At 51.0% G+C, this 57671-nt stretch carries 44 protein-coding genes and 1 tRNA gene (1 of these 45 cut by a window edge); 20 read left to right on the top strand and 25 right to left on the bottom strand.

What is annotated here, in order from left to right:
- Positions 1 to 179: 179 nt before the first annotated feature.
- The 7 genes from AC51G0_RS16360 to nudF all read right to left on the bottom strand — a co-directional run bounded on the left by AC51G0_RS16360 (position 180) and on the right by nudF (position 8001).
- Positions 180 to 908 (bottom strand): 1-acylglycerol-3-phosphate O-acyltransferase, encoded by a 729-nt coding sequence (locus tag AC51G0_RS16360; RefSeq protein ID WP_496299809.1) that lies wholly within the window; start codon positions 906 to 908, stop codon positions 180 to 182.
- 153 nt (positions 909 to 1061) lie between these two features.
- Positions 1062 to 3326, bottom strand: a complete 2265-nt coding sequence (gene parC / locus AC51G0_RS16365; RefSeq protein ID WP_496299811.1) for a DNA topoisomerase IV subunit A — start codon at positions 3324 to 3326, stop codon at positions 1062 to 1064.
- A 120-nt stretch (positions 3327 to 3446) separates the two neighbouring features.
- Positions 3447 to 5330, bottom strand: coding sequence for a DNA topoisomerase IV subunit B (parE, locus tag AC51G0_RS16370; protein WP_496299813.1), 1884 nt, complete (start codon positions 5328 to 5330; stop codon positions 3447 to 3449).
- 143 nt (positions 5331 to 5473) lie between these two features.
- Positions 5474 to 6052, bottom strand: coding sequence for an esterase YqiA (gene yqiA / locus AC51G0_RS16375; protein WP_496299815.1), 579 nt, complete (start codon positions 6050 to 6052; stop codon positions 5474 to 5476).
- Positions 6053 to 6877, bottom strand: a complete 825-nt coding sequence (cpdA, locus tag AC51G0_RS16380; RefSeq protein ID WP_496299816.1) for a 3',5'-cyclic-AMP phosphodiesterase — start codon at positions 6875 to 6877, stop codon at positions 6053 to 6055.
- Between the two features lie 30 nt (positions 6878 to 6907).
- Positions 6908 to 7300: a DUF1249 family protein gene (locus AC51G0_RS16385; RefSeq protein WP_496301985.1), complete on the bottom strand. Its 393-nt coding sequence runs from the start codon at positions 7298 to 7300 to the stop codon at positions 6908 to 6910.
- A 62-nt stretch (positions 7301 to 7362) separates the two neighbouring features.
- A complete protein-coding gene (gene nudF, locus AC51G0_RS16390) occupies positions 7363 to 8001 on the bottom strand; it encodes an ADP-ribose diphosphatase (protein ID WP_496299818.1) in 639 nt (212 codons plus the stop codon).
- Positions 8002 to 8252: 251 nt separating this feature from the next.
- Between nudF and tolC the strand changes: the two genes are divergently transcribed.
- Complete coding sequence (gene tolC / locus AC51G0_RS16395) at positions 8253 to 9536, top strand: outer membrane channel protein TolC (protein ID WP_496299819.1); 1284 nt, start codon at positions 8253 to 8255, stop codon at positions 9534 to 9536.
- Between the two features lie 102 nt (positions 9537 to 9638).
- On the opposite strand, the gene hldE is transcribed toward tolC, so the two are convergent.
- The 4 genes from hldE to AC51G0_RS16415 form a co-directional block, all read right to left on the bottom strand.
- The gene (gene hldE / locus AC51G0_RS16400) at positions 9639 to 11069 is read right to left on the bottom strand and encodes a bifunctional D-glycero-beta-D-manno-heptose-7-phosphate kinase/D-glycero-beta-D-manno-heptose 1-phosphate adenylyltransferase HldE (RefSeq protein ID WP_496299821.1); all 1431 of its coding nucleotides are present in this window, start codon (positions 11067 to 11069) and stop codon (positions 9639 to 9641) included.
- A 46-nt stretch (positions 11070 to 11115) separates the two neighbouring features.
- Positions 11116 to 13977: a bifunctional [glutamate--ammonia ligase]-adenylyl-L-tyrosine phosphorylase/[glutamate--ammonia-ligase] adenylyltransferase gene (gene glnE, locus AC51G0_RS16405; RefSeq protein WP_496299822.1), complete on the bottom strand. Its 2862-nt coding sequence runs from the start codon at positions 13975 to 13977 to the stop codon at positions 11116 to 11118.
- A gap of 142 nt (positions 13978 to 14119) precedes the next feature.
- On the bottom strand, positions 14120 to 15721 hold the full coding sequence (locus AC51G0_RS16410; RefSeq protein WP_496299824.1) for a methyl-accepting chemotaxis protein: 1602 nt from the start codon (positions 15719 to 15721) through the stop codon (positions 14120 to 14122).
- A gap of 408 nt (positions 15722 to 16129) precedes the next feature.
- Positions 16130 to 17644, bottom strand: coding sequence for a CYTH and CHAD domain-containing protein (locus AC51G0_RS16415; protein WP_496299825.1), 1515 nt, complete (start codon positions 17642 to 17644; stop codon positions 16130 to 16132).
- A 184-nt stretch (positions 17645 to 17828) separates the two neighbouring features.
- Here AC51G0_RS16415 and AC51G0_RS16420 point away from each other — a divergent pair, with 184 nt between their 5' ends.
- The 3 genes from AC51G0_RS16420 to AC51G0_RS16430 all read left to right on the top strand — a co-directional run bounded on the left by AC51G0_RS16420 (position 17829) and on the right by AC51G0_RS16430 (position 20545).
- Positions 17829 to 18509 carry a TIGR00153 family protein gene (locus AC51G0_RS16420; RefSeq protein ID WP_496299826.1) on the top strand — a complete coding sequence of 227 codons (681 nt, stop codon included), beginning with the start codon at positions 17829 to 17831 and terminating at the stop codon, positions 18507 to 18509.
- Between the two features lie 35 nt (positions 18510 to 18544).
- A complete protein-coding gene (locus AC51G0_RS16425; protein WP_496299827.1) occupies positions 18545 to 19813 on the top strand; it encodes an inorganic phosphate transporter in 1269 nt (422 codons plus the stop codon).
- A gap of 114 nt (positions 19814 to 19927) precedes the next feature.
- On the top strand, positions 19928 to 20545 hold the full coding sequence (locus tag AC51G0_RS16430) for a TIGR04211 family SH3 domain-containing protein (protein ID WP_496299828.1): 618 nt from the start codon (positions 19928 to 19930) through the stop codon (positions 20543 to 20545).
- A 103-nt stretch (positions 20546 to 20648) separates the two neighbouring features.
- On the opposite strand, the gene AC51G0_RS16435 is transcribed toward AC51G0_RS16430, so the two are convergent.
- A complete protein-coding gene (locus tag AC51G0_RS16435) occupies positions 20649 to 21521 on the bottom strand; it encodes a general secretion pathway protein GspB (protein ID WP_496299830.1) in 873 nt (290 codons plus the stop codon).
- Positions 21521 to 23206: an ExeA family protein gene (locus AC51G0_RS16440; protein ID WP_496299832.1), complete on the bottom strand. Its 1686-nt coding sequence runs from the start codon at positions 23204 to 23206 to the stop codon at positions 21521 to 21523. The genes AC51G0_RS16435 and AC51G0_RS16440 overlap by 1 nt, the downstream gene beginning before the upstream one ends.
- A gap of 197 nt (positions 23207 to 23403) precedes the next feature.
- Between AC51G0_RS16440 and AC51G0_RS16445 the strand changes: the two genes are divergently transcribed.
- Complete coding sequence (locus AC51G0_RS16445) at positions 23404 to 24630, top strand: multifunctional CCA addition/repair protein (RefSeq protein WP_496299833.1); 1227 nt, start codon at positions 23404 to 23406, stop codon at positions 24628 to 24630.
- Positions 24631 to 24694: 64 nt separating this feature from the next.
- Here the strand turns inward: AC51G0_RS16445 and AC51G0_RS16450 are convergent, their stop codons facing one another.
- From AC51G0_RS16450 to folB, 3 genes are read right to left on the bottom strand one after another with little or no spacing between them, the layout of a single operon-like run.
- Complete coding sequence (locus AC51G0_RS16450) at positions 24695 to 25498, bottom strand: undecaprenyl-diphosphate phosphatase (protein WP_496301987.1); 804 nt, start codon at positions 25496 to 25498, stop codon at positions 24695 to 24697.
- A gap of 10 nt (positions 25499 to 25508) precedes the next feature.
- Positions 25509 to 25994, bottom strand: coding sequence for a 2-amino-4-hydroxy-6-hydroxymethyldihydropteridine diphosphokinase (gene folK, locus AC51G0_RS16455; protein WP_496299835.1), 486 nt, complete (start codon positions 25992 to 25994; stop codon positions 25509 to 25511).
- The gene (gene folB, locus AC51G0_RS16460; RefSeq protein ID WP_496299837.1) at positions 25991 to 26344 is read right to left on the bottom strand and encodes a dihydroneopterin aldolase; all 354 of its coding nucleotides are present in this window, start codon (positions 26342 to 26344) and stop codon (positions 25991 to 25993) included. Before folB ends, folK begins: the two co-directional genes overlap by 4 nt.
- 224 nt (positions 26345 to 26568) lie before the next feature.
- Here folB and plsY point away from each other — a divergent pair, with 224 nt between their 5' ends.
- Positions 26569 to 27192 (top strand): glycerol-3-phosphate 1-O-acyltransferase PlsY, encoded by a 624-nt coding sequence (gene plsY / locus AC51G0_RS16465; RefSeq protein ID WP_496299839.1) that lies wholly within the window; start codon positions 26569 to 26571, stop codon positions 27190 to 27192.
- A 45-nt stretch (positions 27193 to 27237) separates the two neighbouring features.
- On the opposite strand, the gene tsaD is transcribed toward plsY, so the two are convergent.
- Complete coding sequence (gene tsaD, locus AC51G0_RS16470) at positions 27238 to 28257, bottom strand: tRNA (adenosine(37)-N6)-threonylcarbamoyltransferase complex transferase subunit TsaD (RefSeq protein ID WP_496299840.1); 1020 nt, start codon at positions 28255 to 28257, stop codon at positions 27238 to 27240.
- A 182-nt stretch (positions 28258 to 28439) separates the two neighbouring features.
- On the opposite strand from tsaD, the gene rpsU reads away from it, so the two are divergent.
- The 7 genes from rpsU (at position 28440) to AC51G0_RS16505 (ending at position 36240) form a co-directional block, all read left to right on the top strand.
- The gene (gene rpsU / locus AC51G0_RS16475) at positions 28440 to 28655 is read left to right on the top strand and encodes a 30S ribosomal protein S21 (RefSeq protein WP_005301411.1); all 216 of its coding nucleotides are present in this window, start codon (positions 28440 to 28442) and stop codon (positions 28653 to 28655) included.
- Between the two features lie 27 nt (positions 28656 to 28682).
- Positions 28683 to 29126, top strand: a complete 444-nt coding sequence (locus tag AC51G0_RS16480) for a GatB/YqeY domain-containing protein (RefSeq protein ID WP_496299848.1) — start codon at positions 28683 to 28685, stop codon at positions 29124 to 29126.
- Between the two features lie 117 nt (positions 29127 to 29243).
- Complete coding sequence (gene dnaG / locus AC51G0_RS16485; protein ID WP_496299850.1) at positions 29244 to 31001, top strand: DNA primase; 1758 nt, start codon at positions 29244 to 29246, stop codon at positions 30999 to 31001.
- A 92-nt stretch (positions 31002 to 31093) separates the two neighbouring features.
- Positions 31094 to 32941 carry an RNA polymerase sigma factor RpoD gene (gene rpoD / locus AC51G0_RS16490; protein WP_496299851.1) on the top strand — a complete coding sequence of 616 codons (1848 nt, stop codon included), beginning with the start codon at positions 31094 to 31096 and terminating at the stop codon, positions 32939 to 32941.
- 203 nt (positions 32942 to 33144) lie between these two features.
- Positions 33145 to 33220: transfer RNA gene (locus AC51G0_RS16495), tRNA-Ile, on the top strand.
- A 660-nt stretch (positions 33221 to 33880) separates the two neighbouring features.
- On the top strand, positions 33881 to 35293 hold the full coding sequence (gene pykF / locus AC51G0_RS16500; protein WP_496299852.1) for a pyruvate kinase PykF: 1413 nt from the start codon (positions 33881 to 33883) through the stop codon (positions 35291 to 35293).
- Between the two features lie 323 nt (positions 35294 to 35616).
- The gene (locus tag AC51G0_RS16505) at positions 35617 to 36240 is read left to right on the top strand and encodes a GntR family transcriptional regulator (protein ID WP_496301988.1); all 624 of its coding nucleotides are present in this window, start codon (positions 35617 to 35619) and stop codon (positions 36238 to 36240) included.
- 64 nt (positions 36241 to 36304) lie between these two features.
- Here AC51G0_RS16505 and AC51G0_RS16510 read toward each other — a convergent pair whose 3' ends face one another.
- The 8 genes from AC51G0_RS16510 to AC51G0_RS16545 all read right to left on the bottom strand — a co-directional run bounded on the left by AC51G0_RS16510 (position 36305) and on the right by AC51G0_RS16545 (position 48361).
- A complete protein-coding gene (locus AC51G0_RS16510; RefSeq protein ID WP_255724956.1) occupies positions 36305 to 36433 on the bottom strand; it encodes a hypothetical protein in 129 nt (42 codons plus the stop codon).
- 309 nt (positions 36434 to 36742) lie between these two features.
- Positions 36743 to 37240, bottom strand: coding sequence for an acetolactate synthase small subunit (gene ilvN, locus AC51G0_RS16515; protein ID WP_128785430.1), 498 nt, complete (start codon positions 37238 to 37240; stop codon positions 36743 to 36745).
- Entirely contained in the window at positions 37240 to 38958 is a 1719-nt protein-coding gene (locus AC51G0_RS16520; protein ID WP_496299853.1) for an acetolactate synthase 3 large subunit, read from the bottom strand. Before AC51G0_RS16520 ends, ilvN begins: the two co-directional genes overlap by 1 nt.
- Before the next feature lie 637 nt (positions 38959 to 39595).
- A complete protein-coding gene (locus AC51G0_RS16525) occupies positions 39596 to 41416 on the bottom strand; it encodes an AMP-dependent synthetase/ligase (RefSeq protein WP_496299854.1) in 1821 nt (606 codons plus the stop codon).
- A gap of 258 nt (positions 41417 to 41674) precedes the next feature.
- Positions 41675 to 42631: a transcriptional regulator LeuO gene (leuO, locus tag AC51G0_RS16530; protein ID WP_496299855.1), complete on the bottom strand. Its 957-nt coding sequence runs from the start codon at positions 42629 to 42631 to the stop codon at positions 41675 to 41677.
- 600 nt (positions 42632 to 43231) lie between these two features.
- The gene (locus AC51G0_RS16535; protein ID WP_496299856.1) at positions 43232 to 46354 is read right to left on the bottom strand and encodes an efflux RND transporter permease subunit; all 3123 of its coding nucleotides are present in this window, start codon (positions 46352 to 46354) and stop codon (positions 43232 to 43234) included.
- A complete protein-coding gene (locus tag AC51G0_RS16540) occupies positions 46351 to 47721 on the bottom strand; it encodes an efflux RND transporter periplasmic adaptor subunit (RefSeq protein ID WP_496299857.1) in 1371 nt (456 codons plus the stop codon). The genes AC51G0_RS16535 and AC51G0_RS16540 overlap by 4 nt, the downstream gene beginning before the upstream one ends.
- Positions 47708 to 48361: a TetR/AcrR family transcriptional regulator gene (locus tag AC51G0_RS16545; RefSeq protein WP_496299858.1), complete on the bottom strand. Its 654-nt coding sequence runs from the start codon at positions 48359 to 48361 to the stop codon at positions 47708 to 47710. The genes AC51G0_RS16540 and AC51G0_RS16545 overlap by 14 nt, the downstream gene beginning before the upstream one ends.
- 579 nt (positions 48362 to 48940) lie before the next feature.
- On the opposite strand from AC51G0_RS16545, the gene leuA reads away from it, so the two are divergent.
- The 7 genes from leuA to thiP all read left to right on the top strand — a co-directional run.
- Positions 48941 to 50491, top strand: a complete 1551-nt coding sequence (gene leuA / locus AC51G0_RS16550; RefSeq protein ID WP_496299859.1) for a 2-isopropylmalate synthase — start codon at positions 48941 to 48943, stop codon at positions 50489 to 50491.
- A 2-nt stretch (positions 50492 to 50493) separates the two neighbouring features.
- Positions 50494 to 51582 carry a 3-isopropylmalate dehydrogenase gene (gene leuB, locus AC51G0_RS16555; RefSeq protein ID WP_496299860.1) on the top strand — a complete coding sequence of 363 codons (1089 nt, stop codon included), beginning with the start codon at positions 50494 to 50496 and terminating at the stop codon, positions 51580 to 51582.
- 22 nt (positions 51583 to 51604) lie between these two features.
- A complete protein-coding gene (leuC, locus tag AC51G0_RS16560; RefSeq protein WP_496299861.1) occupies positions 51605 to 53044 on the top strand; it encodes a 3-isopropylmalate dehydratase large subunit in 1440 nt (479 codons plus the stop codon).
- A 15-nt stretch (positions 53045 to 53059) separates the two neighbouring features.
- Entirely contained in the window at positions 53060 to 53662 is a 603-nt protein-coding gene (gene leuD, locus AC51G0_RS16565) for a 3-isopropylmalate dehydratase small subunit (RefSeq protein WP_496299862.1), read from the top strand.
- A 150-nt stretch (positions 53663 to 53812) separates the two neighbouring features.
- Positions 53813 to 54595, top strand: coding sequence for a DUF547 domain-containing protein (locus tag AC51G0_RS16570; RefSeq protein ID WP_496301989.1), 783 nt, complete (start codon positions 53813 to 53815; stop codon positions 54593 to 54595).
- A 584-nt stretch (positions 54596 to 55179) separates the two neighbouring features.
- A complete protein-coding gene (gene thiB / locus AC51G0_RS16575; RefSeq protein WP_496301990.1) occupies positions 55180 to 56148 on the top strand; it encodes a thiamine ABC transporter substrate binding subunit in 969 nt (322 codons plus the stop codon).
- 13 nt (positions 56149 to 56161) lie between these two features.
- Positions 56162 to 57671, top strand: partial view of a thiamine/thiamine pyrophosphate ABC transporter permease ThiP gene (gene thiP, locus AC51G0_RS16580; protein WP_496299863.1) — the 5' portion only. The gene runs 80 nt beyond the window's last position; 1510 of the gene's 1590 nt are visible here — the first part of the coding sequence; it begins with the start codon at positions 56162 to 56164; the stop codon falls past the right edge of the window.

Below are 57671 nucleotides of genomic sequence, written 5' to 3' on the forward strand. Positions count from 1 at the left end.
ACCTTCCCCAAATTGCTTCGATGTAGAACTGCTATATCATCATCAATTTGGGTTGCTCTCAAACAGCTGAGGACGCTCTGATTGGATCAGATCATTGTTCAGTTTGGTATATGAAAAAGGACACGCTAAGCATGTCCTTAATTTAATCTTACTCCGCCTTACAGGGCGATATTATGCCATCACTTTGTTGCTGAACGCTGAACTGCCTCGGCATTAAGCTCAGCCAATTTGTTTTCCATTATTGTTCGGCACTGTTTCGATAACTGGCGGACATCTTCTTTAGTATAGCCTTCGGTCGATACCGGTGGCATCACCTCAACAATCACCACACCGTTATCCCAGCGGTTCATATTTACATGCTCGGTAGAGCTACAAACAATAGGTACAACAGGAACACCGGCACCAATGGCGGCATGAAAGGCTCCGGTTTTAAACGGCAGCAAACCCCGGCCACGAGAGCGAGTACCTTCAGGAAACATCCATACCGATACCTGAAGTTCTTTGATCTTCTCTACAATCTGGCCGATTGTTCCAGCGGCCCGGCTACGGTTCGCACGGTCAATCAAAATATTGCCTGTAATCCAGTAAAGCTGGCCAAACAGCGGCATCCAAACTAGGCTTTTTTTACCTACCGTTACGGTGCGGGGCATGATGGCGCCGGAGACCGTAAACAGGTCGAAGTTATTCTGGTGATTGGCAACATGGATGCTAGCCCCAACATTGTCAGCCCCGTCGGCATAGCGGAGTTCCAGTTTTATCCCAAAAATACGTGCCATCTTGCAGAAGTGACGGCCAACGATGTGAACATTTTTCGGGTTGCGCGGGCTTAACAAACAGTAGCCACAGCCAAATACGAACATGACAACGGCAAAAATTGCGATAGCGACAATGCGCAATAAAAATATCATGGAAATCTCCTCAGCGTACAAGCGTTCGCTAGTATACTCAGGCAACGGGAAATTACACCCTTTAAGTGCACACTTTATTCAGTAGGGCTTCAATATAATTAAAAAAGCCCTCATATTGAGGGCTTTTGCTTTCATGCTTTACAACAGCAGGGACTACTCGTCAGCAACAACACCGGATTGTCCGATCTCCATTCGGGTGACCCGTTGCAGACCTCGAGGCAAAAGCGTACCCCGTCGGCCACGCTCACCACGGAAGTTCTCAAGATCCGAAGGCTTGAGCCCCAGTTTACGCTTTCCGGCATAAATAGTGACATGGCCATTTGCTGGCAACACCACCAGCTGAGAAAGAAACTCTTCGCGCGCCTTGGAGCGGGCGGCAGGAATATTGATGATCTTATTCCCCTTGCCCTTGCTAAGCTGCGGCAAGTCCTTAATCGGGAACAACAGCATCCGGCCTTCATTGGTAATTGCCAGAATTTCATCCTGATCAATATTACGAATTGGCTGGGGCGGCATCACTTCTGCGCTTTCTGGCACCGTCAGCAACGCCTTACCGCTCTTGTTCTTCGATACCATATCAGAGCTCTTACAGATAAAGCCGTAACCGGCATCCGAGCCCATTAACCACTGCTGCTCGTCTTCCGCCATCAACACCTGACGCATATTACTGCCCGGTGTCAGGTTCAAACGGCCAGTGACTGGCTCACCCTGACTACGTGCCGATGGCAAAGAATGAGATTCGAGCGCATAGCTGCGACCATCAGAACCAATAAAAATCGCCGGTAGATTACTCTTGCCACGCGCATGAGCCAGATAGTTATCACCCGATTTATAACTTAAGGTTGATGGATCGACATCATGCCCTTTGGCATGGCGGATCCAGCCTTTTTCTGACAACACCACCGTAATGGCTTCACTCGGGATCAAGTCACGCTCTGTCAGGGCTTTCGCTTCTGCCCGCTCGACAATTGGAGAACGACGCTCATCACCGTACTTCTCAGCATCGGCCAAGATCTCCTTTTTGATCAGTGTATTCAAACGACGCTCAGAGCCTAGCAGCTTTTCAAGGTAATCACGCTCTTTGGCCAGCTCGTCTTGCTCACCACGGATCTTGATCTCTTCTAGCTTGGCTAACTGACGCAGCTTGATCTCAAGAATCGCATCGGCTTGAATCGCACTTAGCTCAAAACGAGCCATTAGCTCCGCTTTTGGATCTTCTTCAGTTCGAATGATTTCAATCACTTCATCGATATTCAGGTACGCCGCCAATAGACCTTCAAGAATATGTAGGCGGGCCGTAACTTTATCGAGACGGTATTGCAGACGACGACGTACCGTCGAACGACGGAACTCTAGCCACTCAGAAAGAATCGCGACTAAACCTTTAACCTGCGGGCGGCCATCAAGGCCTAGCATGTTGAGGTTTACCCGGAAGCTCTTTTCTAAATCCGTCGAGGCAAACAGGTGATTCATCAACGGCTCGCAATCAATACGATTCGAACGCGGAACAATCACAATACGGGTTGGGTTCTCGTGATCGGACTCATCGCGCAAATCATCGACCATAGGCAGCTTCTTCGCGCGCATCTGGCCGGCAATCTGCTCCAGCAATTTGGATCCTGAGACCTGGTGTGGCAACGCGGTGATCACAATATCACCGTTTTCTTTATGCCATACCGCGCGCATTTTGATGCTGCCTTTACCGGTACGGTATATCTTCTTCAAGTCAGCCGCAGGAGAAATAATTTCAGCTTCGGTTGGATAATCCGGGCCTTTGACAAACTCCATAATGCCATCGAGATCCGCTTTCGGATTCTCAATTAGATGTACTGCCGCATTGGCCACCTCTCGGGCGTTATGCGGCGGGATATCCGTCGCCATACCAACAGCGATGCCGGTGATCCCGTTCAGCAAAATATGCGGTAGGCGCGCAGGCAGCATCTTCGGCTCTTTCATCGTGCCGTCAAAGTTTGGTAGCCAGTCAGCCGTACCCTGGCCTAATTCGCTCAGCAAGACTTCGGAGAAGCGAGACAGGCGTGATTCGGTATAACGCATTGCCGCAAATGACTTCGGATCGTCCGGTGCACCCCAGTTACCCTGGCCATCGACCAATGGATAACGGTACGAGAATGGCTGCGCCATCAGCACCATGGCTTCATAACATGCCGAATCACCATGAGGGTGGTACTTACCCAGCACGTCACCGACAGTACGGGCCGACTTTTTATATTTCGCAGTCGCCGACAGGCCCAGCTCAGACATCGCATAAATAATACGACGCTGTACGGGTTTCAGGCCATCACCGATAAACGGCAAGGCTCGATCCATGATCACATACATGGAATAATTCAGATAAGCGTCTTCGGTAAACTTCCTTAGCGGAAGCTGTTCAACGCCGTCCATTGAGACATCAGTCATCGTGGGGTATTCCGTTCAATATTTCTTCGCGACTGACTGCCCGTAATGAGCAACCAGCGTGCATATTCTGTTGAAATGTAGGTACAGTGCAAGGTGTTTGCCAGGGGGCTGAGCCCATCGTTACACTTCGGCCATGTCACCTTTGTCTTGTAGCCAGTGGCGGCGATCTTCTGCGCGTTTTTTACCCAGCAGCATATCCATCATTTCATTGGTCTGCTGATCATCATCAATGGTAAGCTGAACCAGGCGGCGGGTATTCGGATCCATAGTGGTTTCACGAAGCTGCAATGGGTTCATCTCACCCAATCCTTTGAATCGCTGCACATTCACTTTACCGCGTTTACTGCTCAAGCGATCCAGGATGCCTTCTTTCTCGGCTTCATCCAGCGCGTAGTACACTTCTTTCGCCAGATCGATACGGTACAGTGGCGGCATCGCAATATAAACATGACCTGCACGCACCAACGCTTCGAAATGACGCATAAACAGCGCACATAACAAGGTAGCAATATGAAGACCATCGGAGTCCGCATCCGCCAGGACGCAGATTTTACCGTAGCGTAAGCCACTTAAATCATCACTGTCGGGATCTATCCCCAGCGCCACAGAAATATCATGTACCTCTTGTGAAGCCAGTACCTGATCAGCCGATACTTCCCAAGTATTTAGGATTTTACCACGCAGCGGCATGATGGCCTGGAACATCCGGTCACGGGCCTGCTTGGCAGAACCGCCTGCCGAGTCCCCTTCCACCAAGAATAACTCGGTCCGGTTAAGATCCTGCTGTGAACAATCGGCCAGTTTGCCCGGCAGGGCTGGGCCCGAGGCAATTTTCTTACGCACGACCTTTTTGCTTGCTCGCATACGGCGGTGCGCATTGGCAATACAAACTTCAGCGAGTTGCTCTGCCAGTTGCGGTCGTTCATTCAGCCACAGGCTAAAGGCATCTTTAACCACACCAGACACAAACGCAGCACACTGGCGAGAAGACAAACGCTCTTTAGTCTGGCCGGCAAATTGCGGATCCTGCATTTTCACCGATAACACATAGGCACAACGGTCCCAGATGTCATCTGCCGTCAGCTTCACGCCGCGCGGTAGCAGGTTACGGAATTCACAGAACTCACGCATTGCATCAAGCAAACCCTGACGCAAACCGTTGACATGGGTACCGCCCTGCGCTGTCGGGATCAGGTTAACGTAGCTTTCGGTAATTAACTCACCGCCTTCAGGCAACCACAACAGCGCCCAGTCAGCCGCTTCGGTCTGGCCACTGAATACACCGGTAAACGGCTCTTCAGGCAACAAGGTGTAACCTTTGACGCCTTCTGCAAGATAGTCTTTCAAGCCATCTTCATAGCACCAACGCAGTGTTTCGTCTGCGGCTTTATCGGTAAAGACGATTTCAAGCCCCGGGCAAAGCACCGCTTTGGCTTTTAAATTGCTTTTTAAGCGAGATACCGAGAATTTGGCACTATCGAAGTATTTAGCATCGGGCCAGAAGTGAACACGAGTACCTTTAGCCCGACGGCCACAGGTGCCGACAACGTCAAGCTCGGACACTTTATCGCCATTTTCAAAGGCAATTTGATAAATCTGACCGTCGCGTTTCACCGACACTTCGACACGGGTCGACAGGGCGTTAACGACAGAGATGCCGACCCCATGCAAGCCACCCGAAAACTGGTAGTTGTCATTCGAGAACTTACCACCGGCATGGAGCTTACAAAGGATAAGTTCTACCCCTGAAACCCCTTCGACGGGGTGAATATCAACGGGCATACCTCGGCCGTCATCAATCACCTCAAGTGACTGATCTGTGTGGAGGATGACTTCCACTTTACGTGCGTGGCCAGCCAGGGCTTCATCGACACTGTTATCAATGACTTCCTGGCCAAGGTGATTGGGCCGAGCCGTATCGGTGTACATGCCGGGACGGCGGCGTACTGGCTCAAGACCGTTAAGAACCTCAATGGCTCCGGCGTTATAGCTTTGATCTGTCATATTACGGAAGTTTACGAGAAAATTTTTGCCACAATAGTCAGTAACCCCAGCCCGGTTGTCAAGCTGAGGTCGAGGATAATACCCACAATTGTGAGTCGGACTCCATCAAGCCATCAATCGGCGGTGACCCGCCAGTTAACGGTTTATAGCCCTAAGAACTTAATGATTTCAGCAGGAAAACGCTCGAAGCCGATAAAGCTGTGATCGCCTTCTGGCTCCACGGTTTGTTTGCAGGCAGCATATTTTGTTACCGCCTGACGATAATCGAGGACTTCATCCCCTTCCTGCTGCATGAGCCAAAACAGCTCAGGAGTCTCAATATCAGGCACATCCATCCGCTTCAGCTCATCCATATGTTTGGCTTCCAGCAAATAGCGTTCGCCGGTATAGGGGTTTTCCTGCTCACCCAGATAATCGATCAGCAACTCGTACGGCTTAACCGCAGGATTTACCAATACAGCCGGGAGCTGATAGCGATGGTTCAACCAAGTTGAAATATAGCCCCCCAACGAACTGCCCACCAGTCCGATTTGGTGATCCTGCTGCAGTGAGCCAACCAAACTATCGATAAACTCTGCCGCTTCGGCCGGGTAACATGGCATTTGCGGGATCTCAACCCGGATATCTGGGCGGTGCTGACGGCAGTACTCTGCCATTTGAGTCGCTTTCAGTGACTTAGGTGAACTGTTAAAGCCATGAATATAAAGCAGTAAAGGCTTCATTTAATATCCACCCGCATCAAATTGGGGAGTAAAACAATTACCCTGCAACCGGGAAACCGATGTTAATACCCGGCCATCTGTCGTCAACTCCAGGTAGCGCCAGCCCGGGTTAAGTTTATCTAAGGCAAAATCATTTGAATCGGGCAGAAACTGAATACAGGTCGACGGCGTCGCCAACACCCGTACGTCATGATAGATACGATCCAGCTCCTGGTGAATATGGCCACAAAGTACCGCCTTGACCAGCGGATATTTATCAACGACCTGCCAAAAAGCATCAGCGTTATGCAACTTATGCTGATCGAGCCAGCTACTTCCGGCTTCCAGCGGGTGGTGGTGCAACAACACCAGAGCATGACGCTGCGGATGCGCCGCCAATGCCTGATCCAGCATCATAAGCTGTGCTTCGCTCAGCTCGCCATGCGGAACACCCTGTACCTGGCTGTCTAGCAGGATCACCTGCCAGTGTTCGCCGGCCAGCACCTGCTGGCAAGGCTTGATTTGTGGTGACGGCAGTACCGAGCTCATACTCGGCTGAAAGTCATGGTTGCCCGGCAACCAGAAACATGGCTGCGACCAACGCGCAATACCATCGCTAAAGCGCTGGTAAGAGTGTTCGCTATGGTCCTGTGAGATATCACCTGTCGCAACCACGGCATCAAACGGACGCGCAGCAGCATCTACAGCATCTAATACTGCATGAAAACTGTCTTTGGTCGCGACACCCAACAAGCTACCGGCCTCATTGGCAAATAGATGGGTATCGGTGATTTGAAGGAGAACCACACTGTCTGGGTTCGTCTGTGGCAGAGAATACATCTGCAAAACGTCAAAAACCTTGTTTATCTAATTCTATTAACAAACCGATTGTTTGCTGATCCCATTTTTTAGGCAATAGGCCAGCCAGTCACCTAAAAAGCGATTCACTTGATGTTTTTCATCTTTCTGGTGCATTCGCAAATTGGGGTAATCATACCGCGGCTTAAGCCGAGAAATCTGCTGAGCGGTACACACTTCTGCGACTCTGGCATCGTGGTATAACCGCACAGTTAATCGGGGGATCAGGTAATCTGGAAGCTCCCCGTCAACGCGTTGCCACAGTTCGATCACTGTGGTGTAGCGGGTCGACTCCGTGATTTTTAACTGGTACTCATGCTCAATAACCTTGTATACACACTCATCCCCCACCCTGTCAGTTTTTGGCAGTAATGGAAGCAGTCTCGCATAGTTAGTTTCATATAAACGCATGATTCCAGCAAAATCAACGGTATATCTTTTATTCAATCGGTGTCCTTAAACCAATGGACTGGTTATCGAGCCTGTGCCTGTAAACGTAAATAGTTTAGTTGCAACCATTGTAGCGCAATGATTGAGGCTGCATTCTCAATTTTACCAGATTCAACCCATTGGTATGCTTCCTGCCGAGGTAGCACATGTACACGGATATCTTCACCCTCGTGGGCCAAGCCATGGATACCTTGTGCCTTGCTGCTATCAACACGCCCGACAAACACATCAAGCATTTCAGAGCAGCCACCAGAGCTCGATAGGTAACGGGTGATTTTTTCCAGCTGAGTCACGGCCACACCGGCTTCTTCTTCCGCTTCACGGCTTACTACATCTTCAGCCGTCTCATTGGGCTCGATAATGCCAGCCACAACTTCAAGCTGCCAGGGTGAGCAATCTGCGGCCATGGCACCGACTCGGAATTGCTCAACCAATACAACGTTGTCCTCAACCGGATCATAAGGTAACAAGGCGGCAGCATGCCCACGTTCGAACATTTCCCGCTCTAGCGGTTCGCTCCAGCCTCCGGCAAAAAGTTTATGGCGAAAACGATATTTCACCATGCTGAAATATCCCTGATACAGCGTCTCCGTCGACAAAACTTCAACATCATCTTTGCTATAAACATCCAGCTCCGAGTCTGCAGGCAACTTGTTACTCATTATGTTATCTCCCTTTGTGCTATATCTTTTCATTCAACGAGGCTATCAGCAATGATTTAATTCAACATTTATGACAAATATTATGATTTTATTTAAGTCCATTTTTGTAGTTGGATAGATTACAATCACATATGATTAAGTAAACAGCGTAAAATTAAGTAAAAATGAACGATGATCAGTTTCAGGCAAGGTTACTTCAGATAAACTGACTTCTTTGCTCTCTTTTTTTGTCAGGACCAGGAAAGGCATCCATGAAAAAATTGCTTCCGCTTATTATTAGCGTTGCGCTTGGCAGTTTCAGCCAGGCAGCACTGGCTGATGATCTAGCCGATATCTACCAGCAAGCCAAACAAAACGACTCCCAGCTGCTTCGTGCTGCCGCCGATAAAGATGCAGCGTTTGAAGCGATTAATTCATCCCGTAGCCTGTTGCTGCCTCAGATCGATCTGGCAGCCGGCTATAACGTGTCACGCATGGACGGTGACGCAGATGGCTTCAATGGCGGCCTGACGCTAAGCCAGTCTCTCTACAACCGCTCAAGCTGGATAAACCTCGACATTAGCGAAAAACAGGCACGCCAGAGCGATGCTTCGTACGCAGCTTCCCAGCAAGGGCTGATTCTGCGTGTTGCCGATGCATACTTTGCCGTGTTGCGCGCGATGGATGACCTTGAATTTGTCCGTGCGGAAAAAGCCGCGGTTGGCCGCCAGCTAGAACAGACCAAACAACGCTTTGAAGTCGGTCTGTCAGCAATTACCGATGTTCATGATGCCCAGGCACAGTACGACACCGTGTTAGCTGATGAAATCCTGAACGAAAACGCCCTGACCAACAGCTATGAAGGTCTGCGCGAAATTACCGGACAGGAACATACCGAGCTGAATATCCTAGATACCAACCGTTTCTCGGCAAGCCGCCCGCAGGCAAATGTTTTAGATCTGCTCAAAGATGCCGAAACCGAAAACCTCAGCTTGTTGACTTCGCGAATTTCACAAGATATCGCCCGTGATCAGATCTCTCTTGCAGAGTCTGGCCACCTGCCAACCTTGTCGTTTGATGCCGGCTACAACTACGATGACAAACTGTCTACAACCGATGATGGTACGCTAACAGCTGGAGTTAACCTGAAGCTACCCGTTTACACCGGTGGCCGTACGACCTCTGAAGTGAAGCAGGCACAGTTTTCCTATGTGTCAGCCAGTGAAGAGCTAGAAGGCTCTTACCGTAGCGTGGTCAAAGATGTCCGTGCTTTCTACAACAATATCAATGCATCGATTGGCGCCCTGCGAGCTTATCAGCAGTCGGTAATTTCCGCGCAGTCAGCGCTTGAAGCGACCGAAGCCGGTTTTGATGTCGGTACCCGTACCATTGTTGACGTACTGGATGCAACCCGCCGCCTGTACGATGCCAACCGCCAGCTGGCCAACGCACGTTATGACTACATCATCAGCCAGCTACAGCTGAAACAGGCTGTCGGCTCATTGAATGAGCAAGATATCCTGGATGTAAATACAGGCCTAATCAACGCTAAGTAAAGCGATAAGACAGCAACAACCGCTTCAGTTGCTATTCCGGTAGAGACAAAAAAGCGCCATCTGAGATGGCGCTTTTTCTATATCAGGCTTTTATTCAAGGGATTAACCACGTCCGCCACGGATCGCTTCAATGATCTCAGTGGTTGAGCAGCCATCTTCAAAGTTCAACACCCGAACCTCTCCACCTGCAGCAACCACTTCCTGGCCACCCGCAATCTCTTCCGGCTTATAATCACCACCCTTGACCAACAAACTAGGTAAAATTTCGCTGATCAGACGTTGCGGAGTTTCTTCGCTAAACGGTACCACCCAGTCAACGGCCCCCAAGCCAGCCAGAACCGCCATCCGGCGATCTTCCGGGTTTACCGGACGGCCAGGGCCTTTCAGGGTTTGTACTGAGCTGTCTGAGTTAACGGCGACAATCAGGCGATCGCCCAGTTTGGCCGCTTCATTAAGGTATGCCACATGGCCAGCATGCAAAATATCAAAGCAACCATTGGTCATCACAACCTTCTCACCACGCGCCCTGGCCGCTTTTACAGCCTGCTTGAGCTGCGCTTCGGCAATCACGCCAAAACCGCTCTCCTGGCTGCCATGGATCGCATCAGTCAGCTCGATCGTCGACAGCGTTGAGGTCCCCAGCTTAGCAACAACCACACCAGCAGCGGCATTAGCCAGCTTACAGGCATCTGAGAGCGATTTACCCGCCGCCAGAGAAGCAGCCAGTACAGAGATCACAGTATCACCAGCACCAGTCACATCGTAGACTTCCTGTGCCAATGTCGGCATATGTAGCGGTTCCTGGCCTTTTTGCAGCAGCGTCATACCGTGCTCGCTGCGAGTGACCAGCAGGGCCTCAAAATCGAACTGCTCAATCAGGCCCAGGCCTTTTTCTACCAGCTCTTGGTCTGTCTTGACCTTACCGACCACAGCTTCAAATTCAGACAGGTTAGGCGTTAGCAGTGTGGCACCGCGGTAACGTTCAAAGTCAGCCCCTTTCGGGTCAACCATCACTGGCACACCCGCCTTGCGCGCCAGTAGGATCATCGCCTGGACATGTTCCAGTGCCCCCTTGGCATAATCAGACAGGATCACCGCCTTCACGCTTGATAGCGACTGTTCTAGGCGTGGCAGGATCACGTCAGCAGCGACATCATGGAAACCTTCTTCGAAATCCAGGCGGATCAGCTGCTGGCCACGGCTCATCACCCGTAGCTTGGTGATCGTAGGATAATCTGGGAGCGAGACAAAATCACAGCGCACATCCAGCGAGGATAATTTTTCAGTCAACGCTTTCGCTGGCTCATCAATTCCCGTCAGGCCAACCAACCGGGCATGGCCCCCCAGGGCTGCAATATTCATGGCCACGTTAGCCGCACCGCCCGGACGCTCTTCGATCTGATCGACCTTCACAATAGGCACAGGCGCTTCAGGTGAGATACGCCCGGTTGGTCCATACCAATAACGGTCAAGCATGACATCACCAACAACCAAAACACCTGCTTGATCATAATCAGGAAGAGTCAGTTTCATTATTATCTCCGGGGTATAAAAAACTGAAAAATACTAACACAAAGCCTTATTGATCTGCATCCAATGCAAAGCAATGTCGCCAAATCTGCTGCACAACCTCACGCTCAGCCACAAATTTATCCTCGGCCACATAGGCAGACAGCCCCAGCAGGTTAAGGCGATGGATTTCATCACGCATATGGCAATATGCCAGCTTCAATGCCTGCGCCTCTTTCATGTCGAGGATCTCGCACTCTGCCATCGTATCGAAAATACGGACATTATCAGACCAGCGAGTCAACACCCGTTCGCCGCTGGCATGCTGCAGTACCAGGTATTGGGCAATAAACTCAATATCTGTGATCCCGCCCTTGTCTTGCTTGAGGCCAAACATCCCGGCTTTTTGGCTGCCGAGGTGCTCACGCATTTTATGGCGCATCTCAACCACATCCTGCTGCAGTTTTTCCGGCTCGCGAGGCTGCATCAAAATAGCCTGCCGAACCTTGGCAAAACCCTGCTGCAATGGGGTATCGCCATACACCATACGCGCCCTGACCAGCGCCTGGTGTTCCCAGGTCCAGGCTTCCTGCTGCTGATAGTCGGCAAAGGCCTCCATGGTACTGACCAACAAGCCTGATGCTCCAGACGGGCGCAGGCGGACATCCACTTCATACAACACACCGGACGAGGTCCGGGTAGAGAACAGGTGCACTATCCGCTGCGCCAACCTGAGGTAAAACTGGCGGCCATCAATTTCTTTCTTGCCGTTGGTATACACATCGGCCGGGCAGTCATGAAGAAATACCAAATCCAGATCAGAGCCATAGCCCAACTCCCAACCTCCGACCTTGCCATAGCCCAGTACCCCGAACCCTTTGCCGTCACGGTCTTGCAGGTGGGCCGGCTCGCCATATTTTTCGACCATCTGGAGCCAGGCCTGGTTGACCACCGCACCAATGATCGCTTCGGCAAGGAAAGTTAAGTGATCGCTCACTTTCATCAACGGCAGTGCGCCGGCGATATCGGCCGCGGCAATCCGCAGCAACTGTGCCTGCTTGAACTGCCGGATCGCCTCCATCTGCTGTTCCATATCTTCTTCCGGGATCCGGGCAAGGTACTCGCGCAGTTCATCCTGGTACTGATCCAATGGCGTCGGATTATAGAGGTGCTGGGGATCTAAAAGCTCATCGAGCAAGATAGGGTATTGGGTTAGCTGCTCGGCCACCATCGGGCTGGCAGCACACAGGCGCACTAGCTGATCCAGTGCCGCCGGGTGCTCACTAAGCAACTCAAGATAGGTGGTCCGGGTTGCGACCCGAACAATCAGTTTCGTTACCCGAGCCAAGACCTGCGCAGCATCCGGGCGCGCTACAATCCGCGCCAACACTTCTGGCATCAGCTTCGCCAACACTTCCCTGCCACGAGGCCCTAACGTCCGCTTGGAGAGTTCTGCCTTCATCCCCAGCAAAATGCTCGCCTGGCTAGCACCTTCCGGGGCAGCCAGCTCATCAAGGATGCTCAGCAAGATCTCTTCATTTTTCACCATCGCCCACATTTCGTGATACTGGGCATCCGCGGCAGACTGCACCTCTTCGTCCTCGGCCCCTATGATATCTTCAAACACCTGGTGAATCGCGCTCATATGCCCGCTGACCGCAGCCAGTAACGCCGACCAATCAGGATAGCCCATTGCACAAGCCAGGCGGCTCTGATCCAAAGGTTTATCCGGCAGCGTCTGGGTCTGCTTGTCATCAATCGCCTGCAGTAAATTCTCCAGCTTGCGCAAGAAGCAATAACCCTGCTCGAGATCGGTGACCTGCCTGTCCGGCAGCAAAGCCAGCTGCTTCATTGCCGACAACGTTTCAAGTAGCCCACGGTGACGCAAACTTGGCTCCCGGCCACCACGGATCAACTGGAATGACTGGGCAATAAACTCCACCTCACGGATCCCGCCTGCACCAAGCTTGATGTTGTTATTCAGGCCCCGACGGCGAACCTCACTGCTGATCATCGATTTCATCCGCCGCAGCGACTGGATCGCACTGAAGTCGATGTAACGGCGGAACACGAATGGACGCAGCATCTGGCGCAGCTCTTGGTACTGGCTAAAGCTTTCACGCCCCATCACCCGCGATTTGATCATCGCGTAACGCTCCCAGTCCCGGCCTTGCTCCTGGTAATAGTCTTCCAGTGCCGCATAGCTCATGACCAAAGGGCCGCTGTCGCCAAACGGGCGCAAACGCATATCGACCCGGTAGCAAAAACCGTCGAAAGTCTGCTGATCCAGCGCCTTGATCAACCGCTGCCCAAGCCGGGTAAAGAATTGGGCATTGGCCAGGCTGCGCCGTCCGCCCTGGGTTTCGCCATTCTCCGGATAGGTAAAAATCAAGTCGATATCCGAAGAGAAATTCAATTCACCGCCACCGAGTTTGCCCATTCCTAAGATCAGCATCGGTTGTGCCTCTCCCTGCGCGTTCACCGGTGTGCCCCATTCCTTGCAGCATTGGGCATACAGCCAGTTGTAAGCTTCCATGATCAAAGCTTCGGCCAGCTGTGACAAATGATCCAAACTCTGGGTCAATGATGCTTTCCCGGTAAAGTCACGCCAGGCAATCCACACCATTTCCTGGCGGCGAAATGCCCGAAGCTGGCGCATCAGGCTGTTTTCATCCGTCGCAGCAGACAGCTTTTCGGCCAGCTGCAAGCGGTACTGGGCGGCATGCTCTTTGTCATCAACATGCTGAGCAAGCCAGGGCAGTAGCTGACCGTCCCGCATGATCGAGGCGGTGACAAAGTCACTGCAGCCGAGCACCTGGCGTAACTCCGGCAATCGCTCGGCTGGCCACTGGGCCAGCAGTTCAGGGTGGGCATGCTGAATTTTTTCGACGGCTTTGTCGGCAGCAGCAATCAGTACGTCAGGCTGGGTCATAGCGATTCCTTTATTCGTTTCCCTGGCAAAGCGGGCTGTCTCTATCGGAAGTAAAGCGGTATTAGCAGTAACATAACACAACGCCCGCTAGTTAGCGGGCGTTGTAGGGTACCAAAGTCACGTTCCGAGAACGTAGCAGTGATTAGATGCGGAAGGCCTGGATCTTGCCTTCCAGCTCTGTGGCATGATTTTGCATCGTGTCAGAGGTTTCGGACAGCTCCGTCACCACCACGACCGACGCTTCAACCAGCTCACGAACATTGGTCAGGTTCTGGTTCATTTCATCGGCCACGGCGCTCTGCTGTTCAGCCGCAGAGGCGATCTGGAAGTTCATATCATTGATCCGCTGGACCTGATCAACAATCTTATCGAGCTCTCCACCCGCATTGGTCACTAATTCAACCCCTTCGGCCGCTTCCACCACACTCTGCTCCATCAGGCCAACAGCCTGCTGGGCACTGTTTTGCAGCAGTGAAATCATCTCCTGGATCTCAACGGTCGCCTGCTGGGTACGTTGGGCCAGGTTACGGACTTCATCAGCCACAACGGCAAAGCCACGGCCAGCATCACCGGCACGGGCAGCCTCAATGGCGGCATTTAATGCCAGCAGGTTAGTCTGCTCGGAAATACTCTGAATGGTGACAATCACACTGCCGATTTGCTCAACACGCTCCTCAACCTGGTTGACCGCATTCGCAGACTGGCTGATGTCTTGTGACAGCTGGTTAATAGTACCGATAGTCTGCGAGACAAACTGCTGACCCTGGGTCGCCTGCTCCGAAGTACCCTCAGTCGCATTCGATGCTTCGCGCGCATGATCGGCAACGGTCTGGACCGTCGAGGTCATCTCGCTCATCGCCGAGGCCAGCTGGTCGATTTCATTGAACTCTTCCTGCGCAGATTCCTTGGTCTCCATCATGCTGATCGACATAACCTCGGCCAAGCCAGAGAGTTCAGAAGCCGCATCCCGCTGGTTGCGGATCACATCATGCAGCTGGATCCGGGTTTTCTCCAGCTCACGGGCCAAATCGCCGTATTCATCGCGGCACTCCATCTCAATCGGCTGAGACAGGTTACGTGCAGCAAGCAACTGGATGTTATCAGCAAGATAATTAGTCTGGCGCAACATCACGCTTGAGCCACTCAATAGGATCACCACAAAGGCAACAATCATCACACCGGTCTGCCAGGCAACCTGTACCAGATACTCGCTGTGGTATGCTTCAGCCTCAGAAGCTGGCTGAGAAGCGACAACCAACCAGTTCCACTGGGCTAGCTCAACGGCATATTCAAAGCGTTCATGGTTATTGAGTACCAAGCTGCCTGCGCCCGAAAACTGGTTCAAAAAGCCTGATAGGCTATTGCCGTTTTCCATCACGCTAGTCAGCTCATTAAGCGTTCGAGCTTGTGGGTGTCCCAACAACTTGCCGCTATCGCGTTCGACAAGATAGAGGTATGCCCCTTGCTTCCAACTGCTGGCCTGAGCATCAATCGCCTGCTCTGCCAACACCTTCCCTTTTTCACCCTGGGCCAGGAATGTCGTTAGCATTGCCGCATTGGCTTCAGCCAGTTCCTGCGAGCGATCTTGCTGAATTTCTACCACCGACTGGTAAAAAGCATTCGCATCCCATAACTGCTTTCCGATCAGCAAAACGGTACTGAACACCATCAACAGCACCAACTTCGGCACTAGCCGAATATTGGTCAGTCCCTTTTCCCATGGTTTGAAAACCATCTTTGCCATTTGGAATCTCCATATTAAAAAGTTCGCTAGCCCCAAAATACGGTGACTTGCCATAGGAAAGTCGCCTGTTGGAAGCCCTTGCTTTAGGAGTCATCACGTTGAGTAATGGCCCACGCCCCCAACTGCCCACCCCAGCAGCTGGCTACGATTTATTTTTAAGCTCAAAACAATAGCTGATATTCTATAGGTCGGCAGGTAATTGCGAAAATTTAATGATGAAAAAGATCGACGCCGTCAAACATGAACTGGATCCCATAAGCCTGATAGCGCTAGTTTCACCCTTTCAGCGCCTTACCCAGCGATAGCAACGGCTGAATAACAACGGGAACAGGCGAAAGGCAGAAATAGCCTAAACAAAAACGCCCCGCAACAAGCAGGGCGTTTATAGCAAGCTTCAACGAGGCAGGCCTACGGCCAATAGGGTGCCAACTCGATGCCAATCTGGCGGGTCTGATCCATCGCATGGAGCAGCGACTCTTCCTTGCGGTTGAGCCATTTCCCAATCTGGCGAAGATCGTCTTCTTCCTGCTGGTCCAGTAGCTGCCTGAGTGGCTCTAGCTGGCGCAAATCTTCCATACCACGCAACAGATCCAGCCATGGCATTCTAAAACTGGCACGCTTTTCTTCGTCGTACAACTCGGCAAAACAGAGACCGCTCATCAGATTACGGATAAGGCGCGGTTGCTGATCGAGATAATCAATCCGGCTCAGCTTGCGCTCTGATGGGAATACATCAGCCAGCTCTTCCCACGACCGGGCCAGTATATTATCGGCAAATGCCTTGATATCACCGGCCAGGCGCTCACGGGATTTGTCATCAAGAAATGGCTGCCAGCCCCGGCTCAGGATCCAGCGGCTAAGATCAAGCAGCAGGCCACAATAACGGGAAGACTCGATCAGCTGCATCATCTCTTCGGCTGTTGGCAATTCTTCTTGCCGCCCCTGCAGCTGTTTCATTAGCTCCTTGCGCGCATTGAGCTTTTTCAGTACATGGCCTTTATCAGCCAGTAGCTGTTCAATACTGGAAAATTCTTCCAGCCAATTCAGCTCGCCTTCCAACCATTGCAATTCCTGACGCACCAAAGCACTGGCACGGCGCGGGATCATCCCACCAAACATCACAAAAGCCTGGCGGATAAGGCCGAGTGCCTGATGGATCTGGTAGAGGGCTGCCTGCTCCTGGCGTTCAGCAAAAATTTGTTCATGGTAATGCCAATGCCCGAGCGCATGCTCCAGCGTTTTGACAAACACTGACTCAACGCTTTCACCGGACTGTACCGGTACAAACGCTAACGGCTTAACTTGGTCGCCCTGGTAGCCCGCAGCCAGACGATAACCCCGGGCCGCCTTGCTCAGGTTCCCCAGGCGCATGCCGCCATCAGCACACAATTCACGGGCAAGGGTGAACAGCGCATCAGTCTGGCCTGATTTTAGCTCCAGCTCCACTTCGCAAATCGGGCTGGTTTGCCCATTGGCACTGACTTCACCCTGGTCAAAGGCCAGTTCAACCTGGCTACCGTCAGGCATGGCAACAAGCCATTGCTGGCGTTCAAAATCAGTGGAGAATAACGGGGCAAGCTGCTGCTGTACGCCAGCAACATTGATACCCTTCGGCCAGGCATCAGCAGGATGCAGGGAGAGATCAGGATCGGTTCCATTGATTTCAGCATTGTATTCCGGACGTTGGTGCAATCCCGCGACCACTCGTCCTGCTGTTTTCAAGGTTTGAACAAACACGTCATCAAAACGACGGACCCGTAGGCCAATATCGTGCTGGCGAAGAATTTGGTCTGGGGTGTCGAAGTAGACATTGCCTAACAGTCGACTACTTTGCTGCAGTATTTTCGCATCAGATATTTTACGTAATAATTGACTCGAAAATTCTGGTGAGACGAAAAACTTCAGTTCTATCTCGGTTTCCATAGTTATACCTATAAACAGTGGCAAACCAAGGATATTTGCAATTGCGCTTCGGGGCAAGCATGAAATATCGACAAAACCTTGATCAAAAATAGTTCCCCTGTACTAACTTATACGTTAACATGCGCGCCTCTGTGACCATCGCTCAAGAATTAGCCTCTTTAGGCGCTCTTTAGGTTGATCAGCTATGCCAGTAAATACAATTATGGGGCTCTTTGCTAAATCCCCAATCAAACCGCTGCAACGTCATGTTACTCGCGTAAATGAATGTTGCGAACTGCTTGTTCCTTTTTTCGAGGCATGTCATGCCGGAGATTGGGATAAAGCATCGAACTTACGTGAACAGATCTCGCAGCTTGAAAAAGATGCGGATGTATTGAAGCGTGAGATCCGCCTTAAACTTCCTCGTGGTCTTTTCATGCCTGTCGATCGTACCGACATGCTAGGCCTTCTAACCCAACAGGATAAGCTTGCTAACCTGTCCAAAGATATCGCTGGTCGTGTCTTAGGCCGACAGCTGCAAATTCCTGCAACAATGTACCCGGATTTCGTTGCCTACGTTCAACGTTGCCTTGATGCAGCCAATCAAGCTAGCCGTGTTATTAACGAGCTAGACGAGTTGCTGGAAACAGGCTTCAAGGGCAGAGAAGTGACGCTAGTTGCTGAAATGATTAATCAGCTTGATGTCATCGAAGATGATACCGACACCTTGCAGATTCAACTGCGTCAACAGCTAATGTCCATCGAAGACCAATACAGTCCGGTGGATGTCATGTTCCTGTACAAAATTCTCGAGTGGATTGGCGGTATCGCTGATCAGGCACAACGTGTCGGCTCGCGGCTAGAAATCATGCTATCGCGTTCTTAATCGAAGAGAATGTAAGAAAATAACAAGGTTTTACAATGGAAATCCTGGCTAACTACGGCACCATTCTTATTATGGTGGCGGCTATCTTTGGTCTTTTGATGGCGATTGGTATTGGTGCAAATGATGTTGCCAATGCTATGGGTACTTCAGTAGGTTCGAAAGCGCTAACGGTAAAACAAGCAATCATCATTGCGATGATTTTTGAATTTGCCGGTGCATACCTTGCGGGTGGTGAAGTAACAGATACCATCCGTAAAGGTGTTATCGACATGTCGTTCTATACCGATCAACCAGAAGTCTTGGTTTACGGTATGATGTCTGCTCTTCTTGCTGCCGGTACATGGTTATTGCTCGCCTCTTATATGGGCTGGCCAGTATCAACAACACATTCAATTATCGGTGCAATCATCGGTTTTGCCTGTATTTCTGTTGGTACAGAAGCTGTGTCTTGGACTTCAGTGCAAGGTATTGTCGGTAGCTGGCTTATCACCCCTCTGATTTCAGGCTTCTTTGCTTACCTGATCTTTATCAGTGCCCAACGTTTAATCTTCGATACAGATAACCCCTTGATTAATGCTAAACGTTTTGTACCTGTTTATATGTTTATGACAGCGATGGTCATTGCATTGGTAACAATAAAGAAAGGTCTAAAACACGTAGGCTTACATCTATCAAGTGGTGAAGCATGGATGGCATCAATTGCTATTTCTACTGTTGTAATGGTTTATGGTTATATTTACATCAGCAAGAAATATACAGATGATGGCAGCTCTGTTGATAGCAACGGTTATGCTGGCGTAGAACGCGTATTCAGCCTATTAATGGTTGTTACTGCGTGTGCGATGGCATTTGCTCATGGTTCTAATGACGTTGCGAATGCGATTGGTCCACTATCAGCGGTTGTATCAACCGTTCAGAATATGGGGGCAATCACTGCGAAAAGTGCTATCGCATGGTGGATCCTACCACTAGGCGGTATCGGTATCGTTATTGGTCTGGCGACAATGGGCCATAAAGTCATGGCGACAGTAGGTACAGGTATTACTGAACTAACACCAAGTCGAGGCTTTGCTGCTCAGCTAGCAACTGCATCAACGGTAGTATTAGCTTCTGGTACTGGTTTACCTATTTCAACAACACAAACTTTAGTAGGTGGTGTAATCGGCGTTGCTTTTGCTCGCGGTATTGCGGCACTGAACCTGGGTGTTGTACGAAATATTGTTGCCTCATGGGTTATTACCCTGCCAGCCGGGGCACTACTTGCTGTCATTTTCTTCTACGTGATGCAAGCAGTCTTTGGTTAAAAGTGGTACAGGTTCAAAAGAGGGAGGCTTTGCCTCCCTCTTTTCTTGCACCCGAGGCACAAAGTTTTTAGTATTTGTGCTCTTAAAGAATACAGGCTCCTCAAGGATCTTATTGTGAAGCATCTAATCAGCATCTTATTACTCGCTTGCGCCGTGGTAACAATCCCTGCGAAAGCCGAGCAGGTTCGTTACATTTCTGACGATCTGTTCACCTATATGCACCGGGGCCCAAGCACCCAGTTCCGTATTATGGGCAGTGTCAATGCCGGCACCAAAGTCACCTTGCTCGAAACCAATAAAGAAACAGGTTACAGCAAAGTTACCGATAGCCGCGGCCGTACCGGCTGGGTCAACTCTGACTTTATCTCTGCCCAGGTAGGCCTGAAAGAGCGTGTGCCAGCTCTAGAAAAAGAGCTTACCGAAGTGAAGGCTGCTCTGGCTGACGCCCAGCTATCGGGTGATGAAAAAACCGCTAGCCTGCAGAACTCGCTGCAAACGCGTACGGAGCAAATCACGGAGCTGGAATCTCAGAACAGCCAGCTCAACGAACAGCTAATGACATCACAGGCTGAAATTCGTGAATTGCGCGCCAAGATTGATACCCAGAAAGACGATCTGCTGATGAAATGGTTCACCTACGGCGGCATGGTCGCTGGCGCGGGTTTGCTATTTGGCTTGATCCTGCCACACCTGATCCCTCGCCGCCGCAAACGCAATAACGGCTGGGCATAAATCCGGGCATAAGCCTAGGTATTCATGCGACATCATTCAAACGACAAAATGGCAGCCTATGGCTGCCATTTTTTCTAACTGCATACCCGCAAAACTGAATCGCTTACCATTCAGACAACGCTGGCATCTCAACCAAGTACGCCTCAAAGTCGAAGACAACCTGTCTCGGCTCAATGCGACGCAAAGTCACCCCCGGCGCAATTTCATCCCCTTCGAAGGCTTCCCGGCCATTCACTTTCACCCAGCGGCTATTGGCAACCGATGAGTAAATATGAGTTTGAAAGTTCAGCGGAGGGATCCGTTTTTGTACGGAAGCTGGCAGCTCACCGAGTGCTACCGCCTCGATAACAGCTTCAATAACGGCAGGAGGGTCAGACGGCTCATCAACGGGCAACGAGTCTGTGGCAGCAATCGCAGATTTCAACTGCTCCGCGAGCAGTGGCGATAGCTCCGAATAGTCTAATCCGTCCAGCCCCCACTCTGTTTCTGATGGCTGGGCAGAGATCACTCTTGGCTCACCGGCTGGCTCAGGTGTACGGCTAGGAGCAGACAAAGAAACAGCCGTTCGGGTAGTCTGACTGGCAAATTGACGGTTTAGCGATGGCAATGGCTCAGTCGGCAATTCAGGGTAAGGTAAAAAACGGATTTCCGAAGCTCCCTTTCCCAGTACCAGCGGGGCGCTTTTCGGCATAACAGGCTTGGCCTTTATGGTGCTTGCCTCTGACTGAATCGCAACAATATCTGCCCTCACAGGAGCGGAGGAAATCATGGTATTCGGCACACCTTCCGACTGGGCCTCGATAAACTGGCTATAGGCCAGAGTTCCAGCCACCGGCGCGATCACAAGCAAGGCAGGCAGCAACCAGGACGGCAAGCGCCGAGATGCAGCTACCTGGTGGGCAGATCGACTCGCCAATTGCGGTTGATACTGGTTTTGCTGCTCTGACTGTGCAATAGCATTGAGTAAATTGGACATTAACTTCTCTCCGGTTGCAGCGTCGGACCTGGTAGGTTCAGTGCCGAATCAATGACCATCAAGGTCCTCGGCCCGGCAATACCATCTGCACTCAAATCCTGTGCCCGCTGAAAACGACGGAGCTTATCTAGCAGTATCTGATCAAAACGGTCTTCCTGAGTGAGCTTTTCTCCCAGCAATAGGCTGAGCTGTTGATTCAACCACTTCACCCTAGGCCCCTGCTGACCATAACGAATCGTGGTTTTATCACCAAGAGGCGGCCGCCAGAGCAAGGTATAGGCCTGCTGCCAACGCAGCTCCAGCCAGTCGTAGCTCACTGCAATTCGCTTCTCGCCCAGCAACAGCTCGACACGGTCCTTATCCAAGGCATATACAACGGCATAGAAAGTCGGCTTTCCATTTTCCTGCAGCGGTACAATAACCGGGCGGTTGATAATGCTCAGCTGCTCCAAACTAACTTTGCCCTGGTGGCAGCTCAGCTCAACCCGCTGGCTAGTCTCGCAGTTAGCCTGGTTCAGGCGGGTTTCGTACCCCCACAACCGGTATAGGGTTTGCATTGCCTGGCGTTCAGAGCGGCTCTGCTCCATCAGTAACTGCCACTTTGCCGCCAAATCAACCACTTCAGGCTCGGGTTCGACAACCGGGGCTGGGGCGACGGCAACCATTGCGGCAGGTTCAGGCTTGGGGTTAGATTTAGGTACTGGCAGCTGGGCTTCCTGTACCGGGGTGGCAGCCACAGCTGGCGCATGGGGTAGCCCTTGCCAATACCAGAGGCCAGCAGAAAACAGCCCCCCAAGTATCAGGGCACCTCCCCACTGAACCACCCGGCTGCCATGACCACTGGCCGTTTTCGCATTCCCCCCCTCGCCTGTTGGCAGCTGCCAGCTAAGGACATCGTCACATGCCTGGCTGACAATAGCCTTGGTTACCTGATGGGTTGCCTGCTGGCAGGCCAGCAGCATTGCTTTATCGCACACCAGGTTGATCAGGCGCGGAATACCATTAGTTGCCTTGGCAATCTGGCGCGTCAATGGCAACTCAAAGACGTTATACAGGCAATTTACCGCCCTTAAGCGGTAGTGAATATATTCATCAACTTCTTCCGCGGTGAGCGGCAGCAGGTGGTAACGAGAGGTGATCCGCTGGGCCAACTGGCGTAACCGTTCTTGTTGCAACAACTGCTGCAGCTCAGGCTGGCCTACCAGCACCACCTTCAGTAGCTTGCGACTCTCTGTTTCCAGGTTGGTCAGCAACCGAAGCTGCTCCAGCACATCCGGCATCAGGTGCTGGGCCTCATCAACCAGCAATAGTGTCTGCTTACCATTGCTGTGATTGGCCAGTAAGTGCTGGTAGATCCGGTCGGTCAGGATCTTGTAGCTGGCATCCTGCGGATAATCGATACCCAGCTCGTCACAAATGGTAGCCAACAAATCATGAGCAGACAGCGCCGGGTTTAAGATAATGGCAACCTGGGTTTCCTGCGGCAGACGCGATACCAGAGCCCGCAGTACGGTGGTTTTTCCGGTCCCCACTTCGCCCGTCAGTAGCCCAAATCCCCCGCCCCCCGACAAACTCGCCAGCATATGGGTTAACGCTTCCCTGTGGCGCTCACTGAGATAGAGGAAGCGAGCGCTGGGTACAATTGAAAATGGGGATTCAGTGATCCCGAAGAAATCCTTGTACATGCCTTATACTCTTGTATCTGTTTATAAGGAGAGCGCTTCCATTGGCGTTCTTTCCTCACAGAGCAGTAAAATATTATGAAATTAGCATTAAATTACCTTTGCTCTGCAAGATTGTATACCCTGATACCGGATTGGGGTGAACTATGACGCAAAGGTAGTGCCAAAATCTGACGTTGTTATATATAAAGGAGTGAAACTTGCAGACCTATCTTGTGGGTGGCGCCGTTCGCGATGCGCTGCTGGGATTGACGGTAAAGGACAAAGACTGGGTCGTGGTGGGTGCCACCCCGCAGCAAATGCTCGATTTGGGCTATAGCCAGGTGGGCAGCGACTTTCCGGTTTTCCTCCATCCAAAGAGCAAACAAGAATTTGCCCTTGCCAGAACGGAGCGAAAATCAGGCAAGGGGTATACCGGGTTCATCTGCCACTCCGCACCGGACGTCAGCCTTGAACAGGATCTGATGCGACGGGATCTTACCATCAATGCGATTGCCCAGGCCGATGATGGCACATTGGTTGACCCATACAACGGCCAGCAAGACCTGCAAGACAAACAGCTACGGCATGTCTCATCCGCTTTTATCGAAGATCCGCTACGTGTGCTTCGGGTAGCCCGTTTTGCAGCCCGCTTTGCCCACCTGGGCTTTACCGTTGCGCCGGAAACACTCGCCCTGATGCAGGATATGGTCGTGGCCGGTGAGCTTGCAGCGCTCACCCCGGAGCGGGTATGGAAAGAGTGGGAAAAGTCCCTATCGTCAGAAAACCCCGAAGTCTTTCTCAAAGTGCTCCGCCAGTGCGGCGCCCTTGGCGTTATCATGCCTGAAATCGATGCACTCTTTGGTGTACCGCAACCGGAGAAGTGGCACCCGGAGATCGACAGCGGACTCCACACCATCCTGGTAGCCGAGCAAGCCGCCAAGCTCAGCACAGATATGGCAATTCGCTTTGCCGCCCAAGTGCATGACCTGGGTAAAGCACTGACGCCGCCAGAAGAATGGCCTAGCCATAAAATGCATTGCCAGACAGGCTTAGAGGCGATCAAAGGGCTCTGCCAGCGACTGCGAGTCCCCAATGAATACCGTGACGCCGCCCTGGTAGTCTGTGCCCAGCACACCAAAGTCCACCATGCCAAAGAGATGCGGCCAAGTACCTTCATCAAAATATTCGACCAGATCGATGCCTGGCGCAAACCTGAACGCATTGAGCAGCTGGCACTGTGCTGCCGGGCCGATGTCCGCGGGCGGACTGGCCATGAAGACGATCCCTACCACCAGGCCGATATTATGCAGGCCGCCTTTGCTGCCGCCCAAGCCGTCGCCGTCAAGCCGATAGTGGAAGCAGGCTTCACCGGCAAGGCAATCAAGGAGCAGCTGGCCCTGCACCGTGCCGAGGCCGTCAGAACGAGCCTAGAAGCAATGCACTAAGCCCGGATATCAAAAAGCCCGACATGATGTCGGGCTTTTTAATCTACAAGATGGTAATAACCATTTACTGGCTCAGCAGGAACGCAATCAGTCCCGCGCCCAGCAACAGGCGGTAGAGCACAAACGGCAACATACCTAGGCGGGTAACCAGTTTGAGGAAGACGTGAATACATGCATAGGCACTGACAAATGACACTGCAAGGCCAATACCCAGCGCACCAAACTCAATCGCTTCACCGCTGGTTACCAGCTTCGTTCCGAGATAGCCGCCAGCCAATACAATAATTGGAATTGACATCAGGAACGAAAAGCGCGCCGCAGCCTCACGGGTAAAACCAAGGTGAAGTGCAGCCGTCATGGTGGCACCAGAGCGAGAGGTCCCCGGGATCATCGCTGCCGCCTGGGCCAGGCCGATGAACAGCGAGCGCTTCCAGTCAGCCTGGTATTCGTTGTCCTGCTGGGTTGCCCGGATATCCACCCACCAGAGCAGCAGGCCAAAAAAGATAGTGGTTGCCGCAATCACCCACGCCGAACGCAGGTAAAGCTCAATAATATCTTTCATGAACAGACCAAAAATACAGGCCGGTATGGTCGCTAGCACAATCATCCAGGCCAGCTTGGCTTCGGCACAGCGCTGGCCTTTAAAAATAGATCCGATCCAGGCGCTGAGTAGCGCAACGACTTCTTTGCGGAAATACAGAATAACCGCCGCCAGCGTACCGACATGCACAGCCACATCAAATGCCAGCCCTTGGTCATCCCAGCCAAACACCTCAGAAGGCAAAATCAGGTGAGCAGAACTCGAAATCGGCAAAAACTCTGTCAGACCCTGGATAAGGGCCAACACAAAGGCTTCAAAATGACTCATCATTTATCCTTTAACATGCAATACGTTCTACAGGCCACAGCGCCTGCGAGTGTTCAAAAGAGTGCCATAACTGAGCAATGGTTCGCCCGTCTCCAGGAACAATCTGCTCCGGACACAGCTCCATCATTGGCAGTAATACAAAGGCAAACTTGTACAAATCAGGCCGGGGCAGTACCGGAGAGGCCGCTTGTACCACATCACCAAACAGTAGGATATCGAGATCGATGGTCCGGCTCTGGTTCTTCTGGGCATTGGGGGCCCGTCCATACTGCAGCTCAAGCTGCTTTAGGGTCTGCTGCAGCCGACCCAGTGGCAATGACGTTTTGATGGCAACGACACAATTGTAAAAATTGGGCCCGCAGAAACCCACAGGCTCTGCTTCAAATACCTGCGATACCCGGAAATCCGTTCCCAGCTTTTTCAACTCAGCGATCGCGGCCTGAATATGGTATTCACGCTCAATATTGGAACCTAGGCTGATATAAGCGGTGGTCACTTGCTGCCCCGTTCAATCTGCACCCCAACCCCGCGTGCATTTACCACTGCACCTGGCTTGGTAACCCGGACCCGGATCCACGGCACTGAAAATTGCGTCATGATCAAGCTTGCCACTTCCTCGGCAACGCGCTCAACCAGCAAAAAACGGCCATTCTGGATATGTCCGGTCACCGCATCACTCACCGAGGCATAGTCCAGGGCATAGGCCACATCATCACTGTCTGCCGCCGGACGGTTGTCATGCGCCATTTCCAAATCGAGCACGAGCTTCTGCTTAATGGTTTGTTCCCAGTCATACACCCCAATAGAGGCGATAACTTCAAGATGTTCGATAAATACTGAATCCATGTTCAATCGCTAATTTTGTTAGAGGTCGGATACCTAATTTGAGCAAAAACGCGTATTATCAGGTCGTAATCGTCAAAAATTATGACATTCATCCCTTGCTCGGCCTATTGCCTATGAGCAGGAAGCAAGCACTATATCACAGTCATAGTGCCAAAGCGGAATGAAAGTCAGGGCTCAAACATGGAGTAAGACGATACCCTTGTCACTAGCAGCTGGAATTTTGCATGACACCACTCGCACTTCTGATCATTATTGCCGCCTACCTGCTTGGCTCGATTTCAAGTGCCGTACTGATCTGCCGTCTGTACGGTCTACCCGATCCCCGCGATAGCGGCTCAGGCAACCCGGGAGCAACCAATGTCCTGCGTCTTGGCGGACGTGGTGCGGCGGCCATGGTACTGGTATGCGATATCCTCAAGGGTATGCTGCCGGTATGGCTAAGTTACTTTATTGGTATTAACCCCTTCCTGCTTGGCATTATTGGTATCGCTGCCTGCCTCGGCCATATCTATCCAATTTTTTTCCATTTCAGAGGTGGCAAAGGGGTGGCAACAGCACTAGGTGCTCTAGCCCCTATCGGCTGGGATCTCAGTGGGATGCTGATTGGAACCTGGCTACTAACCGTATTGATCTCGGGCTTTTCTTCCCTCGGCTCGCTGGTGACGGCACTGGCAGCCCCGATGTTTACCTGGTTGGTTAAACCTGAGTACACCATGCCGGTATCCATGCTTTCTTGTCTGATTGTCTTCCGCCACCACGACAATGTTCGTCGCCTGCTGGAAGGAAAGGAAGGTAAGATATGGAATAAATTCAGCCGCAGCACCAAGCAGTCAGGCAACAACTCGTAGAGCGATTCCCCCTGCCAGGTAGTGCGGCTGATGCACCGGACTGACTTATTCGCAGATCGGTTTTAGCTGGTCGATAGGCCAGCGAGGATGCGCCTTAACAGCGAGATCCATGGTTTCCTGGTTTTTCAGGCGCTGCATACCCGCATACGCAATCATCGCACCGTTATCAGTACAGAACTCTGTGCGCGGATAAAACACTTCACCCTTCATCCCGGTCATCAGTTTTTCCAGTTCCTGGCGCAGGTACTGGTTTGCACTAACACCGCCAGCAATGACCAGGCGCTTGAAGCCTGTCTGCTTCAGAGCACGCTTACATTTTATCGCCAGGGTGTCGACCACGGCTTCCTGGAACGCAAAGGCGATATCGGCCCGAGTCTGCTCATCATCGTCATTGGCCCGGATCGTATTGGCGGCGAAAGTTTTCAGACCTGAGAAGCTGAAATCCAGCCCCGGGCGATCGGTCATCGGACGCGGGAATTTGAAACGACCTTGGGTGCCTTTTTCTGCCAACTTTGACAGCAGCGGGCCACCTGGATAATCCAGCCCCATGAGCTTGGCGGTTTTATCAAATGCCTCGCCAGCAGCATCATCAATTGACTCGCCCAGGATCTGGTACTCGCCAATCCCTTTCACTTCAACCATCATGGTGTGACCACCGGATACCAGCAATGCCACAAACGGGAATTCAGGCGGGTTGTCTTCTAGCATCGGAGCCAGCAGGTGGCCTTCCATATGGTGCACGGCTACCGCGGGCAAATCCCATGCGTACGCTAAGCTACGGCCGATTGTTGCACCAACCAAAAGGGCGCCTACCAAACCCGGGCCTGCGGTATACGCAACCCCATCCAGATCGTCAGGTGTCAGCCCAGCATCGGCCAGTGCCTCCTTGATCAGTGGAATGGTCTTCTTTACATGGTCACGTGAAGCCAGCTCAGGCACCACGCCACCGTAGTCCGCGTGCAGCTTTACCTGGCTGTAAAGCTCATGAGCCAATAGGCCTTTTTCATCATCGAAAATGGCAACGCCTGTTTCGTCACAGGAGGTTTCGATGCCCAGTATACGCATAACAGCCTCTATACTTATGGTAATTGGAGGCAATGTTACCGCCCTTGACAGAAATTAACCAGTTCAGGGTTGCAGAATGCTTTACAAATGCCCCCAGATCAGATTAGAATTTCGCACCATTTTTAATCAGCTGACACTTTTGAACGTCAGCGTTAACCGAATCACTCTGAGGTGAGTATTACATGCCAGTAATCAAAGTACGTGAAAACGAACCGTTTGACGTAGCACTACGTCGTTTTAAGCGCTCTTGCGAAAAAGCAGGTATCCTTTCTGAAGTACGTCGTCGTGAGCACTTCGAAAAGCCTACTACTGTACGTAAGCGTGCGAAAGCAGCGGCAGTTAAGCGTCACCTGAAGAAATTGGCTCGCGAAAACGCGCGTCGCGTTCGTCTGTACTAATCTGACGATTAACAGAAGGAACGCGTTATGACCCTGACAGAACGTCTTAAAGACGAACAAAAAGCGGCGATGAAGGCAAAAAACAAGCCTCGTCTAGGTACTATCCGTTTAGTGATGGCTGCCATCAAGCAACGTGAAGTTGACGAAAAGATCACTCTTTCCGATGACGACGTGCTGGCAGTACTGACTAAAATGGTCAAGCAACGCCGTGATTCTGTCGCTCAATATGAAGCGGCAGATCGCCAGGATCTTGCCGATGTTGAACTCGCTGAAATTTCAGTTCTGGAAGAGTTTTTGCCTCAGCCACTGAGCGACGACGAAGTTGCCGCTCTGCTGGATAATGCAATTGCTACAACCGGTGCTACCAGCATGCAGGACATGGGCAAGCTGATGGGCGTACTGAAACCGCAAGTTCAGGGTCGTGCCGATATGGGTAAAGTTAGCCAGCTAGTGAAAGCGAAGCTTAGCTAAAACTAACCCAATTCTGCAACAAGCCGTGCTATCCATTTAGGAATGCGCGGCTTGTTTGTATTTTAGCGGCAATAAATTACAATCTTACTCCCGTTTTATTCAGGTAACGCTCACTTTATGGCAGGAAAAATCCCTCGTTCATTTATCGATGATCTCCTTGCACGACATGACATCGTGGATATTGTTGATGCCCGAGTGAAGCTTAAGAAGCAAGGCAAAAACTTTGGTGCCTGCTGCCCTTTCCATAATGAGAAAACCCCTTCTTTTTCCGTCAGCCAGGAAAAACAGTTCTACCACTGCTTTGGCTGCGGTGCCCACGGTAACGTCCTTGATTTTGTTATGGAGTTTGACCGTCTTGAGTTTGTCGAGGCGATTGAAGAGCTATCCTCCCAGCTAGGTTTGGAAGTCCCGCGCGAGCAAGGCAGCGGTGGTGGTTCGTCAGCACCTCGTAGCAAAGAAAAACTGGGCCTGTATGAGATGATGGGGCAGATTTCGCAGTTCTATAAATCCCAGCTCCGCACCCAGGAAGGCCAGGTGGCCGTTGACTACCTGAAAGGCCGGGGCCTATCGGGTGAAGTCGTACAAAAATTTGGTATCGGTTTTGTTCCCGATCAGTGGGATATGGTCCGTACCCGTTTTGGCCGAGATGCTGAATCGCAAAAATCACTTGTAACAGCAGGTATGCTGATCGAAAACGACAATGGTCGCCGCTATGACCGTTTCCGTGGCCGAGTGATGTTTCCGATTCATGATCGCCGCGGCCGGGTGATCGGCTTTGGTGGCCGAGTGCTAGGTGATGGCACCCCAAAATACCTCAACTCACCAGAGACCCCGATTTTCCACAAGGGCCGAGAGCTCTATGGCCTATACGAAGTCCTGCAGGCCTACCGCGAACCGGAAAGGCTGCTGGTAGTCGAAGGCTACATGGACGTGGTGGCCCTGGCCCAATTCGGTGTCGACTATGCCGTCGCCTCACTGGGTACCGCCACTACCGGTGACCATCTCCAAACCATGTTCCGCCAAACCGGTACTATCGTCTGCTGTTACGACGGTGACCGGGCAGGCCGTGATGCTGCATGGCGTGCGATGGAGCAGGCTCTGCCCTATCTGACCGATGGCCGCCAGCTCAAATTCATGTTCCTGCCGGATGGCGAGGATCCGGATACCTATATCCGCCAGTACGGCCAGGAAGGCTTCGAGCAACAAGTCCAAAGTGCGATGCCGCTGTCCGAGTTTATGTTTACGACACTGCTGCAGCAGGTCGATACCAGTAGCCGGGAAGGCAAGGCCAAGCTCAGCACCCTCGCCGTACCACTTATCGACAAGGTGCCAGGTGGTACACTACGGCTATACTTACGTGAGATGCTGGGCAAAAAATTGGGATTGCCTGACGAAGCTCAGCTTCAGCAGCTGATCGCCAAGCAAGGTGCCGTAACAAAGAAAGTTGGGCAACCAGAGATCAAACGTACACCGATGCGTGAAGTGATCGCCCTGCTGATCCAAAATCCCCATTTTGTCGGCAGCCTCGAATTTGATATGGCGGCATTTGAAGGGATTGAGGTCGCTGGACTAAATTTATTGATATCAGTAGTTGATAAATGCCGGTCTAACCCCAATATCACTACAGGCCAGTTACTAGAGTACTGGCGTGGTAGCAAAAGTGAAAACATGATGGCTCGTCTGGCTGCATGGGAGCTACCCCTCGCCAAAGACGAGGATAACACTCTAGATGTATTTTTAGACGCAATGGATAAAGTTATAGACCAATGCGTCAAACAGCAAATCGAAAAGTTGCAGGCTAAATCGAACACCGTCGGCTTATCAGTCGAAGAGAAGCGGGAATTGCAGTTATTGATACTCAATCGTCCCGGCTAGTAAGTAGTCAACAATTAAGAAATTTGTTATATTTATTGGTTTGCATTTCTGCATACTAAATTCTCACTCAGACCCGAAGTTGGATATCGTCTATGGAGCAAAATCCGCAGTCTCAGCTAAAGTTACTTGTCGCTAAAGGCAAAGAACAAGGCTATCTGACCTACGCCGAAGTAAATGACCACCTACCGGAAGACATTGTCGATTCCGATCAGGTGGAAGACATTATTCAGATGATCAATGACATGGGTATTAAGGTGGTTGAAACAGCCCCTGATGCCGACGAATTGATGATGACTGAAGATAATGCGGACGAAGACGCGATTGAAGCCGCCGCCCAAGCCCTGTCTAGCGTGGAAAGCGAGATCGGTCGTACAACCGATCCAGTACGCATGTACATGCGTGAAATGGGTACCGTAGAACTGCTTACCCGTGAGGGCGAAATTGATATCGCCAAGCGCATTGAAGATGGTATTAACCAGGTTCAGTGCTCAGTGGCCGAATATCCGACCGCCATCGCTCACCTGCTTGAGCAGTTCGATAAGGTTGAAGCCGATGAGCTTCGTCTAACCGACATTATTTCTGGTTTTGTTGATCCTAACGACGAGGAAACAACAGCACCAACAGCAACACATATCGGCTCCGAGCTAAGCGAATCCGATCTTGAAGACGAAGATAAAGATCTTGAAGACGGCGAAGACAGCGACGAAGACGAAGAAGAAGAAGATACAGGTATTGACCCTGAGCTTGCCCGTGAGAAGTTCCTGGAACTGCGTCACTCTTACGAGAGGATGGCAACGGCAATCAATACTCATGGCCGCCACAATGCGAAGACAGAAGTCGCCGTTGAAGAGCTGTCTGATATCTTCAAGCAGTTCCGCCTGATCCCGAAACAATTTGACCGCCTAGTCAGCTCACTACGTCAATCGATGGACCGCGTTCGTACTAACGAGCGTCTTATCATGCGTATGTGTGTCGACAACAGCAAGATGCCGAAGAAAACCTTCGTCAGCTTGTTTGCAGGCAATGAGTCTTCTAGCGAGTGGATCGACGAAGCACTGAACTCTGGCAAGCCATATGCCGAGCGCCTGAAGAACTACGAAGAAGATCTTCGCCGTTCTGCGCTAAAACTGCGTATTCTGGAAGAAGAAACCGGTCTTTCTATCGAGCGTATCAAAGACATCAGCCGCCGTATGTCTATCGGTGAAGCAAAAGCTCGCCGTGCCAAGAAAGAAATGGTTGAAGCAAACTTGCGTCTGGTTATTTCTATTGCCAAGAAATACACCAACCGTGGTCTGCAGTTCCTGGATCTGATCCAGGAAGGTAACATCGGCCTGATGAAAGCGGTTGATAAGTTTGAATACCGCCGTGGTTACAAGTTCTCGACTTATGCTACATGGTGGATCCGCCAGGCTATCACCCGCTCTATCGCTGACCAGGCGCGTACTATCCGTATCCCTGTTCACATGATCGAGACCATCAACAAACTGAACCGTATCTCTCGCCAGATGCTGCAGGAGATGGGTCGTGAGCCACTGCCAGAAGAACTGGCAGAGCGCATGATGATGCCGGAAGACAAAATCCGTAAAGTACTGAAGATTGCCAAAGAGCCAATCTCAATGGAAACCCCTATCGGTGATGATGAAGATTCGCACCTAGGTGATTTCATTGAAGATACCACGCTTCAGCTACCGATGGATGCGGCTACCGCAACCAACCTGCGCGGGGCAACCAACGATGTCCTTGCCGGCCTGACGCCGCGTGAAGCAAAAGTACTGCGTATGCGTTTTGGTATCGACATGAACACTGACCATACCTTGGAAGAGGTAGGTAAGCAGTTCGACGTTACCCGTGAGCGTATCCGTCAGATCGAAGCCAAGGCACTGCGTAAACTGCGTCACCCAAGCCGCTCAGACGTTCTGCGCAGCTTCCTTGACGAGTAATTACTACGTTTAGAACCTTTGATATACCAAAGAGCGAGCCCACCGGCTCGCTTTTTTTATCTCTACGATATGATTGAATATCAACACCTTAGCCTTACCTCCCAATTTTAGTACTTTTGCGTTAACCGCTTAAAAAGCAAACAAAACAATCACTTTATTCGCTAGACAAGCGCCAGGCCATCCCATATAATTTCCCGCACACTGGCCCCTTAGCTCAGTGGTTAGAGCAGGCGACTCATAATCGCTTGGTCCCCAGTTCAAGTCTGGGAGGGGCCACCACTTCTTTGTGGTAAAGAATTCCGAAAAGGCTGCCTATGGGCAGCCTTTTTTCGTATCGAGCCTGCCTGCATACTTCCCTCGCCAATATTTACCGCGAGTAAAAACGCAATGCTTTTTATGAGTTGTCCCCCCTCTGCATCCACCACAGGAAACAAACAGTTTACATTTGGGCACAATAAGCATATTTGATTTATTTCATAGCTAGAAATAAATCAACTATTGATACATAACAAAAAAAATCTGTGAAATAAGTAGATAATCTCACCCTCTGTAAGCACAGTAGGTAAAAAGTTTGCGCATCATCACAAGGTGATAAAAGAATCAAGCTGTGCTATAATACTGAGCTTGTTTGTTAGACAATTTTATGTCTGCACGACACATTCTCGTCATGATGACGTGAGAACATCTTTCAAGGAAGGGACGACACCAACAAAACATGCATGCAAGAGCCGCCTTATGAAAGCAACACGATGCTTTCATAAGGCTATATTTTTGTAAAAAATTTGTATTATCACCTAGATCTGATCACTGGAAGTTGCAAATGTTTGATCTGCCCCACAATTTGTAGGCGTATTTCAACATAAATGTACTCTGATTTTCAGGTATAACTCTGTGATTCAAATTTCCCTTGGGTAAAAGTTCGTCCGGAGACAATCCTCAATGAAAAAGACTAAGATCGTATGTACGATTGGACCTAAAACAGAATCTGTTGAAATGCTTACTAAGCTAGCTAACGCTGGTATGAACGTAATGCGTTTAAACTTCTCTCACGGTAACTTCGAAGAACACGGTCAACGTATCGAAAACCTACGTAACGTCATGGCAGAAACTGGCAAGCAACTTGCTATCCTGCTTGATACTAAAGGTCCTGAGATCCGTACAATCAAGCTAGAAAACGGTCAAGACTTTTCTCTGGTTGCTGGCCAGGAGTTCACTTTCACAACAGACACTTCTGTTATCGGTAACCAAGACCGCGTAGCGGTCACTTACCCTGGTTTCGCTAAAGACCTTACTAAAGGTAACATCATCCTTGTTGATGATGGTCTTATCGAAATGGAAGTACTTGAAACAACTGAAGCTGAAGTTAAGTGTAAAGTACTTAACAACGGTGACCTGGGTGAAAACAAAGGTGTAAACCTACCAGGTGTTTCTGTAAAACTTCCTGCACTGTCAGAAAAAGATAAAGCAGACCTAGTGTTTGGTTGTGAGCAAGGCGTTGATTTCGTTGCTGCATCTTTCATTCGTAAAGAAGAAGATGTTAAAGAAATCCGTGAGCTACTGAACGCAAACGGCGGCGAGAAGATCCAGATCATCTCTAAAATCGAGAACCAGGAAGGTGTTGATAACTTCGACGCAATCCTAGAAGCTTCTGACGGTATCATGGTTGCTCGTGGTGACCTAGGTGTTGAGATCCCGGTTGAAGAAGTTATCTTCGCGCAGAAGATGATGATCGAGAAGTGTAACCGTGCACGTAAAGTGGTTATCACTGCAACTCAGATGCTTGACTCTATGATCAAGAACCCACGTCCAACTCGTGCAGAAGCGGGCGACGTTGCGAACGCAATCATGGACGGTACAGATGCAGTAATGCTTTCTGGTGAGTCTGCGAAGGGTAAATACCCAATCGAAGCAGTAACTATCATGGCTCAAATCTGTGAGCGTACTGATGCTGCACTGAAAGCTGAACTAGGCTCTCGCCTAGATAGCCCTCGCCTGCGTATCACTGAAGCAGTATGTAAAGGCGCGGTAGATACTTCAGAGAAGCTAAGCGCTCCTCTAATCGTTGTTGCTACCGAAGCAGGTAAGTCTGCACGCTCTATTCGTAAGTACTTCCCTACTGCGAAGATCCTTGCAGTGACAACTAACACTAAGACAGCTGCTCAGCTAGCACTGACCAAAGGTGTTACACCAGTTGTTGTTGAGTCAATCGACAACACTGATGCTTTCTACAGCCGTGGTAAAGAGCTTGCTCTGGAAACTGGCCTAGGCGCTAAAGGCGATATCGTAGTAATGGTATCTGGCGCGCTAGTACCTTCTGGTACAACTAACACAGCTTCAGTACACGTACTATAAGACGTTAACTGAATCAAAGACGGGAGCCATTGGCTCCCGTTTTTTTATTTAAACCTACAAGCTTTGATCCCCATCTCTTAGCGGTAATTACTCACAGAACCAGCGTTTGTCTATCGCCCCACCCGTTTTTCCATCGTATACTCACCCTGTAGCATGATTCCCCCAGAGTATATCTTGCTTGCCAACCTACACTCTGGCTATGATTGGAATGGCTACTGCCTATATCCCCCTAAGCAATAATTGCTCAGGGTTAAAAACAATATTAAAAACAATAAAAAAGAAAGAGGAACGCAGTGTCTAGTCCTACTTTGACCAACAAAGTCATGGAAATGATCCGACAGGATATCTTGCTCGGTGAACTCGCTCCGGGACAAAAGCTTGTTGTTGCTGACTTAAAAGCCCGCTATGACGTCGGAGCCTCCCCTATCCGGGAAGCACTCGTGCAGCTGTCATGGAAAAAATACGTGAATTTCGCGCCTCAAAAAGGCTGCTGGGTCGCACCAGTATCGGTGACCGAGCTCGAAGATCTGTTTGAAACCAGCCAGCTCCTTTCCCAGGCCCTGCTTGAACGTGCCATGAAAAACGGCGATGAAGCCTGGGAACTCAATATTCTGACCAGCTTTCACAAACTCAGCCGAATAAACCCGGCGGCAGCCGATGTGGATTTCAACGAATGGGAAAAGCGCCACAGCGATTTCCACTTGGCGCTATTGGAGGGCAGTCAGTCAGTCGTTATGCTCGGGCTTTACCGTGAAGTCTACGAGCAAATTGAGCGCTACCGTCACATCTGGGTCAGCCACACTCGCCACTATGAAGAGCGATACCATGACAATGGTGAACATGAAGCGATGATGAAAGCGGTACTCAGCAGAAAACATGAAGAAGCGCTCACACTACTGAGCAATCACTCACAGCGCGCGATAGAAATGATCAAGGCCTATTTCTAAGAGCTGTAAATAACGCCTCCAGCGCACTATTTCAGCCCGCTCAGCCACCCACCATAACCCGGGATCACCAGAAGATCTCTTTATGGTGGGTATTGAGCAACAATACCGCCAGCAAGAAATACAGTGCACTGACATTGAACCCCAATAAAAACAGTCCCAGGGTGGTCAACCGAACCAAAAATTTATTTACCATCACCCATACTCCTTCAACCAAGAGTCCTTTCACACAGGGCAGCTAAGCCCATGACTACTGCGACTTTAGTCGAACACTAACTAGCAGGTAAGACAGTAATATAACCATCGAGGCTCCGTCATCCCTTATAGCCCCGTTCCCTGCCCGACCACCTATTAGACTTTAGTCTAAGACGCGTTACCTTTCCGGCCAAAATAACGAAGATTCAGAGTACAAAAGCAATGACTGTACCAGCCCAAAGACAACAAGCCCGGCTCAGGATCCCCTGAGCCGGGCTTGTTAATAATAATAGCAATATGGCGTATCTATTTACGCTTTCAGCGCTCGCTCACCACGGGCAATGCCAACGACGCCACTGCGCGCAACCTCAACGATTTCAGTCGCTTCAGCCACGGCAGAGATAAATGCATCCAGCTTATCACTGGTACCCGCCAACTGAATGGTGTAGATCTGAGTCGTTACATCAACAATCTGCCCCCGGAAGATATCTGCAGTCCGCTTGACCTCTGCACGGGCAAAACCACTGGCCTTTACCTTGACCAGCATCAGCTCTCGCTCGACATGCTCGGTTTCAGTCACATTGCTGACCTTGAGAATATCAATAAGCTTATGCAGTTGCTTCTCAATTTGCTCCAGAGCCGCATCGTCTTCCACATTAGTGGTGATGTTAAGACGCGACAGGGTCGGATCATCGGTCGGTGCGACCGTCAGCGACTCAATGTTGTAACCACGCTGGGAAAACAGGCCTACAACCCGTGATAATGCGCCCGATTCATTTTCAAGTAGTACTGATACAATCCTGCGCATTATGTTCTCTCCGTTTTGCTTAGCCACATTTCACTCATTGAACCACCACGAATCAGCATCGGGTAAACATGCTCGGTCTCATCCACACTGATATCGATAAAGACCAGCTTGTCTTTCATTGCCAGGGCTTTTTCAAGCTCGCTTTCTAGTTTGCTAGGATCCGAAATTCGCACCCCAACATGACCATAAGCCTCGGCAATAGCGGCAAAGTCAGGTACCGAATCCATGTAAGAATGAGAATGACGCCCTTGATAGATCATATCCTGCCACTGCTTCACCATACCAAGGAAACGGTTGTTAAGGTTGATGATCTTAACCGGAATATCGTACTGCAGTGCCGTCGATAGCTCTTGGATATTCATCTGGATACTACCGTCACCGGTCACACAGACCACTTCGGCATCTGGCAGCGCAAACTTCACGCCCATTGCTGCAGGTAAGCCAAAGCCCATGGTGCCCAAACCTCCGGAGTTGATCCAGCGGCGTGGCTTGTCAAACGGATAGTAGAGGGCCGCAAACATCTGGTGCTGGCCGACATCAGAAGCGACATAAGCATCACCATTGGTCAGCTTATAGAGAACTTCAATCACTTCTTGAGGCTTGATTCGCTCACTGTTTTTGTTGTAGCTCAAGCATTTACGTGCGCGCCACGACTCAATTTCGCTCCACCAGCTATCGATCGCCTGATCGTCATTGCCAGTGCTTTGCTCATCGAGCAGCTTAAGCATGCTGTTAAGCACCGTATCGGCCGAACCAACAATCGGGATATCAACCGCGATGGTTTTTGAAATCGAAGACGGGTCGATATCAATGTGCATGATGGTGGCATCAGGACAATACTTTTCAACATTATTGGTTGTGCGGTCATCAAAACGCACCCCGATCCCGAAGATCAGATCCGAATTATGCATCGCCATGTTGGCTTCATAGGTGCCGTGCATCCCCAACATACCCAGACAGTTCTTGTGCGAGCCTGGGAAAGCCCCTAGCCCCATCAGGGTATTAACAACAGGAATATCCAGCGACTCGGCCAACTTTAGGATCTGTTCGCCGCAATCGGACATGATGGCACCACCACCGACATACAGCACTGGTTTTTTGGCTGCCAGCAAGGCTTTAACACCGCGCTTGATCTGCCCCTTGTGTCCCTGCGTCGTCGGATTATAAGAGCGCATCGCAATCGACTCGGGATACTTATAGGGGTAAGTTTCAGCCGGGTTCAGCATATCTTTAGGGATATCAATAACGACTGGGCCAGGACGACCGCTGGATGCAATATAAAATGCTTTTTTGACAATATCAGGGATATCTTCTGGCTTCTTAACCAAAAAGCTGTGCTTCACGACAGGGCGGGAAATGCCCACCATGTCACACTCCTGGAAGGCATCATTACCAATCAGGTTACTCATAACCTGACCGGAAAACACAACCATTGGAATTGAGTCCATGTAGGCCGTCGCAATACCGGTAACCGCATTGGTTGCACCAGGACCGGATGTCACCAGTACCACCCCGACATCACCTGTCGCGCGGGCATAGCCATCAGCCATGTGTACTGCAGCCTGTTCGTGACGAACGAGAACATGCTCAATATCGCTTTTCTCGTGCAGCGCATCGTAAATATCAAGCACTGAGCCGCCAGGGTATCCGAAGATATGTTTTACGCCTTGATCGATCATCGAGCGAACGATCATGTCAGCGCCGGACAACATTTCCATATTTCTTGCCTCCAGGTCGTGTATATCACCCCATATAGCTAATTCATCCGGTTACATTGAAGCAGCGGTGCCTGTCCAACAACCGTAAATTGGAGATGTTTACGGGCATTGCACAGTATGGGTAGCACAACCGCTTTGCCGTGGCCGGATAAGGTGCTGCTCTATTGCCTTGTAACAGATAGAACTTTCATTAACACCACGTCAATTAGCTATACGGGCTGATATAACATAGTTAGGGCTTATTTTTAGCCTAAGTTGAAATCTAGTGTGTTTCTTTATCCTATGTGAGCCGCCGCCTGTCATAACAAACAACGGTAACCCGCAACAACTTTAACGCTTTTTTAGCAACCAAGTCTATTGGCTAAAAGCAGTTCACACTATTCCACTGCAACACAGTGAAATACCCCACCTTCATGCGGACTAGGGGTTATGCAATAGAGATCATGACCTAGATATAGCAAGACAATGAGATGATTCATCTGGAGCTGTGAGCAATATGTCATAAATGCAATAAGACGTAGCCCATTACAGCAGACGATGATGGAGGGAAGCGGCAGAAACCACAAAGGAGCCTAGCGGCTCCTTTGTATTGATACTGAATTAAAGTAGAGAGTTAGAAAAGAAAGCAGGTATACGGTTAATGGTGACCGACAGAGCTCTTATGGCTTTCTTCATACATCCGCTCAATCTCCTGATGGTAGCGATCGTGGATCACCTTGCGACGCAGTTTCTGGGTCGGTGTCAATTCACCTTTATCCATCGAGAACGCCATCGGCAACAAGGTAAACTTCTTCACCTGTTCGAACCGGGCAAGATCTTTTTGCAGCTCCACCACTCGCTTCTCAATCAACTCTCGGATCTGGCTATGCTTGACTAGCTCAAGGCGATCTTGGTATTTGATGTTCAGTTCGCGGGCATGCTCTTCCAGTGTTTCAAAACAAGGAACAATCAAGGCTGAAACAAACTTGCGGGTATCGGCAATAACTGCAATCTGCTCGATAAAATGATCCTTGCCGATAGCGCCTTCAATCACCTGTGGCGCAATATACTTGCCACCCGATGTCTTCATCAGCTCTTTGATCCGGTCGGTAATGAACAGGTTGCCCTGTTCATCGAATTTACCCGCATCACCGGTTTTCAGGAAGCCATCTTCAGTAAAGTTCTTGGCGGTTTCTTCTGGCATTTTGTAGTAGCCACGCATAACCATCGGGCCACGGACCAGAATTTCATTATTGTCGCCAATTTTAACTTCCGCCCCCGGCATCGGCATCCCGATAGAGTCCGGGTTAAAGCACTTATCATCCCAGCAGGAGACCGTTGCCGTGGTTTCGGTCATCCCGTAACCCAGCTTGACGTTGATGCCTAACGCGTGGAAAAAGCGGCCGATGCTCTCGTCAAGCTTGGCACCGCCACAAGGCATAAACTTAATCTGGCCGCCGAGAATTTCACGCAGTTTCGACAGGACCAGCTTATCTGCCAGCTTGTAGCTCTTTTTCAGCATCAGCGATGGCTTACGCTGCTGTTGATGGCACAGGGCCATCCGCGCGCCCATATTAACCGCCCAGGTGAATACAACCTTGCGATGGAAAGGTGCCCGGGACACTTTATCGTGGACAGCAGAGTAGATTTTTTCATACACACGCGGCACGGCAGCCATTACATTCGGCTTCACTTCCACCAAGGTTTCTTTCAGCTTGTTGGTATCTGCCAGATAGCAGTTCACACCGCCGCGGTGCAGCACATAGAAGGTCCAGGCACGCTCGAAGACATGCGACAGCGGCAGGAAGCAAAGGGATGTATCTCCCTCCTCCAATGCCAGGTTTGTATCATGACCTTCAAGTTGCGAGCCGATGTTAGTGTAGTCCAGCATCACCCCCTTCGGTGTGCCGGTAGTTCCCGAGGTATAAATCAGGGTCAGCAGATCATCCATGGCGGTCTGCTCAAGGCGTTGCTGCAGCTCGGCGTCAGTTTCGGCTGAACGTTGTTTGATAAAATCGCTGTAGTGGCAAACTAGCGGATGCTCAGCCAGCTCGACATCGTCGGACATCACAACAATACGTTCCAGCAGCGGGCACTCGGCTGCCACTTCAATCGCGGCATCATACTGGGCCTGCTCGCCAACAAACAGAATACGGATATCAGCATTGTTAATAATATAGGCTGCTTGCTGCGGGGTACTGGTCGGATAGATAGGGACTGTCACACAGCGGTTATACAGGGCGGCAAAATCAGCGATGGTCCAACGCGGCATGTTGTTGGAAAAAATACCGACCTTATCCTGGACATTCAGCCCCTGGCTCAGCATTGCCAAGGCCAGTTGTTGGATCTGATCACCAAACTCCGTCCAGCTAATATCCTGCCACTGGCCCTGGACCTGATGACGCAGTGCAACCCGGTCACCCAAACGGGCAATCTGGGTACGAATTCGATTTACGATATGAAAATCACGTTCAGCCATAACTACTCTGCCATTCTAGCTTACACCTGTAAGCTTATTCGAGGTGCGAAGTCTACCCTCGACACCGGAAAAGGCAACTGTAAAGCACCACATTTTATTTTTTATGTCGCCGCGATCCCAGTCCCCGCCCCTGCCTGAACAGGCTTTATACGACTTATTAATAGAATTAACACAAAGTGTAAGAAATTGCTGATGCCGGGCGAGAGACAATACCCGGCAATCAAAAAAGCCAGCAAGTGCTGGCTTTTACTTGGGTGCTTAGTAAGAACTGTCACCACACACATTCAGTAGCTGATCACGCATCCAGATGTGACCTTTGTCTTTTTGAGAAGACTCATGCCAGCTCAGGTAGCCACTGATTTTTGCTGATTCAAACGGTAACGGCAACACTTTTAGCTGCTGGTTCTGGGCAACTGATTCTGCCAACCAACGCGGCATAACAGCAATCAAGTCCGACTGGCCGGCAACATACATGATGTTGCTAAGGCTAGCCCCCTGATAAGCTTCCTGATATGACGTATGCTGGTTGTAGATATGGTCTGCGAACATTTTCACGCCAGGAACTGACTTCAGTACGGCATGTTTCTCAGCGGCAAACTCAGCCTCGGTGATCGTATCACCGATACGCGGGTGGTTACCGGCAACAATCACCACCAGCTCGTCACTGAACAGCTCAGTGCTACAGAAGCCCGGCTCGTCAAAGCGCACATAGTCAATAACGAAATCGACTTCCTGGTAGCGCATCTTTTGGGTTAGCTCAGCATCAAACTCAGCTTCCAGTTGCATACGAAGGTTCGGCGCCTGCTCGGCAACATTGCGTAGGATACGAGGGGCAAAACGCATATCAGACGGGCTACAAATTGCCAGCTTGAACGTACGGTTCGATGTCTCCGGTGAGAAGATTGAAGACGGCAGTTCGTTTTTCACCAACTGAAGCGCCTGGCGAACTGGGCCAAATAGCTGTTTCGCACGCTGGGTTGGCTGGATACCACGGCCATGACGGATAAACAGCTCATCGTTAAACATCACCTTCAGGCGTGCCACGGCATTACTTACTGCCGGCTGTGACATACCAAGATTATGCGCCGCACGGGTGATGTTCTGCTCTTGCATAACAGCATCGAAAACAGTCAACAGATTAAGATCAACACTTCTTAAGTTTGACTCCATTCGGTAGCTATCAGTTGGATGAATAGATGAAGTTCTTCGCGTCATGTTTTGCCTCTACTTGAATAATGTTTGGGGCAAAATCCGTTATGCCACCGCTGAATGAAAAGGGCATATCCACAGCCCTCAGCAACTGAGCCCCTGTTCGGGATGCGGCCAGTATTATTCAAATAGATTGACGAAACCAATAGGCGAAAGTCAGCAAATGTAAAGGGATATAACCAAATAGTAAAATTCAGAATACAAATCAATATAAAACAAAAGCTTAAGCCACATATAAAAAGATCTAAAATCTCTATAAATAAAATAAAGGCGCAATTATAAGCAGAATTCGGCGTTGTTTTAACCAGCCCTCACGCTACCAAATCGTTCACGCAAAACGTTTGCACCACCAATCAATAAGTCCCAGTGATTGAAAATAAGTGCTTCTCAGCCTGACCAGGCGGGTCAAATTCAGCCATCAAATCCCTAACCAAATCGGGAAATTCCACCTGCTTCCAAAGCTGCTGCCACAATTCATCACAGTGATACTAATCACCCGCTAACACCCACCAAGCGATAGCCAAGCCACATCATCACAAGCGGTATTACCAGGCAATAAAAACGGGGCCGATTGGCCCCGTTGCATTATGTGGTGGCAATACTCAGCTAGGCTGCCACTAACTCCTCATGCTTACGCACTAGGTTAAAGTCAGCGAGAATGGCGTAGGCCGCTGGGATCATAAACAGCACCAGCAAGGTCGAGGTGAAGATCCCGAAGACTATCGAAATCACCAGCGGCTGGATCACCTGTGCCTGCAGGCTGGTTTCCAGCAACAGCGGCAACAAGCCTGCTGCTGTGGTCAGTGATGTCAGGAAGACGGCCCGGAAGCGCTCCCTGCTGGCTTTCACCACCGCATCATGAACACTTTCACCGTCATCGACATGGTGGCGAATGTACTGCACCAGCAAAATAGAGTCGTTGACGACCACCCCGGCCAAGGAAACAAAGCCCATAATACTTGGCATACTCAGTGCGTATCCCAGCAGCCAATGCCCCCAGAAAACCCCAATCAATGCCAGCGGGATAGCCAGTAGCACCACAAACGGTTCCAGGTAGCTGCGGAACTGGTAGCTGAGGATCACAAACACTCCGAATATCCCCAGCATAAAGCCAACTCCCATCGACTGCCCGGTTTGCGCAGTATCTTTGGCCTCGCCCTCAAAATCGAAACGCAGGCCCGGGTAGGCCCGTTGCAGATCAGGCATCAGCTGGTTACGGAACTGACGGGTAATTTCCGTCGAGCTTACCTTGCTACTATCGAGATCGGCGAAGACGCTCAAGGTCCTGACCCCGTTGATCCGCTGGATACGGACAAAATTACGCTGGTATTCCAGTATCGCAATCGAGGCAAGCGGGATCTGGCTACCATCCCCGAGGATCACAGGGAAACTGGCCAGCGTTTGCAGGTTAGCTGCCTCCAGCTTGTCAAAGCGGACTTCAACTTCAATATTTTCCGGACCGATCTGAATTTCATCAGCCGTCTGGCCAAAATAGGCGGCACGTAATTGGGACGCAATCATCTGGCCATCTATCCCGAAGCTTTCAGCCCCCGGACGCAACTTGACCAAGACCTCCTGCTTGCCCATCCGCATGTCATCCAGCACACCGGAAACGCCATCGAACTCATTGAGGAACTGCTGCAGCTCAATCGATGCGGCTTTTAGCTGCTCGAGATCATCATGCTGCATCCGGATTTCAACGGCCCGGCCACCCGGCCCGACCATCGGCTGCTTGAATACCATCGACACTGGCGCGGCAATCACTCCGACTTCCTCACGCCAGGCAGCAATAAACTCATCAATCAGGCTGTTGCGTGATTCTGCCCCCAGTATATCCAGCCTTACCGTCGCCACATGCGGACCACTTTCGTCGGCATCGGCATTGAAGTTGTATTGCGCGGTAATGTGCTCGACCAGTGTCCGCCCGCCTTCTTGCTCATCACTCCATTTTCTGTTGAGTTTTTCCGCAGCATCAACAATTTTACCAACCACTTGTTCTGTCTGCGCCAGCGAGGCTCCCGGCGGCAAAATCACCCGGGCTTCGGCAATATCACCATCAAGCTCCGGGAAACCGACGAACTTCAGCGCGCCGCCAGCAAGCAAAGAAAATGAAATCAACAACATGGCTATCACGCTACCCAAAAACAGATAACGCCAGCGCACCACGGTATCCACAGCGGTAACCAGCTGATTATTGCGAAATGCCTCGAAACGTTTAAGGAAGCGAGCCTTGAAGGCCAGTGGCGGCCGCTCGCGTTTGCCACGCGCATGCTGTTTTTGCAACGAGTGGCTAAGGTGGTTTGGCAAGATCAGGAAGGCCTCAACCAAGCTGATCGTCAGCACCAGGATCAATACCATAGGTACAACCTTCAGGACTGCGCCCATTTCACCTTCGAGAAACAATAAGCTGCCAAAAATACATATCGTGGTGAGATAGGAGGAAAGCACCCCGGGAAACACCTTCTTCACCCCTTCGGTGACGGCATCCGGTATCGACAGTCCCCGCTCTAGGTGGGCGGCGATCGACTCGGCAATCACAATGGCATCATCCATCATGATACCGATCGCCATCAGCAGCGCGACCAGCGACATAATGTTGATCGACAAGCCCAATCCGGCCATCAAAAACAGGCTACCTAGGAAAGCGACCGGCAAGCCAGCTGCGACCCAGAACGAATAGCGGAAGGTGAAGAACAACCACATAGTGGCAAACACCAGCACCACACCCTGCCAGCCGTTTTTCACCATCATGGTCAAACGATCCCACAATACCGAAGAGATATCGTTGGTCAGGTTGAGCGTCACACCAGTCGGTGCCACCTTGTTTTCGTCCTCGACAAACTGCACTACCCGCTCTTTGATCCGCAGGGCATCATCGGCCTTGTTCTTACTGATCTTCAGCAGTGCTGACGGTTTGCCATCAAACAGTACTTTCTGTTCATCCAACTCAAATCTGTCAGTGATGGTCGCAATATCACCCAGGCGCAGCAGTGCGCCATCGCTGTCAGCGCCGATCACGGTTCTGGCCAGAGTATCCGGGGTGATCTTCTGTTCATCAAACCGGATCAGCAGGTTTTTCTCTGCCAGTTCGATATTACCGCTAGGCAACTTCAGGTTCTGACGAGCTAGGCGATCGGCAACATCACCGACACTGAGGCCAAGCTGGCGCAATGGTGCTTCTTTCAATTCAATCCGTAGCTGATGATCAGAGAAACCGGCAACGTCAACCAAGGACACACCATAATCGAGCTTCAGTTTACGTTTAAGCTGTTCGGCATAGGCTTTCAGGTGCGGCCAACTGGTATCGGCACTGATAGCAACATCTACCACGGGCTCGTTCCAGTCCAGCTCTCGGACAATCGGCGACTCGATTTGAGTCGGGAAGTCATTGATGGCATTAATTTGGGTTTGGACATCCACCAGCATCCGCGATACCACATTGCTGCCAGTCAACTTGAGGATCAACGAAGCCGAACCCTCAACCGCTTCACAACGGGTCTCCTCGATATTAGCCAACCCATCAACGGCATCTTCCATCCGCATACAAATACTTTCTTCGACTTCCTGTGGCGATGCGCCCGGATACACGACAGAGGCAATGATGTAAGGCGGTGAAAATTCAGGGAAGGTTTCTCGCTTGATCTGCGGCAACGATATCAATCCGAAGATCAGCAAAGCCAACATCAACAGGTTGGCAGCGGTTGGATGACGAGAAAAATAGCGGATCATAACGCTGGCTCCTCATCTATCTTGCTTTTATCGGCACTATCTTGCTGGCTATTCTCTTCCACTGCCTTGCCATTACGTGTCACAACCTGAAGCTCCATACCGGAAACGGCAGGTAATAGATCATTGACAATAAGTAGCTGCTGGGATGATAGCTCGCCATCAATCGCCACCTTGCCAGCACGGCGGAACAGTACCTTCACGGCCTGGATCATCAAGGTATTCTTATCATCAACCAGATAGATCTTATCGCCATGCAGCGCCCGCTCCGGGATCACCCAATGGGCATTGGCCTGTCCGGACAGGCGGGCTTCAACAAACATCCCATTGACCAATGGCGGCGCACTCTCCGGGGAAAGCTGGCTGTAATCCTGATCGACCTCGAGGATCACCCCGACCGTTGCCTGGTTGGCGCTGACCGTATCGCTGATCCGGGCGACCTTCGCAGGCCACTGCTGTTGAAAATTACCACTAGAAAGCTGGATACTGGCAGTCAGATCCAGCTGATCTGCCCGCGGGCGACCATCGGCATGGGCCGTATACTGGGTCAGGCTCGACGCCAGTACCTGCATATCATGCAGTGCCACCTGGGCATCAATTTCCATAGTATCGATCCCATGGGCAACCACCATACTCTGCTGGGTATTCACCACCTGGTTCTGCTCGATATCGACGCTGGAGATCCGGGCATCCATCGGCAAGGTGACCACGGTTTTTTCCAGTGAACGCTTGGCCTCGGCGACCTGCGACTGGTTAACCTCTAGCTGCGCAATCGTCACTTTACGCTCGTTCGGCAATACAATCAGCTGGTTTTCGATATCCTGAACCACTTTCTGACTGGCCAAGGTATTTTGCTGCTCGAGATCAACAGCAGACTGCGAAGTCAGCCCCTTGCGACGCAACTCTTTCTTGCGGGTTAGCTCTTTTTTGCTGATCGCCAAACGATTCTTTTCAATTTTCAGGGTTGTTTTCAGATTTTGCTCTTCCTGGGCCAGCTTGGCCAGCTGGGCCTGGCTAGAGCTGACATCGGCTTCGGCCTGAGCCAGACGCAGTTCATAATCCAGCGGATCGATTTTCAGCAACACGGTTTCGGCATCTAGTACCCGGCCTTTTTCCAATCCGGGATGGCGATACACCACCTTGCCGGACACCTCTGCAATGGCCTGCCACTCCACTTTGGGTTTGACCCGGCCAAACCCTGTTACCACCGGGGCCAGCGGTAATTGCTGCAAGCTAATCACATCGACAGGCCGCGCCTTGTTCAGCGCCGGTTTTATCCCAGGGGTCGAGCGTAGATTAATTGCCAGAGCCAGCACAGCTACGCCGACCAATATAGCCGGTAAAATAAGGATCTTTCTATTGAGTTTCATCGTTGGCCTTGCCTCCCTGCGCTAAAATACCGTTGAGCAGCACATTGACATTGTGTTCAGCGAGCTCCATCAACCACTCTTCATTCAATTCAATACCTTGGATCCCCAATAAGGCTGGAGGAGCCAAAAACGGGAAGACCATCATGCTAATAAATGTCATCCTGGCCTTTTGTGGCGAAACACCGTCGCGTAATACCCCGAGACCTCTCATTTTCTTAAACATCAGCTCCTCCGCCGGCAGGGATATTTCGCTGAATATTTTTTCCATGGCTCTCCGCTGCAAATCGCCGGGTTCCATCATCATCGTACGGGCTATCAGCTTCGGCAGATCAGGGGTTGGCGCCATAATGCGGTAATAAGTGCGCATCAGCTCCCCCACACTTTCAATATCACCGATACTGATCATTCGTTGAATTTGAGCCCGGATCGGAGCCAGTGTTTCGCGCAGCATGGCCTCAAAAAGGCCACCTTTGTTCGCGAAGTAATAACGGATCAGCGCCACATTGACATCCGCCCGGGATGCAATCATTCGGGTCGATACTTTGCTGTAAGGGAGCGCAACAAAGAGTTTTTTCGCCTCTGTTATCAATCGCTCCCTGGCATCGGAATCTCCACTGGGGCGCCCTGTTTTTCCTGTCATAGTCCCTATCTGCTAATCACTTAATTAATCACCTGATTAATAATTTACTTCAGATACCTTCTCTGGCTGTACTGAATTTATTCACTCCAAATTAATCATTTGATTAATTTTACATCAGAGTAAATATTCTGCCGTGTACAGCCTCTCACCGTTATCCTGTTAACAAGTTGCGAACGGACAAAATAAGCCATCGCAATACCTTCTAACCTGATATTCACTGCAGCCATATCCTCACAATTTATCAGGGTGATTAACACAAAGAATAAAGCCATTAAAAATCATATAAATAGACATATTGGAAAAATAAATACTCAATTAGTGGTTGACGTTTAACCTGTCTATTTGGTATTCATTTGTTAATCAACTTTGTGGATATCATTTAAAAAATGCAAATACGTTTCTCACTACTCCTCAGCCTCCTCCTTATCGTGAATAATTCGCGCGGGTAGCTGATGGGTGAGAAACACCACCAAGAATTCAAAAAGCCCGCGCAAACAGCGCGGGTTTTTTATATGAAAGAGCCGGCGCAAGCGGATGCAGACAACGCCTAACTAGGCAGGCCAACATAAGGAAGTAGCAATGAAAGATCAGGTCATTATTTTCGATACCACTTTGCGCGACGGCGAGCAGGCACTTTCCGCCAGCTTGACTGTAAAGGAAAAGCTGCAAATTGCTTATGCATTGGAGCGAATGGGCGTGGATGTGATTGAGGCGGGTTTCCCAATCTCCTCCCCGGGAGACTTTGAATCGGTACAGACTATTGCCAAGCACATCAAAAACAGCCGGGTCTGCGCCTTATCCCGCGCCGTGGCCAAAGACATTGATGTCGCCGCCGAATCCCTTAAAGTCGCCGAAGCCTTTCGTATCCATACCTTCATTTCTACTTCCACCATCCATGTTCAGGACAAGCTGCGCCGCAGCTATGACGATGTGATCGAAATGGGTGTCGCTGCTGTCAAACGTGCCCGCAACTATACCGACGATGTCGAGTTCTCCTGCGAAGATGCCGGCCGTACCCCAATTGACAACCTGTGCCGGATGGTAGAAGCGGCGATCAATGCCGGGGCCAATACAATTAATATCCCAGATACCGTAGGCTACACTCTACCCAATGAATTCGGTGGCATTGTTGCCCAGCTATTCGAACGTGTACCCAATATCGACAAGGCAATAATTTCTGTTCACTGCCACGACGATCTTGGAATGTCAGTCGCCAACTCAATGGCTGCGGTCCAGGCCGGTGCCCGCCAGGTAGAAGGCACCATCAACGGCATCGGTGAACGCGCCGGTAACTGCTCGCTGGAAGAGATCGCGATGATCATCAAGACCCGCGCCGACTTCCTGGGGGTCCATACCAATATCAAGCACGACGAAATCCACCGCACCAGCAAGATGGTCAGCCAGCTTTGCAATATGCCAATTCAAGCCAACAAGGCGATTGTCGGTGCCAATGCGTTCAGCCACTCCTCGGGGATCCACCAGGATGGCATGCTGAAGAACAAAAACACCTACGAGATCATGACCCCAGAGTCGATTGGCCTTAAGAACCAAGCACTTAACCTAACCAGCCGCTCAGGCCGAGCTGCCGTGAAGAGCCATATGGATACCCTGGGTTATACCGAAAACGAGTATAATCTGGATGAACTGTATACCGACTTCCTGAAGCTGGCCGACCGCAAGGGCCAGGTATTCGATTACGATCTTGAAGCACTGATGCACTTTGCCAACCTGCGCGAGGAGGATGACTTCTTCAAGCTGAACTACCTAAGTGTCCAGTCTGGCAGCGTGATGGCGACCACCAGCATTAAATTGCAGTGCGGCGAGGAAGAAAAATGCGAGGCTGCTGTCGGTAACGGCCCGGTAGACGCGCTATACCAGTGCATCTACCGCCTGACCGGCTACGAAATCGTACTGGATAAATTTGACCTGACCGCCAAGGGCGAAGGTGAAGACGGCTTAGGCCAGGCAGACATCATTGCCAACTACAAAGGCCGCAAGTACCACGGTACTGGCCTGGCGACCGATATTGTTGAGGCTTCCGGCCAGGCACTGCTTCACGTCATCAACAGTATTTATCGCGCTGATCAAATTGCAGAAATTAAACAAAAATCCCATATGGAGACAGTATAACCATGGCAGGTACATATAAAATTGCCGTTCTACCGGGTGACGGTATTGGCCCAGAAGTTATGCAGCAGGCACACAAGGTGTTGGCTGCTGCCCAGGAAAAATTTGGCTTTACCCTGGAGAGCAAGGAATTTGATGTCGGCGGTATTGCTATCGACAACCATGGTTGTCCGCTACCCGATTCAACCTTGAAGGGCTGTGAAGAAGCAGATGCCATCCTGTTCGGCTCAGTTGGCGGTCCTAAATGGGAACACCTGCCACCTAATGATCAGCCTGAGCGCGGTGCCCTATTGCCACTACGCAAGCATTTCCAGCTATTTTGTAACCTGCGCCCAGCGCAGATCCACAGCGGCCTTGAAAATTTCTCGCCACTGCGCGCTGATATCTCTGAGCGCGGCTTCGATATTGTGGTTGTCCGTGAGCTAACCGGCGGGATCTACTTCGGCCAGCCGAAAGGCCGTGAAGGCGAAGGTCCACAGGAAAAGGCCTTTGATACCGAGGTCTACCACCGCTATGAAATCGAGCGTATCGCGCGCATTGCGTTTGAGTCGGCTCAGCTACGTGACAAGAATGTCTATTCGATTGACAAAGCCAATGTCCTGCAGAGCTCGATCCTATGGCGTGAAGTGGTAGAGGAAGTCGCCAAGGACTACCCGGACGTTACCCTGAACCACATATATATCGACAACGCGACCATGCAACTGATCAAAGATCCGTCACAGTTCGACGTGATGCTGTGCTCGAACATCTTCGGTGACATTATCTCCGATGAGTGCGCGATGATCACAGGCTCGATGGGCATGCTGCCATCTGCCAGTCTGAACCAGGACAAGTTCGGCATGTATGAGCCAGCCGGAGGCTCAGCCCCTGATATTGCTGGCAAAAACATTGCCAACCCGGTAGCGCAAATCCTGTCTGCTGCCCTGATGCTGCGCTACAGCCTAGGCGAAGAGCAAGCGGCCCGCGCGATTGAACAGGCCGTATCACAGGCATTGGAAGCTGGCGAGCTAACGGCCGATCTGGCTGGCGATGCCCCGGCACTGAGCACCAGCGAAATGGGCGACAAGATTGCCGCCTACATCCGCCAAGCATAAAAGTACGAGGAGCAATCGAGCAATGTCAAATACCGAGACAAAAGCGCCAAAGACGCTTTATGAAAAAGTATACGATGCCCACGTTGCGGTAGCGGCGGAAGGCGAAAATCCTATTCTGTATATCGACCGCCACCTGGTTCACGAAGTGACCTCGCCGCAGGCTTTCGACGGTTTGCGCGAGAAAGGCCGCAAGGTACGCCAGGTCAGCAAAACCTTCGCGACGATGGATCACAACGTCTCGACCCAGACCAAGGACATCAAAGCCTCTGGCAAAATGGCGCAGATCCAAATGGAGACCCTGGCCAAGAACTGTGAAGAATTCGGTGTCACCCTGTATGATCTGAACCACAAATACCAAGGTATTGTGCATGTCATGGGGCCGGAGCTGGGCATTACACTACCGGGCATGACTATCGTGTGTGGTGACTCACACACCGCTACCCACGGTGCCTTCGGCTCACTGGCTTTCGGTATTGGTACTTCCGAAGTTGAGCATGTACTGGCCACCCAGACCTTGAAGCAGGCCCGTGCCAAAACGATGAAAATCGAAGTAAAAGGCAAGGTTGCCGAAGGTATTACCGCCAAAGATATCGTGCTGGCCATCATCGGCAAAACCACCGCCGCAGGGGGTACCGGCTATGTGGTCGAGTTCTGTGGCGAGGCTATCACGGATCTTTCAATGGAAGGACGGATGACCGTCTGTAATATGGCGATTGAGCTAGGTGCCAAAGCTGGCCTGATTGCGCCGGATCAGACTACCTTCGACTACATCAAAGATCGCAAGTTCTCCCCGGCAGATGAAAACTTCGATGCTGCCGTTGAGTACTGGAAAACATTGAAAACCGATGATGATGCCGTATTTGATGCCGTCGTAACCTTGGATGCCAAAGACATCAAACCTCAGGTTACCTGGGGCACCAACCCGGGCCAGGTGATCGCCGTTGATGCGCTGATCCCATCCCCGGATGACTTCAGCGATCCGGTAGAAAAGGCTTCGGCAGAAAAAGCGCTGGCCTATATGGGACTGGAAGCCGGCAAAACACTGGCAGATTTCAATATCGATAAAGTATTCATTGGCTCGTGCACCAACTCTCGCATCGAAGACATGCGTGCTGCTGCTGCCGTCGCCAAGGGGCGCCAGGTTGCCCCTAATATCCAAGCATTGGTCGTACCGGGGTCAGAGCAGGTCAAGGCGCAAGCCGAGCTGGAAGGGCTGGATAAAATCTTTATCGATGCTGGTTTCGAATGGCGTCTACCGGGCTGCTCTATGTGCCTGGCGATGAACAACGACCGCCTGGGTCCTGGGGAGCGCTGCGCCTCAACCAGTAACCGTAACTTCGAAGGCCGCCAGGGACGTGATGGACGTACCCACCTGGTTAGCCCGGCCATGGCTGCTGCCGCCGCCTGTGCTGGCCACTTCGTCGATATCCGTGAACTGGATTTAGAAACCGCAACCGCTTAACAGGAGGAACAGACAATGGCAGGTTTTAAACAACATACAGGTTTGGTGGTTCCTTTGGATGCGGCGAATGTCGACACCGACGCCATCATTCCAAAACAGTTTCTCCAGAAAGTCACCCGGACAGGGTTCGGCAAGCACTTGTTCCATGACTGGCGCTTTTTAGATGATGCCGGCAAGAAGCCAAACCCGGAATTTGTGATGAACGCAGCGCGCTATCAGGGTGCCAGTATTTTGCTGGCCCGTGAAAACTTCGGCTGTGGCTCCTCTCGTGAGCACGCTCCCTGGGCACTGGCCGACTATGGCATCAAAGTGATGATTGCGCCGAGTTTTGCCGATATTTTCTATGGCAACTCAATCAACAACCAGATGGTGCCTGTTCGCCTGAGCGAACAGGAAGTCGACGAACTGTTCCAGTTTGTTGAAAGCGGCGAAGGGGCTGAAATCACCGTGGATCTGGAAACGATGCAAGTCAGTGCCAACGGCAAGCAGTACAGCTTTGAGATTGATGAGTTTCGTCGCCACTGCCTGCTCAACGGCCTGGATAACATCGGGTTAACCCTGCAGCACGAAGACAAGATTGCCGAGTTTGAGAGTAAGATCCCGGCTTTCCTTGCCTAACGTTAGCAAAGACTAACTCGCGCCCCGGCCCTAACCCGCCGGGGCGTTTTGCTATGTGCTTGGTGAATAGTGCATTTTTCATGCAAGAAAACCACGCCATACAAGGTCATATCATCTAGTTACTACTAACCAAACGCCACTGGACTTATGATGCGTATTTTATTCCCTCTTTTATTGCTGCTGGTTTCAGCCTCAGGTTGTGCCGCTCCCAAAGCCGAACTGTGGCCTTATTGGCAGCAAAGCAATGAAGCCAATACCGCAGCCATCGACCATACTCTGTGGCAACGCACCTTGGATAACTACTTGGTCCAACAGCCCCAACAAACGCTGTTTCGCTACCGCGCAGTTTCCAGCAATGACAAATATGATCTTGACCGCTATATCCGTAAGCTGACGGCCACCGACCCTCGCCGCTACCGCCAGGACGAGCAGTTTGCCTACTGGGTGAACCTCTATAATGCTCTGACCGTCCAGCTGATCCTGGATAACTACCCCATTAAGTCCATAACCAAGCTAGGCGGATTTTTCAGTTTCGGCCCCTGGGATGAAAAGCTGATCACCATCAATGGCAACTCATTGTCACTCAATGATATCGAGCACCGGATCCTACGTCCTATCTGGAAAGATCCCCGCATTCACTATGTCGTCAACTGTGCCAGCCTGGGTTGCCCCGATCTCCAACCCCAGGTCTTTACCGCCAGTAACAGTGAAAAGCTGCTCGAACAAAGTGCCAGCCGGTTTATCAACAGTGCCAAAGGTGTCAATATGACCGGTGGCAAAGTCCGCCTGTCATCAATCTATGACTGGTATAGCGTCGATTTCGGTAGCAAGAGCAGCTTGCAGCGCCACCTCAATCAATACCGCACAGGTAAGCCAGTTCAGCTCAATAGCATCAGCTATGACTATAACTGGGCACTCAATGAAGCCCGGTAGGGCAAAAAGCAGCCATACCCGACACAAAGTTGTATTGCGCTGGCAACGGACTGCTTAGCACATTACAATAGCTATCGTTCTCATTGGGGAGTCTAATACCAAACTGAACAATAATCTGATCCAATCAGAGCGTTCCCAGTCGATTGAGAGCAAGCCAAATTGATGAAGATATAGTGGTTCTACATCAAAGCAATTTGGAGCTGATATCGAACGACTGGGAAGCTTCCGAAGGACGAGTTAAAAAGGTACAGCTACAGTGTTGCTTGATTTTGATGGATATATATACATCTACGATCAAGCGCCTTGTATCTGCACCTTTTTATTCTCGCTGATAGGCCAGATTATTATTCAGTTTGGTATATAAATCAGACTGAGATTGCAGCCGCAGAACCCACAGAACCTGAACCAGGTCATGCTGGCGTAGGAATTGAGATAATCTGACCACCATAACTGTCAACGTTACAGCACGACGCTGAACGCCTTTCTCAACCCTGTGCCGCTCATACGATTTATTTCCCTCTTGCAGGACGCAAGGGCATCAGGAGCGCATAGTGAAAAAACTACTTCCGATTCTAACTCTGTCGATGGCAGCAGGCTCAGCGTGGGCTGCCACGGATGCGTTAAACAAAGACACGCTAACCGTTTATACCTACAGCTCTTTTGCTTCTGACTGGGGACCGGGCCCGGCGATTGAAAAAGCCTTTGAAGCGCAGTGCAACTGCAACCTGGAATTTGTCGCACTGGATGACGGCGTATCAATCCTCAACCGTCTGCGCCTTGAAGGCAGCAGCACCAAAGCCGATATCCTGCTGGGCCTGGACAATAACCTGATCAGCGAAGCAAAGAAAACCAACCTGCTGGCCACACACAAGGTCGATACCAACAGTGTGACCCTGCCTAACGGCTGGAGTGATGACACTTTTGTGCCATATGACTATGGTTACTTCGCATTTGTCTACGATTCCAAGAAGTTGGCGACCCCGCCGAAAAGCCTGAAAGAGCTTATTGAGCGTGACGACCTGAGTGTGATCTACCAAGATCCACGCACATCAACACCGGGCCAGGGCCTGATGTTGTGGATGAAATCTGTTTATGGCGATAAGACTGCCGACGCATGGCAACAGCTGGCAAAGAAAACCGTTACGGTTACCAAAGGCTGGTCGGAAGCCTACAACATGTTCTTAAAAGGTGAGTCAGATTTAGTGCTGTCATACACCACCTCACCGGCCTATCACATCATTGCCGAGAGTGAAGGCAAGTACAAAGCTGCAGACTTCAGCGAAGGCCACTACATGCAGGTCGAAGTTGCCGCTAAGCTGAAAAACAGCCCGAACCAAAAACTGGCCGATCAGTTTATGTCCTTTATCCTGACACCGGAATTCCAGTCAGTGATCCCGACAGGTAACTGGATGTACCCGGTCACCAAGCAGGATCTCCCTGAAGGCTTTGAGCAACTAACCCTGCCAGCCAAATCATTGGAATTCAGTGCTGAGGAAGTGGCCGCCGAACGTCGTGGATGGATCCGTGAATGGCAACATGCCCTGACCCAATAAAGGCTACAGACCTTTGAATACCCGCGTTACCCAAATCTTGCCCGGCATCGTTTCTGCCGGGCTTATTGTCGCTCTGGTACTGAGTGCGATCAGTGCCCTGATCAGCCAGGCCAATGAGCTAAATCTGCTGCAAATCTGGCACGATCCCTACCTGCGCCATGTTACCGGCTTCAGTTTCTATCAGGCGCTGCTGTCGACGCTGCTAAGTATCATTCCGGCGATCCCGGCCGCCTATGCCCTGTCACGCCGCCAATTCCCCGGTCGCAATTTGCTGTTGCGCCTGTTTGCGATGACCTTGGTACTCCCGGTATTAGTCGCGGTGTTTGGCCTGCTGACTATCTATGGTAAAAGTGGCCTGCTGGCAGATCTGTTCAAAGCCAATGGGCTGTCCCTGCCCTTTTCTATCTATGGCCTGAACGGCATTTTGCTCGCCCATGTGTTTCTCAATTTTCCGCTTGCTACCCGTCTATTGCTACAAAGTCTGGAGGGGATCCCGTTCGAGCAGCATCAGCTGGCAACGCATCTGGGGATCAAGGGCTGGAGCAAGTTTCGTTTTATCGCCTGGCCGCGGCTGCGTCAGCAACTGCCTCACGTCATTGGCCTGATCTTCATGCTGTGCTTTACCAGCTTTGCGGTGATTATGTCACTGGGAGGCGGCCCGAGAGCGACCACGATTGAGTTGGCTATCTACCAGGCATTACGCTATGACTTCGACCTGGCAGGCGGCGCTATCCTGGCCCTGTGGCAAATGCTCATTTGCAGTAGCCTGGTGCTATTGACACAGCGTTTTGCCAAACCACTTTCGACACTCAGTGGTTCAGTCTCACGCCAGCCACAAAACCAGTTTGACAGCTGGCAGGCCAAAGCCTGGGATGGGCTGTGGATCGGTTTTGCCTTGCTATTGGTCCTACCGCCACTGTTGGCGGTGGTCGGTGCCGGGATTAATAGCCAGCTCCCCAGCCTGCTAGTCGAGCCAGCACTATGGCAAGCCGTCCTGAACTCCTTGAAGATAGCCTCGCTGTCTTGCCTGACTGCACTTGTTAGCGGCATGGCAATTCTCCTTACCAGCCGTCAGTGGCGCCTGCAGAAGAGAACATTGCCTGCCGATGGAATTGAACTGCTCGGCACGATTATCCTGGTGACCCCGGGGCTGGTATTGAGCACCGGGATCTTCCTGCTGCTTCGCCAATACACCGATGCCTTTGCTGCCGCCTTCTGGGTAATTGTCGGGGTCAATGCATTGATGGCCCTGCCCTATGTGATCAAAACGCTAAGCCAGCCTATGCTGCATGTCGCCCAGCAATACAACCCATTGTGCCAGAGCCTGGGGATGCACGGGCTGTCCCGTCTGTACCTGGTTGAGTGGCGGGCGCTGCGTAAACCCATAGCTCAGGCATTGGCGATTGGCTTTGTGCTATCACTGGGCGATCTCGGTGCTATCGCTCTGTTTGGCAGCCAGGGGTTCCAGACCCTCCCGCTTTACCTGTTCCAATTGCTCGGCAGCTACCAGATGGATGCCGCCG

It is taken from the genome of Photobacterium sp. HL06, assembly GCF_059552575.1.

Coding starts and splice junctions, on each gene's coding strand:
- AC51G0_RS16360 (WP_496299809.1), bottom strand. CDS start 908: ATGATATTTTTATTGCGCATTGTCGCTATCGCAATTTTTGCCGTTGTC.
- parC (WP_496299811.1), bottom strand. CDS start 3,326: ATGACTGATGTCTCAATGGACGGCGTTGAACAGCTTCCGCTAAGGAAG.
- parE (WP_496299813.1), bottom strand. CDS start 5,330: ATGACAGATCAAAGCTATAACGCCGGAGCCATTGAGGTTCTTAACGGT.
- yqiA (WP_496299815.1), bottom strand. CDS start 6,052: ATGAAGCCTTTACTGCTTTATATTCATGGCTTTAACAGTTCACCTAAG.
- AC51G0_RS16385 (WP_496301985.1), bottom strand. CDS start 7,300: ATGCGTTTATATGAAACTAACTATGCGAGACTGCTTCCATTACTGCCA.
- nudF (WP_496299818.1), bottom strand. CDS start 8,001: ATGAGTAACAAGTTGCCTGCAGACTCGGAGCTGGATGTTTATAGCAAA.
- tolC (WP_496299819.1), top strand. CDS start 8,253: ATGAAAAAATTGCTTCCGCTTATTATTAGCGTTGCGCTTGGCAGTTTC.
- hldE (WP_496299821.1), bottom strand. CDS start 11,069: ATGAAACTGACTCTTCCTGATTATGATCAAGCAGGTGTTTTGGTTGTT.
- glnE (WP_496299822.1), bottom strand. CDS start 13,977: ATGACCCAGCCTGACGTACTGATTGCTGCTGCCGACAAAGCCGTCGAA.
- AC51G0_RS16410 (WP_496299824.1), bottom strand. CDS start 15,721: ATGGCAAAGATGGTTTTCAAACCATGGGAAAAGGGACTGACCAATATT.
- AC51G0_RS16415 (WP_496299825.1), bottom strand. CDS start 17,644: ATGGAAACCGAGATAGAACTGAAGTTTTTCGTCTCACCAGAATTTTCG.
- AC51G0_RS16420 (WP_496299826.1), top strand. CDS start 17,829: ATGCCAGTAAATACAATTATGGGGCTCTTTGCTAAATCCCCAATCAAA.
- AC51G0_RS16425 (WP_496299827.1), top strand. CDS start 18,545: ATGGAAATCCTGGCTAACTACGGCACCATTCTTATTATGGTGGCGGCT.
- AC51G0_RS16435 (WP_496299830.1), bottom strand. CDS start 21,521: ATGTCCAATTTACTCAATGCTATTGCACAGTCAGAGCAGCAAAACCAG.
- AC51G0_RS16440 (WP_496299832.1), bottom strand. CDS start 23,206: ATGTACAAGGATTTCTTCGGGATCACTGAATCCCCATTTTCAATTGTA.
- AC51G0_RS16450 (WP_496301987.1), bottom strand. CDS start 25,498: ATGAGTCATTTTGAAGCCTTTGTGTTGGCCCTTATCCAGGGTCTGACA.
- folB (WP_496299837.1), bottom strand. CDS start 26,344: ATGGATTCAGTATTTATCGAACATCTTGAAGTTATCGCCTCTATTGGG.
- plsY (WP_496299839.1), top strand. CDS start 26,569: ATGACACCACTCGCACTTCTGATCATTATTGCCGCCTACCTGCTTGGC.
- tsaD (WP_496299840.1), bottom strand. CDS start 28,257: ATGCGTATACTGGGCATCGAAACCTCCTGTGACGAAACAGGCGTTGCC.
- rpsU (WP_005301411.1), top strand. CDS start 28,440: ATGCCAGTAATCAAAGTACGTGAAAACGAACCGTTTGACGTAGCACTA.
- AC51G0_RS16480 (WP_496299848.1), top strand. CDS start 28,683: ATGACCCTGACAGAACGTCTTAAAGACGAACAAAAAGCGGCGATGAAG.
- dnaG (WP_496299850.1), top strand. CDS start 29,244: ATGGCAGGAAAAATCCCTCGTTCATTTATCGATGATCTCCTTGCACGA.
- rpoD (WP_496299851.1), top strand. CDS start 31,094: ATGGAGCAAAATCCGCAGTCTCAGCTAAAGTTACTTGTCGCTAAAGGC.
- pykF (WP_496299852.1), top strand. CDS start 33,881: ATGAAAAAGACTAAGATCGTATGTACGATTGGACCTAAAACAGAATCT.
- AC51G0_RS16505 (WP_496301988.1), top strand. CDS start 35,617: ATGGAAATGATCCGACAGGATATCTTGCTCGGTGAACTCGCTCCGGGA.
- AC51G0_RS16510 (WP_255724956.1), bottom strand. CDS start 36,433: ATGGTAAATAAATTTTTGGTTCGGTTGACCACCCTGGGACTGTTTTTA.
- ilvN (WP_128785430.1), bottom strand. CDS start 37,240: ATGCGCAGGATTGTATCAGTACTACTTGAAAATGAATCGGGCGCATTA.
- AC51G0_RS16520 (WP_496299853.1), bottom strand. CDS start 38,958: ATGGAAATGTTGTCCGGCGCTGACATGATCGTTCGCTCGATGATCGAT.
- AC51G0_RS16525 (WP_496299854.1), bottom strand. CDS start 41,416: ATGGCTGAACGTGATTTTCATATCGTAAATCGAATTCGTACCCAGATT.
- leuO (WP_496299855.1), bottom strand. CDS start 42,631: ATGACGCGAAGAACTTCATCTATTCATCCAACTGATAGCTACCGAATG.
- AC51G0_RS16535 (WP_496299856.1), bottom strand. CDS start 46,354: ATGATCCGCTATTTTTCTCGTCATCCAACCGCTGCCAACCTGTTGATG.
- AC51G0_RS16540 (WP_496299857.1), bottom strand. CDS start 47,721: ATGAAACTCAATAGAAAGATCCTTATTTTACCGGCTATATTGGTCGGC.
- AC51G0_RS16545 (WP_496299858.1), bottom strand. CDS start 48,361: ATGACAGGAAAAACAGGGCGCCCCAGTGGAGATTCCGATGCCAGGGAG.
- leuA (WP_496299859.1), top strand. CDS start 48,941: ATGAAAGATCAGGTCATTATTTTCGATACCACTTTGCGCGACGGCGAG.
- leuB (WP_496299860.1), top strand. CDS start 50,494: ATGGCAGGTACATATAAAATTGCCGTTCTACCGGGTGACGGTATTGGC.
- leuC (WP_496299861.1), top strand. CDS start 51,605: ATGTCAAATACCGAGACAAAAGCGCCAAAGACGCTTTATGAAAAAGTA.
- leuD (WP_496299862.1), top strand. CDS start 53,060: ATGGCAGGTTTTAAACAACATACAGGTTTGGTGGTTCCTTTGGATGCG.
- AC51G0_RS16570 (WP_496301989.1), top strand. CDS start 53,813: ATGCGTATTTTATTCCCTCTTTTATTGCTGCTGGTTTCAGCCTCAGGT.
- thiB (WP_496301990.1), top strand. CDS start 55,180: ATGGCAGCAGGCTCAGCGTGGGCTGCCACGGATGCGTTAAACAAAGAC.